Source organism: Aureimonas sp. ME7, assembly GCF_903970965.1.
Classification (GTDB): domain Bacteria; phylum Pseudomonadota; class Alphaproteobacteria; order Rhizobiales; family Rhizobiaceae; genus Aureimonas.
The window spans coordinates 1-56908 of record NZ_CAJCKW010000013.1 but is presented as its reverse complement, the minus strand read 5'-3'; the positions used below and the strand labels follow the sequence as shown (position 1 = coordinate 56908).

Here is a 56908-nt window from a genome sequence, read left to right as displayed (position 1 = left end):
TTCTGATGGACGAGCCGAGCCGGGGCATCGACATCGGCGCCAAAGCCGAGGTGTTCCGCGTCATGCGCGAACTGGCCGCGCAAGGGCTCGGCATCCTCTTCGTCACCTCCGACCTCGAGGAGGTGATGGAGCTGTCGGACCGCATCGTCGTCATGTCCAACGGGCGCGTCACCGGCGAGCGGCTGCGCGCCGAGACCGACGAACCCGAGATCGTCGCCCTGTCTGCCGCCGGCCACATCCGCCCGACCGCCCCCTCCACCGCTTCGGAGCTCAGCCGATGACCGCCACCCAGTCCGCGAGCCCCAGCGCCGGTTCCGACGTTTCGCTGACGCTTCTCCTCCTCAAGGCGCGCACCTTCATCGCCCTGATCGCGGTGGTGGCGTTCTTCTCCTTCGCCGCGCCGAACTTCCTGTCGACGGCGAACCTCATCATCATGTCCGAGCACGTGGCGCTGAACGCGTTCCTGGCGATCGGCATGACCTTCGTCATCATCACCGGCGGCATCGACCTGTCGGTCGGCTCCATCGTCGGCCTCACCGGCATGGTGGCGGGCTATCTCGTCCTCAACGGCGTGGCGATCGACCTTCTCGGCTACACCGTGTTCTTCAACACGGCCGAGATCGTCCTCATCACGCTCGCCGTCGGCGTTCTCGTCGGCGTCGTCAACGGGCTCCTGATCACGCGCCTCAACGTCGCGCCCTTCATCGCCACGCTCGGCACGCTCTACGTGGCGCGCGGCCTCGCGCTCCTGTCGTCGGGCGGGGCGACCTTCCCGAACCTTCGCGGCTCGGCCGAATGGGGAACGCAAAGCTTCCCCTGGATCGGGGCGGGCTCGGTGATCGGCGTTCCCGTGTCGATCTGGATCCTCGTCATCGTCGGCCTCGGCGCGGCCTATCTCGCGGCGCGCACGCCGCTCGGCCGCTCGATCTACGCGGTCGGCGGCAACGAGCGCGCGGCCGCCCTGTCGGGTCTTCGCGTCAACCGGACGAAGATGTTCGTCTACATGTTCTCCGGCTTCTGTGCGGCGATCGTCGGCCTCATCGTGTCGTCGCAGCTCGTCGCCTCGCATCCGGCGACCGGCGAGACCTTCGAGCTCAACGCCATCGCGGCAGCCGTTCTCGGCGGCACGTCGATGTCGGGCGGCCGGGGCCGGATCGGGGGCACGATCGTCGGCGCCTTCGTGATCGGCATCCTGTCGGACGGCCTCGTGATGATGGGCGTCTCCTCCTTCTGGCAGACCGTCATCAAGGGCCTCGTGATCATCGCGGCCGTGGTGGTCGACCAGTTCCAGCAGCGCCTTCAGCAGCGCATCGCTCTCCAGCGCCAGGCGGCCCTCGGCCGCTGAACGCCAACACCCCGAAAGGACCTCCCATGACATCGATCGCGCTCTTCGGCGCCGGCGGCAAGATGGGCTACCGGCTCGCCAGCAACTTCAAGGGATCGCGCTTCGACGTGCGCCACGTCGAGCTGTCCGAGGCCGGCCGCGAGCGCCTGAAGTCGGGCCTCGGCTTCGACTGCGTGCCCCAGGATCAGGCGCTCGAGGGCGCCGAAGTGGTGATCCTCGCCGTGCCCGACACCGCCATCGGCAAGGTGGCGGCGGGCATCGAGGCTCAGCTCAAGCCCGGCACGATCGTCGTCGTCCTGGATGCCGCCGCGCCGTTTGCCGGCCACCTGCCGGACCGCTCGGATCTCACCTACTTCGTCACCCATCCCTGCCATCCGCCGATCTTCAACGACGAGACCGACCCGGCCGCCAAGCGCGACTTCTTCGGCGGCATCGCGGCCAAGCAGCACATCACCTCCGCCCTGATGCAGGGTCCCGAGGAGCACTATGCGCTCGGCGAAGAGGTCGCCAAGGTGATCTGGGCGCCGGTGATGCGCTCACACCGCGTCACCGTCGAGCAGATGGCGCTGCTCGAGCCCGGCCTGTCGGAAACCGTCTGCGCTAGCCTTCTCGTCGTCATGCGCGAGGCGATGGACGAGGTGGTGCGTCGCGGCGTGCCCAAGGAAGCCGCGCGCGACTTCCTGCTCGGCCACATGAACGTCTTGGGCGCCGTGATCTTCGAGGAAACGCCGGGCGTCTTCTCCGACGCCTGCAACAAGGCGATCGAGTTCGGCAAGCCGATGCTGATGCGCGACGACTGGAAGCGCGTCTTCGAGGCCGACGAGCTCGCCGCCTCGATCCAGCGCATCACCTGATCGCTTCAGTATCCCCATGACGGCCGTCCCGCCCTTGCGCGGGGCGGCCCTTTCCCGTTTTCGGAGCCGAACCCCATGAGCGAATTGCGTGGCGCCCTGATCGGATGCGGCTTCTTCGCCGTCAACCAGATGCATGCCTGGGCCGACATATCGGGCGTCTCGATCGCGGCGATCTGCGACCGCGACCCCGCGCGCCTCGCCGAGATGGGGGACCGGTTCGGCATCGAAAAACGCTACGCCGATGCCGAGACGATGCTGCGCGAGGTGCGCCCCGACTTCGTCGACATCGCCACCACCGCGCCGAGCCACCGGCCGCTGGTGGAACTCGCCGCCTCGCTCAAGATACCCGTGATCTGCCAGAAGCCCTTCGCGCCGACGATGACGGACGCGCGTGCCATGGTGGAAGCCTGCGACAAGGCGGGCGTGCCCCTGATGGTGCACGAGAACTTCCGCTGGCAGTCGCCGATCCAGGCGGTGCGCCGGGCGCTCGACACGGGCGAGATCGGAACCCCGTTCTTCGGCCGCGTGTCGTTCCGCTCCGCCTTCGACGTCTATGCCGGCCAGCCGTATCTAGCCGAGGGGACACGCTTCATCATCGAGGATCTCGGCATCCACTCGCTCGACATCGCCCGCTTCCTGTTCGGCGACGTCCGGGCCATCACGGCGCGCACGAAGCGCGTGAACCCCAAGATTCGCGGCGAGGACGTCGCCACCATGCTCCTCGACCACGAGGCGGGCTTCTCGTCGGTCGTCGACTGTTCCTACGCGACGCGGCTCGAGACCGAGCGCTTTCCCCAGACGCTGGTGGAGATCGACGGCTCGCAAGGCTCGATCCGCCTGGGTGAAGACTACCGCCTTTCCGTCACGACGCCCGCCGGCACGCGGCACGAGGACGTGTCCCCCCCGCTCCTCGCCTGGGCCTCGCGCCCCTGGCACAACATCCAGGAGAGCGTCGCGCTGATTCAGCGGCACTGGGTGGACGCCTTACGCGCCGGCACCGAGCCGCAGACCTCGGGAGCCGACAACCTGAAGACGCTCGCCCTCGTCGAGGCAGCTTATGCCAGCGCGGCGAGCGGGCGCACGCTGGACACGTCGGAGGTCTGAGGATGGCCGACCCGATCAAGCTCACCGGCACGAACGAGGAACCGGCCCCCGTCCGTCGTCTTGCGGCCGGCCGCCTGTCGGTCGAGCTCGTGTCGGGAAACCTGCGGACGATCCGCTTTGCCGGGCACGAGGTGATCCGGGCGATCTCCTACGTGGTGCGCGACCGCGACTGGGGCACCTATGCACCGCCGATCCGCAACCTCCACATCGAGGAAGCAGCGGAGAATTTCCGCGTTTCCTACGAGGCCGACTGCCAAGCGCCGGATGGCGCCCGCCTCGCCTTCTCCGCCGCGATCGAGGGCCGCGCCGACGGGACGCTGCGCTTTGCCGTGGAAGCGCTGCCCGACCGCCCCTTCGAGACCAACCGCTGCGGCTTCTGCGTCCTGCACCCGATCGAGGGCGTCGCCGGCACGCCGGCCAGCGTCGTCCACACCGACGGGCGCGTCGAGGAGGCGGAGTTTCCGAAGGCTATCGCCCCCTGGCAGCCGTTCCAGGACATGCGAGAGATCGCGCACGAGGCGGCGCCCGGCCTTCGCGTGCGTTGCCGGATGGAGGGGGACGCCTTCGAGATGGAGGACCAGCGCGCCTGGTCGGACGCGTCCTACAAGACCTATGTGCGCCCGCTCGCCCTCCCCTGGCCCTACCGGATGGACGCCGGCGTCACCGACCGGCAGTCGGTGACCCTCAGCGTCGAACTGGACGAGACGCGTTTCACGCCCGCCACTGCGGACGATACCGCGCCGATCGCGATCCGCATCGGCGAGGCGCTGGAGCACCCGATGCCCCGCTTCGGCCTCGCCGTCGCGCCGGACGAGGCGGACGCGGTGCTGGCGGCGACCGCGCGGCTGGATGAACTCCGGCCGCAGTTCCTCCTGTTCCACTTCGATCCGCTCGCCGGCCACGGGGCGGAGGCGCTCGCTGCCTTCGCGCGCATCGCGAGCCACGCCCCCGAGGCCGAGCGCTGCCTCGAACTCGTCGTGCCCGGCCGCGAAGCGCCCGCAACGGAGATCGCGGCGGCAGCAAAGCTGATCGCCGCCTCGGGCCTTGCCCCGCAGACCGTCGTCGTCGGCCCTTCCGTCGATCGGCAGTCGACGCCGCCCGGCAGCCGCTGGCCCGACTGTCCGCCGCTGGAGGAAGTCTACCGCGCCGCGCGCGAGGCCTTCCCGGGCGCGACGCTCGGCGGGGGCATGTTCAGCTACTTCACCGAGCTCAACCGCAAGCGCGTGCCGCTGGCGGATCTCGACTTCGTCACCCACGCGACCTGCCCGATCGTCCACGCCGCCGACGACCTGTCGGTGATGCAGACGCTGGAGGCGATCCCCTTCATCACTCGCTCGACGCAAGGTTTCATCGGCTCCAAGCCCTACCGCCTCGGGCCGACCACGATCGGCATGCGCCAGAACCCCTACGGCTCGCGCACGATGGCGAACCCGGACGGGCGGCGCATCGCAATGGCGAACGACGATCCGCGCGCGCGGGGCCTGTTCGGCGCGGCTTGGCTCACGGGCTATGCCGCGCGTCTGGCCGGCTCGGCCGTGGAGGCGTGGACGGGCGCGAGCCTTGCCGGAGCGCGCGGGTTGATTCTTGGCGACGGAAGCGTCACGCCGGCCTTCCACGTCGCCCAGGCCCTAGCGGCCGCCGGCGGGACCCAGCGCGTGGCACTCGATTCCAGCGACCGAAGCGCGGTCGACGGATGGGCGGCACGGACCGCAAACAGCGAAACGGTCGCCTGGCTGGCCAACCTGACCCCGAACACACGCACCGTCCGCCTGGACGCCGCCGTGTCTGGATCCGTCACGCTTCTGGACGAGGCCTCGTTCGATGCCGCGTCCCAAGGCGCGCTGCCCGAGCCCGAGACAATGGGCGCCGAGCTGACGCTGCCGCCCTTTGCCGTGGCGCGCCTTCTCCTGGACCCTCAGGTGGTCTGATGGATGTAGAGCGAGCGGGAGCGTTCGAGATGGCGGACCATGGCCGCCTCCGCCTCGTCGGGATCCCGGAGGGCGAGGGCTGCGAGAATCTCCTCGTGCTCGACGAGGGTGATGTTCTCCTTGCCTGTCCAGATCAGCATCTCGGTGTGGTACTGGCGCAGCCAGCCCAGCATGGATTCGGCGACAGCCTCGAAGATCGGATTGCCGGGAATGGCGGCGATGCGCGCGTGGAAGCGCATGTCGATGCGGATGAAGGTTTCGGGTTCGCCCAGCGCCGCCCGCTGCTGGCCCAGAAGCTCGCGCAGGGCCTCGATGTCGGCGGGCTTGGCGCGCTCGGCGGCCTGCCGCACGAGGCCGCGCTCGAAGAAGATGCGCGCCTCCTTCAGGTGGTCGAGGGCGTCGGGCGAGGTGGTCAGCATGATCTCGGCCGCCCGGTCCACCTGCCCGAACAGGGAGCGCGGCGTCAGGCTGAGCACCTTGGCGCGCTCCCCGTGCGAGATCGCCAAGAGCCCCATCCCGTTCAGCGCCTGCATGGCCTCGCGGATCGCCGGGCGACCGACGCCGAAACGCTCCATCAGCTCGCGCTCGGACGGCATCTGGTCGCCGGGCTTCAACTCGCCCGTCGTGATCATCGTCTTCAGGCGCTCGTAGACCTCCGCCGACAGCTTGCGACGAACGATCGGCTCGCTGGGATGGGCCATCAACGCTCCTCTGTCGGGAAGGGCCGGCGCGTGTGGAAGCGGGCCGACGGGCAGGCGATTGGAACTGGTATAGAGAATATACCAGCGTGGCGCCTTGGAAAGCGGCTTTCTTCGCTTCCCCGCGTCTTATCTTGCATGGGAACACGGACATGACCGACGATCGCATCGTCCTCACCTACCGGATCGAGACCCCAGGTAGCGTCGAAAAGCTGGCCACCAAGATCGCCAGCGACCAATCCACCGGAACCTTCGTGCCGCTGCCGGGCGAAACGCCCGAACTGAAGGCGCGCGTCGCCGCGCAGGTTCTCGCGATCCGGCATCTGGAGCCGACCGGCGAGCCTGCTTTCGGATCCTCGCATCCGGGACTTTCCGGCCATACGCGCTTCAACCGGGGCGAGGCGGATATCGCGTTCCCGATGGCCGCCGTCGGAACCGATCTGGCCGCCCTGATGACGATCGCCATCGGCGGCGCCTTCTCCATCGCCGGCTTCAGCGGCATCCGCATCGTTGGGCTGAAGCTGCCGGCGGCCTTCGGGGAAGCATGGCCCGGCCCCCAGTTCGGCATCGAGGGCTCCAAGCGCCTCACCGGCGTGTCGGGGCGCCCGATCATCGGCACGATCGTCAAGCCGGCGCTCGGCCTGCGCCCGGCCGAATCCGCCGAGATGGTGCGCGAACTCGTGGACGCGAGCGTCGACTTCATCAAGGACGACGAGAAGCTGATGAGCCCGTCCTATTCGCCGCTGGCCGAGCGGGTGAAGGCGATCATGCCGGTGATCCTGGATGGCGAGCAGCGGACCGGCAAGAAGGTGATGTACGCCTTCGGCATCACCGCCACCGACCCGGACGAGATGATGCGCAACCACGATCTCGTGGTGGCGGCCGGCGGCAACGCGGCGGTGATCAACATCAACTCGATCGGCATGGGCGCGATGGCCTTCCTGCGCCGGCGCTCCCAGCTCGCGCTCCACGCCCATCGCAACGGCTGGGACATCCTCACCCGCCACGGCTCGCTCGGCTTCGACTTCTCGGTCTGGTCGAAGTTCTGGCGCCTCCTCGGCGTCGACCAGTTCCAGATCAACGGCATCGCCTCGAAATACTGGGAGCCGGACGAATCCTTCCTGCGCTCCTATCATTCGCTGCGTGAGCCCTTGTTCCGCGAGGACGACCGTCCGCTTCCCGTCATCGGCTCCGGCCAGTGGGGCGGCCAGGCACCCGCGACATTCGCCGCCGTGCGCTCGACCGACCTCCTCTACCTCTGCGGCGGGGGCGTCGTCAGCCATCCGATGGGCCCGGGTGCCGGCGTTCGCGCGGTGCAACAAGCCTGGGAAGCTGCGGTGGCGGGCATCGACCTCGCCGCCCACGCCCGGACCCATCCCGAACTCGCCGCCTCGATCGAGGCCTTCGGCGGCGAAGGCGCGAAAGGAGCATGAGCACGATGACGTCCCCTCTTCTGACCTACTACGGCGACGACCTGACCGGCTCCACCGACGTCATGGAATCGCTGGCGCTCACCGGCATTTCGACGGTGCTCTTCACCGACCTGCCGACCGACCAGCAGCTGGCGCGCTTTTCGGATGCCCGTGCGATCGGCATCGCGGGCACCAGCCGTTCCGAAACCCCGGCCTGGATGGACGAGCACCTGACGCCGGTGTTCGAATGGATGAAGGCGCGCGGGTCCCGCCATTCCCACTACAAGGTCTGCTCGACCTTCGATTCTTCGGCTGCGATCGGCTCGATCGGGCGGGCCGCCGAGATCGGCCGCCGCGTCTTCGGCGACCGGCCGGTGCCGCTTGTCGTCGGCGCGCCACAGCTGAAGCGCTACACCGCCTTCGGCCAGCTCTTCGCCGCCTTCCGCGGCGAGGTGTTCCGGATCGACCGCCACCCGGTGATGAGCCGTCACCCGGTCACGCCGATGCGCGAGGCCGATCTCCGGCTCCACCTCGAAGACCAGACCGGGCTTTCGATCGCGCTTCTCGACTATCTCGCGCTGACCGGCGGGGATGCCGACGCCCGGCTGGACGCGCTCTTGGAGGGCGATCCCGGCCTCGTGCTTCTCGACGTCCTCGACGCGGCGACGCAAGCCGCGGCGGGGCGTCAGCTGGAACGTCTGTCGGACGCGGGCTGCGCGTTCAGCGTCGGCTCGTCGGGCGTCGAATACGCGCTCGCCGCCCATTGGCGCGAGACCGGACGCCTGCCCGAAGCGCCGCGCTTCGCGCCGCTCGGGCCGGCCGAGCGGATCTCGGTCGTGTCGGGAAGCTGCTCGCCGACCACCGAGCGTCAGATTCGCCACGCCGACGCCCATGGCTTCCAGGCGATCGCCTTCGACCCGCGCGCCTTCGTCGGCAACGACACGGCCGCGATCGAGGCGGTGACGCGGGCCGCGGAAGAGGCGCTGACGGACGGCCGCTCCGTCCTGATCCACACGGCAATGGGCCCCGAGAGCGATCTCGGCTCCGAGATCGCCGGCCAGGAGGGCGCGCGCCACGCGATCGGGCGCGGGCTCGGCGCGCTGCAGGCGGGTCTCGTGAAGCGCCTCGGCCTCCGCCGCGCGGTGATCGCCGGTGGCGACACGTCGAGCCATGCCCTGCGCCAGCTCGACGTCCATGCGCTGACGACCCGCCTGCCGCTGCCCGACACGCCGGGCTCGCCAGTGGCGATCGCCCACAGCGACGACCCGGCCTTCGACGGGCTGGAGATCGCGCTAAAGGGCGGCCAGGTCGGGGGCGACGACTACTTCTCGCGCATTCGCGACGGTGCCTGATTTTTTCCAACAAGGGGGACTTACGAACTTGAGCGTCCACGACCAAAGCGTCGAGCAATCGGCGATCCGCAAGATCACATGGCGGCTGGTGCCGTTCCTGGGTCTGATGTTCTTCATCAACTTCCTGGACCGCACCGCCATCAGCTTCGCGGGCCCCAACGGCATGACGGCCGATCTCGGGCTTTCCGCCGCCCAGTTCGGCTTTGCGGCCGGCATCTTCTTCGTCGGCTACATCCTTCTGGAGATCCCGAGCAACCTCGCGCTCCACAAGTACGGCGCGCGGCGCTGGCTTGCCCGCATCATGGTGAGCTGGGGCATCGTCTCGCTGCTTTTCACCTTCGTGCAGGATTCGACGCAGCTCTACTGGCTGCGCTTCCTGCTCGGCATCGCGGAGGCCGGCTTCTTTCCCGGCGCGATCCTGTTCCTCAGCCTCTTCGTGCCCTCGCGCCACCGCGCCAAGGTTCTGGCGGTGTTCTACGTCGCCCAGCCGCTGACCACGGTGGTGGGCGCGCCGCTCGCCTCCATGTTCATCGAGATGCACGGTCTCTTCGGGCTCGAGGGCTGGCGCGTGATGTTCCTCGGCGTCTCTGTTCCCGCGATCCTCATCGGCATCGTCACCTTCTTCTACCTGCCCGACCGCCCGCGCGACGCCAAGTGGCTGACGCCGGCCGAGCAGGAATGGCTGGACCGGGAACTGGCCGCAGAGCACGAGGCGAAGTCGGCCGCCGCGCCCGGCGCCGGCCACGGCCGCATGACGGGTCAGGCGCTCAAGGACGGCCGGGTCTGGACCCTGTCCCTGATCTATTTCGGCTTCATCTACGGCCTCTATGCCCTCGGGTTCTTCCTGCCGACCATCATCTCCGGCTTCGAGACCGACTTCGGCACCAAGTTCACCGTGATGCAGAAGGGCTTGATCACGGCGATCCCGTATCTGCCGGCCGCCGTCGCCCTGATCCTGTGGAGCCGCGATGCCTCGCGCCGCGGCGTGAAGCCCTGGCACATCGGCATTCCCGCACTTCTCGGCGCGATCTCGATCCCGCTCGCACTCGGCGCCGGTTCGCCTGCCTCCACGATCGCAGTCATCACGATCACCGCCTGCTCCATCTTCTCGGCCCTGCCGAACTTCTGGAGCTTCCCCGCCCGCTTTCTGACGGGCTCGGGCGCGGCGGCCGGCATCGCGCTGATCAACACGATGGGCAACGTCGCGGGCTTCGCCGCGCCCTACATCACGGGCGCGGTGCGTGACGGAACGGGCAGCTTCGGCGCGCCGATGTATGTGGTCGGCGCCTTCATGCTCCTGTCGGCGATCCTGAGCTTCCTGGTGCTTCCGCGTCTGAAGGAGCCGGGACGCCCGGCGATCCGCTGACACGACAAGGGGCGGCCTCGCGGGGCCGCCCTTTTCGTTTTCAGACCGGACATCCGTCGATCGTGGCGGCCGTCTGGATCAGCGCGAGATGGCTGAGCCCCTGCGGCATGTTGCCGAGGAAGGCGCCCGTCTTCGGGTCCACCATCTCGGTCAGGACGCCCGGCCCCTTGGCGTCCAGCGCTTCCATCACCTCGTCGAAGCGCAGGCGCGCTTCCTCGCGGTGGCCGAGAAGCGCCAGTCCTTCGATGATCCAGAAGGTGCAGGCGAGGAAGCAGCCCTCGTCGTTCTCGACGCCGTGGTAGCGGTAGTGGAAGATCCCGGAGCGCAGCTTGTCGTCCAGCGCCCGGATCGTCTTCTCCAGCCGGTCGCGCCCGTCGTAGCCGAAGCGCACGGCCAGCGCCAAGGAGGCGTCGAGCTCGTCGCGCCCCGGCACCATGACATAGGACTGGAGCCGCTCCGACCAGCAGTTGGCGTCCACCCATTCCGCGATCCGATCGCGCGAGCGCTCCCACCGGTCGCGGCAGGTGGAGGGGATGTGCCCGGCATCCGCGAGTTCCACCGCCCGGGCCAGCGCCTGCCAGGCACTGATCTTCGACATCGTGTAGTGTTCGAGTTCGGACAGCTCCCAGATGCCGGAGTCGGCCTGCCGCCAGGTTTCGGCACACTTGTCGGCGACGGACGCGAGTGTGGCGGCGCTTTGCGGATCGATGACGTTGCCGCCCGCCACGAACCGCGCCGCAGTCTCGAAGATGTCGCCGTAGATGCCGTGCTGGTGCTGCTCGGCCGCCTGGTTGCCACGCAGAACCGGGCGGCTGTCCCGGTAGCCCGGCACGTCGATCTCGCGCACCTCGTCGAGAAGTTCGCCTTCCAACGTGTAGCAGACGAGTGGGCCGTGCTCGGCCAGACGCTTGATCAGCCAAGTGAAGGCGGCCTTCGCCTCCGCCCGCGCTCCGATGCGCAGGAAGGCCTTGATCGTGTAGGAGGCGTCGCGCACCCAGGCGAAGCGGTAGTCGTAGTTCTTCGATCCGCCGATGCCCTCGGGCAGCGAGGTCGTGGCGGCGGCCGCGATCGCGCCGGTCGGAGAATAGAGAAGAAGCTTGAGCGCCAGCGCGCTGCGGATCACCGCCGGGCGATAGGAGCCGTCGAAGCGGATGCCCTCGCACCACTGCCGCCACTCGCCGTCGGTGATGTCGATGCGCGCGTCGATGACCTCCGGCTCCTCGACCACGAGCGGCTCGTCCTGGCCCGCGACGATGGCGACGATCTCGCGCTGGCCTTTGGCCATCCGAACCCGGCCGCCGATTTCGAGATCGTCCTCGCGCTCGATCGAAACCCCGTCGCTGTAGCGCAGGAGGCCGATCACCGGGCCGGCGTGGAAGGTGGTCGCGTTGGCGTTGCTGTAGAGAAACGGGCAGATCGTGTCGGCCTGCGTTCCGAACACGAACCGAAGTTCGAACGTGACCTCCCCTTCCAGCCCCTCGATCCGGCGCGCCAGTTCGCACCAGGGCAGACGCCCGCCCGAGCCGCTGTTGAGCGCTTCCACGAGGCGGGCGCGCCCGTTCGCTGTCTCATAGGTCGTTTCCAGGACGTTCGACTGCGGCCGATAGGCGCGCGTGGCGCGAAACGGCTCGGTCGGCGTCAGCGAGAAGAAGCCGCCCTTCCGTTCGGACAGGATACGGTCGAACATCGGCGCCGAGTTCATGTTGGGCACGCACCACCAGTCGATCGAGCCGTCCAGCCCGACGATGGCGACGCTGCGCCCGTCGCCGAGCGCCGCGTAGTCCTCCAGCGGCAGGGGGCCGGGACGTGTCGATTCGACCGTGGTCGGATCTTCGGCATCGTGGATCTTGTTCAGCATGCGAACTCCAACGGGTCGGGAAGAGGAGGCTTAAGGACGGTCGGCGCATCGGCCGGGCGTGCGCATCATCCGTTTCGGCGGCGCATCGGGCTGTGCACCCTGTTCGGTCGAGGCGCGATCCAGCCGCCGGATTCAGCCATCATGTAGGGCTCCGCCAGCATCGCGGCACTTTCGACAGGGCCATCGACCGGCTGCGAAAAGCCGTACCGCTGCGGGTCCACGCGTCCATTGCGAGCGTCCCGACGCGCCCGCTCGCCGGCCCAACCGCTCGTTCCCAACACATTCATCGATACCAGTCCTCGGACATAAGCTTCGCCGCCACGACCCTTCGCGCGAGACAAACGCGAGCGACCGTTCGGTGATCGGGGAATGCGTAGCCGGGCGATGAGTTTCCGCGGCAAGGAAGCGCAGTTTCACGCTTTCGTGGAAAGGTCGGATCGACCACGGATCGAGACTTGCGAGGATAGTTCGTCGTTCAGGCTTGCAATCCTTTCAACGCACAGGCATATCGGAACGATCGAAAGATGGGGGCGGCTGCCGGGCCGTGCGTCGCTCGGGCGGCGCCTGAACATCCGTTTCATCGCGATATTTGAAACATAAGCGCGCCGTGCCGGCCGCTGACGAACGCTTGCGTAGAAAGGTGTCCCATGGCGACGGGAACCGTGAAGTGGTTTAATTCCGAGAAGGGCTTCGGCTTCATCGCTCCGGACGACGGCGGCCAGGACGCTTTCGTCCACATCACCGCCGTTCAGCGTTCGGGCCTCGATGGCCTGGCCGACGGCCAGAAGGTGAGCTTCGAGCTCGTCGCCGATCGCAAGACCGGCAAGCTTGCGGCGCAGAACCTCAAGGCCCTCTGATATCCCGAAGACCCCGTCGATCCGTCGCCGGGGTTTTTATCTAAGATACGTGCCTCGCAACCCGACGCCGTGATCTTTCCAGCCTGCCGCAAGGTTTCTGACATATCGTGGTCTCAGCCCCAAGCGGTGCCGACCACGGATGAACTGGCGGCACGCCCCAGGCGGCGATCGATCGAGATCGATCCGTCCATCGACATGCGGGAACCCTGCGCCTCACCGGTCGCAGGGTTTTTGCGTTCGGGGACCTTCGAATGGTTCGCCGAGCGATCCCGTTCGTTTCCAGCGGCAAGGGCGAACGGTGCTTCAAGCCGAACGTCCACGCGGCCGATCGAACGCCTTCCTCCCCGACCCGGCGGCTTTCGGCCCGTCCTCCATCCCTCAGCCCGTCTGACCTTCACCCCCGCTGCCCACTGAAAGTTCAAAACACCGCCCAAGCCAAACAACTGGACAAAGACGGACGAATCCTGTGCAACAGTCCGCAACGCCCACAACCATCGGGCGACGCGACATTCTGGGAGGAAACATGTCGACGATCTGGAAGGGGCTTCTCGCCTCCATCGCCGTCTTGGCCGCAGCGTCCACCGCATCCGCGCAAGCCGACTATCCGACCCAGCCGATCACGATCGTCGTGCCCTTCTCCGCGGGCGGACCGACCGACACGGTGACGCGCCTCATCGCGCAGTCCATGTCGGAGGATCTGGGCCAGCAGGTCCTCGTCCAGAACGTCGGCGGCGCCGGCGGCACGCTGGGCGCCGGACAGGTCGCACAGGCCAAGCCGGACGGCTACACGCTGCTTCTCCACCATATCGGCATGTCCACGGCGCCCTCGCTCTACCGCCAGCTCGCCTTCGACCCGCTCACCGCCTTCGCCCCGATCGGCCTCGTCACCTCCGTGCCGATGACGCTCGTCTCGCGCAAGGACTTCGAGCCGACCGACGCCAAGGGTCTGATCGAATACCTCAAGGCCAACGGCGCGGACGTGACCTATGCGCATGCCGGCATCGGCTCGGCCTCGCATCTCTGCGGCATGCTCCTGCAGGAATCGCTCGGCGTCCAGATGATCACCGTCCCCTACCAGGGGGCCGCGCCCGCGATGACCGACATCGTCGGCGGCCAGGTCGACGTCCTGTGCGACCAGACCACCAACACCACCAACCAGATCAAGGCCGGCGAAGTGAAGGCCTATGCGGTGACGACGCCCGAGCGCGTCGCCTCGCTGCCCGATCTGCCGACCACGAAGGAAGTCGGCCTCGATAAGCTCGACATCGGCGTCTGGCATGGTCTCTACGCCCCCGCCGGCACCGATCCCGCGATCGTCGCCAAGCTGGAAGCGTCTCTCCAGAAAGCGCTCGCCAACGACACGGTGAAGGCGCGCTTTGCCGAACTCGGCACCGCGCCCGTTTCGGCCGCCGACGCGACGCCCGAGGCATTGCAGAACGAACTCACCTCCCAGATCGAACTCTGGCGCCCGATCATCCAGGCCGCCGGCACCTACGCCGACTGATCGGCGCCGTCACGAACGGCCGGCGCGGGAGGAGCGCCGGCCGGATCGTTTGTCACCACCATCGGGAGCGATCTCACCATGCATGCGTCTGAAGGCGTGAAGTCGCGCCGCGACCTGTTGGCCGGCTTGATCTTCGTTCTGATCGCCCTTGCCTTCGGGTGGGAAGCCACGAACTACGAACTCGGCCGCGCGGTCCGCATGGGTCCGGGCTTCATCCCCCTGACGCTCGCCATCATCCTGGCCATCCTCGGGATCCTCGTCATCATCGCCGGCTTCCGGAAGGACGAGACGGTGGAGCGGACGCCGATCCCGTGGAAGGGCATCGCGCTCATCCTCCTGGCGCTGGCGATCTTCGGCGAGTTCGGCGCGGCCTTGGGTCTCGTGCCCGTGGTCTTCGTCGGCACCGCGATCGTGGCCTTCGCTTCCGCCAAGAACTCAGCGGCCTCCTCGCTGCTGATCGCCTTGTCGATGTCCGCCCTGTGCTGGTTGGTGTTCAAGATCGGGCTCGGCATCACCCTGCCGACCTTCGGCCCCCTTCTGTCCTTCGGTTGAGGTGAGCGGCTCCATGGAACTCCTGTCCCACCTCGCCCTCGGCTTCGAAACGGCGCTGACGCCGATCAACGTCTTCTGGTGCTTCATCGGCGTGCTGCTCGGCACGCTCGTCGGCGTCCTGCCCGGCATCGGCCCGACGGCGACGATCGCCATGCTCCTGCCGATCACCTTCACCTTCTCGCCCGTCACCGCGCTCATCATGCTGTCGGGCATCTACTACGGCGCCCAGTACGGCGGATCGACGACCGCGATCCTGATCAACCTACCGGGCGAAAGTTCCTCGGCCGTTACCGCGATCGACGGCTACCAGATGGCGCGAAAAGGCCAGGCCGGAAAGGCGCTGGCGACGGCCGCGCTGGGCTCCTTCTTCGCCGGGTCGGTGGCCACCCTGCTCCTCGCGATCGCCGCCCCTCCCCTGGCAAGGGTGGCGCTTCAGTTCGGCGCGCCGGAATATTTCGCGTTGATCGTGCTCGGGCTTCTCGTGTCGATCTCGCTGGCCCACGGCTCGATCGTCAAGGCGCTGGCGATGATCGTCCTGGGGCTGCTGCTCGGCACCGTCGGCCAGGACATCTACACCGGCACGCCGCGCTTCACCTTCGGCCAGCTCGAACTCTACCAGGGCATCAACTTCGTCTCGATCGCGGTCGGCGTGTTCGGCGTCGCCGAGATCCTGCGCAACCTGGAAAACGAGACGACGCGCGAGGTGGGCGTCAAGTCGGTGGACAGCCTGTGGCTGACCAAGGCCGATTTCAAGCGCATCGCCGCGCCCGTGGTGCGGGGCACGGTGCTCGGCTCGATCCTCGGCGTCCTGCCGGGCGGCGGCCACGTCCTGTCGTCCTTCGCCTCCTATTCGATGGAAAAGAACCTCGCCCGGAACAAGGCCGAGTTCGGGCACGGCGCGATCCAGGGCGTCGCGGGCCCGGAAAGCGCCAACAACGCGGCCGCGCAGACCTCGTTCATCCCGCTCCTGACGCTCGGCATCCCCGCCCACCCGGTGATGGCGCTGATCGTCGGCGCCTTCATCCTGCAGGGGATCACGCCGGGCCCGAACGTCATCAACACCCAACCGGCCCTCTTCTGGGGCATCATCGCCTCGATGTGGATCGGCAACATCCTCCTCGTCATCCTCAACCTGCCGCTGATCGGCATCTGGGTGAAGATGCTGACGATCCCCTATCGCATCCTGTTTCCGGCCATCGTCCTGTTCGCCGCCATCGGCTGCTACTCGATCAACAACAACCCGTTCGACGTCTATGCGATCGGCGTCTTCGGCCTTCTCGGCTATGCGCTGATCCGGCTCGGCTGCGAACCGGCCCCGCTCCTTCTCGGCTTCGTTCTGGGGCCGCTTCTGGAAGAGCACCTGCGCCGGGCGATGATCATCTCGCGCGGCGACGCCACCGTGTTCCTGACGCGCCCGATCTCCGCCTCGCTTCTGGCGCTCGGCCTCCTGTGCGTCGTCTTCGCGCTCCTGCCCGCCATCCGCAACAAGCGCAAGCAAGTGTTTGTCGAGGACGATTGATCTATGCTTGACGGATCGGGCTGCCGCACGATCCTTGTCCCATGGGCATCGAGATCGAGCGCAAGTTCCTCCTGAACGGAGACGGCTGGCGGCAGGGCGCGGACGAGGGGACCATGATCCGCCAGTTCTATCTGGCGGTTCGCGAGGGTCTTTCGATCCGGGTGCGCCACCGCGAGGGGCGCCCGCCCGTGCTGACCGTCAAGACCGGCAGCGGCCCCGCGCGCGGCGAATACGAATATCCCATTCCGGAACGGGACGCGCGAGAGCTGGAAGGCGCCCGGATCGGGCATGTTGTCGAGAAGCGACGGCATCTCCATCCTCTCGGTGATGTGACGATCGAGATCGACGTCTTTTCCGGCTCGCTCTCCCCTCTCGTTCTGGCCGAAATCGAGCTGCCGGCGATTGATCATCCGGTTCCCTTGCCCGCGTGGATCGGCGCCGAGGTCAGCGCCGACAAGCGCTACACCAATGCTTCACTCGCCTTGAACGGCCCGCCCTGACGCATCCGTGCGCGCGTCTCGTCGTGGCATGCGGCAGGCTTTGCCCTAGATGAAGCGACGCAGAGATTTCGACGTTCCCAGAGGGGTGAATGGCCTACCGTTTCGATCCGCATGAGGCGGTGGACGCCGCGATCCGGCGCATTGCGCGCGAGCAGATCGATAAGGCGATCGACGACCTTTCACCGATCGACGGGGACCGGCACGAGGGTATCCACGAGGCGCGAAAGCGCCTGAAGAAGCTGCGCGGGCTGGCGCGCTTGGCTGTGCGCGCAACCCCCGAGTTCGCGGCGCGCGAAAATGCCCGCTTTCGGGACGCCGGCCGCACCCTGTCGGGCGTGCGCGACCGGACGGCGCTGATCGAGGCGTTGGACGGGCTGGCCGAGCGCTTCGAAAATGAAGGCGCGGCGGCGTCCTTCGCCGCGGCGCGCGCGGCTCTCGAGCGCAAGCGAGAGGAGGCCATCGAAGCGATGGGGTCGGAGGACGCGATCGCGGCGGCGGCCATCGGGCATCTGAAGGACGCGCGCTCGCGCCTGGACCGCTTCGTGCTGCCGGGCGGCTCTAAGCGAAACCAGCGCTTCCTGGTGGAGGCGATGGGCGCCAACTACCGGCGTGCCCGCCGCGATCTCAAGCTTGCCATTCGCAGCAAGCGCGCCGAGGATTTTCACGATCTGCGCAAGCGCATCAAGTATCTCGGTATGCATCTGAAGCTCTTCGAAGCGCTCTGGCCAAGTGTTCTCATCCCTTGGCGTGAAGAAGCCGACCGGGCCGCCGACGCGCTCGGCCGCGACCACGACTACGCGGTTCTGCGCGCCGAGATGGCGGCGGATCCCTTGTCCTTCGGACCGAAGGGCGATCTCGGCGGGGTTCTCGCCCTTCTCGTTCGCCACCAGGGCGAGTTGCGGGAGGAGGCGCGCGAGCGCTGCGCCCGCCTCCTCGCCGTCCGCCCGAAGGCGTTCGAGCGCTGGATCGGGACCCTATGGCGTCTGGCGGCCCGGCCGGAATGACGGGGCTGGGATCGCCGGGCGTCCTGGCCTATCCATCGACGATCCATCCTCAGGGTTCTCCAGGGCCCGCCGATCGAAGATGCCGGACGTGAAGCAGACTTCCTCGCCTGAGCGCGGCCACGGCCTTGCGCGTGTCCTTTCCAAGCTCGGCCACTGCTCGCGCTCGCAGGCCGAGGTGCTGGTGCGCGAGGGGCGCGTGACGCTGGACGGGCGCACGGTGCGCGATCCCGAACATCGCACCTATCCCTCGCGTGCCGCGATCGCGGTGGACGGGCAGGCCGTCCGGGCGCAGGCGCCCGTTCATCTGATGCTCAACAAGCCGCGCGGGCTGGTGACGACACGCGACGACCCGGAAGGGCGCGAGACGATCTATGCCTGCCTCGAAGGCCTCGCCCTGCCCCATGTCTCGCCGATCGGCCGGCTGGACAAGGCGAGCGAAGGGCTGCTCCTTCTCACCAACGACACGGCGTTCGCCCAGCGCCTCCTCGACCCCGCCTCGCACATGCCCAAGACCTATCACGTGCAGGTCGACCGGCGCGTGGGCGACGACCTCCTCGCTCGCATCGGCGAAGGCGTCGAGGACCGGGGCGAGCGCCTCGACGTGCGCTCGGTCCGCACCTTGCGCGAGGGCGCGCGCAATGCCTGGCTGGAAGTGGTGCTGGAGGAAGGGCGCAACCGGCATATCCGGCGCCTTCTCGCCGCCTTCGACATCGAGACCCTGCGCCTCGTGCGCGTGGCGATCGGCGCGCTCGAACTCGGCGATCTCGCCAAGGGCGCGGTTCGCCCGCTGGACCCCAGCGAAATCGCGCGGCTGGACCCTTCCCGGTGACGCTGGAGCTTTCGCCGGCCCAAGCCCGCCGCGTGGCGCTCGCCGCGCAAGGGTTCGGAACGCGGCGCCCCGAAAGCGTCGGTGCGGGGCATTTCCGGCGCAATCTCGACCGGCTCGCGCTCCACCAGATCGACAGCGTCAACGTCGTCGCTCGCGCGCACTACCTGCCGGCCTTTTCGCGCCTGGGCGCCTACGACACGGCGCTTCTCGACCGCGACGCCTGGGGCCGCCCCTCGCAGCGCCGCTTGTTCGAATACTGGGCGCACGAAGCCTCGCTCCTGCCCTTGTCGCTCCACCCTGCGCTGCGCTGGCGCATGGCGCGCGCTGACCGGGGCGAGGCCGGCTACGCGCAGATGCGCGCCTTCGCCGGCCCGCGCCGAGCGGAGGCGATGCAGCTTCTCCAGCGCATCCGGGACGACGGCCCCTTGTCCGCCTCCGATCTTGACCGGGGGCGTACCGGCTGGTGGGAATGGTCCGAGCCCAAGCGCATGCTGGAATGGCTCTTCTATGCCGGCCACGTGACGACGCGAACGCGCTGGCGCGGCTTCGAGCGCGTCTACGACTTGACCGAGCGCGTCATCCCGGCTGCAATCCTGGCCGAGCCGGCGCTGGACGAGGCGGCGGCGCATCGCCTGCTCGTGGAACGCGCCGCCCGGGCGCTAGGTGTCGCGACTGCGATCGAGCTTCGCGACTATTTCCGCCTCGGGCCGGCGGAAGGGCGGCGGGCAATCGCCGAACTCGCGGAAGAGGGCGTCCTGCGACCCGTCGCGATCCCCGGCTGGCCGGCCGCCTTTCTCCATCGCGACGCCCGCCTTCCCCGTCGGATCGAGGCGCTGGCGCTTCTCGCCCCCTTCGACCCGCTCGTTTGGGAGCGCGCCCGAACCGAGCGCCTGTTCGGCTTCCGCTACCGGATCGAGATCTACGTGCCGGCCCCGCTCCGCCAGCACGGCTACTATGTCCTGCCCTTCCTGATGGGCGACCGGCTGGTGGCGCGCGTCGATCTGAAAAGCGACCGGCAGGCCGGCGCGCTTCTGGTCCACGCCGTTCATATCGAACCCGGTGCCCCGGCCGACGCGGCGGAAGCCCTACGGCTTGAGCTCGCGCTCCTCGCTCGATGGCTTGGCCTCGGCGAGGTTCGCGGCTTCGATCCCTGATGGCCTCGAGGCGGAAAGCTCGTTCGCGAAAGCGGGCGGATTTGGCGCTTCATGCTTGGCGCGAACGGTAGGGTAGGCTTATGTTCCCCATCGTTCCTTTTGACCCATCTGCCTTATCCGGCCGACGATCGTGTCCGCCGGGTCCGAAAGTCGTTTCATGACCGATGCCGCTCTCCGTTCGCCACCCTTCCGCTCGGTTCTGCCGGGAACGCCTGGGCTTCTGGCGCTCGCCGCCCTTCTTTTCGGCGCCCTGGCGCTCGGCTCGGTCTACGGTCCGCGCCAGGGTGCGCTCCTGCTGCTCGGCGGCGCGCTCGGCCTGACGCTCTACCATGCGGCCTTCGGCTTCACCTCGGCCTGGCGCGTCTTCATCCTCGAGCGCCGGGGGCGCGGCCTTCGCGCGCAGATGGCGATGCTGGCGCTCGCGGTCGTCCTGTTCTTTCCGGTTCTGGCGAGCGGAACCCTGTTCGGCCAGCTGGTTTCGGGCAGCGCCGCGCCCTTGTCGCTCGGCGTCCTGATTGGCGCCTTCATGTTCGGCATCGGCATGCAGATGGGCGGCGGTTGCGCGTCCGGCACCCTGTTCACGGCCGGCGGCGGCAACGCGCGCATGCTGGTGACGCTTCTGTTCTTCGTGATCGGCTCGGTCTGGGCGACCGTGCATTTCGACTGGTGGCAGGCGCTTCCCGCCCTCCCGCCGGTGTCGCTCGTCCAGACGTTCGGGCCTTGGGTTGGCATTCTCGTGTCGCTGGCGCTGTTTGCGGCGATCGCGGCCCTCACCGTCCTCTTCGAACGTCGCCGGCACGGCGCGCTGGAGCACGAGACGCCAAGTCCGAACGAAGGTTTCGCTCGCTTCGCGCGCGGGCCTTGGCCGCTCGTCGCCGGGGCGCTGGCGCTCGCCGTCCTCAACTTCGTGACGCTGGCGCTCGCCGGGCGCCCCTGGGGCGTCACCTCCGCCTTTGCGCTCTGGGGCGCCAAGGGCGCCGAGCTTCTGGGTCTCACGCCGTCGGCCTGGAGCTACTGGCAGACGCCGGCCAACGCCAAGGCGCTTTCGTCCAGCGTCTTTGCCGACGTCACCTCGGTCATGGACTTCGGCATCATCGGCGGCGCGATGCTGGCGGCCAGCCTTGCCGGCCGCTTCGCGCCCTCGCTGCGCATCCCCTTCCGTTCGCTCCTCGCGGCCGTCGTCGGGGGGCTGCTTCTGGGCTACGGCGCGCGCATCGCCTATGGCTGCAACATCGGCGCCTACTTCTCCGGCATCGCCTCCGGTTCGCTCCATGGCTGGCTGTGGCTGGTCGCGGCGTTCGCCGGCAACACGGTCGGCGTGCGCCTTCGCCCGTTCTTCTTCGGCGAAGCCCGGGGCGGGCGGATCGCGCGTGGCGACGGAGCCTGATCGCGCCTCGCGCCCACGCGAAACCCCATTCCCGTTTCCGGCGCAAAGCCTTATAGGGCGTCTCATGAGCCAGACGCCGCTATCCCGCATCCGCAACTTCTCCATCGTCGCCCATATCGACCATGGCAAATCGACGCTCGCCGACCGGCTGATCCAGCTCACCGGCGGGCTCGACGCGCGCGAGATGGCGGGCAAGGAACAAGTTCTCGATAACATGGATATCGAGAAGGAGCGCGGGATCACCATCAAGGCGCAGACCGTGCGCCTGCACTACAAGGCCGAGGACGGGGAAACCTACGTCCTCAACCTCATCGACACGCCGGGGCACGTCGACTTCGCCTACGAGGTGTCGCGCTCGCTGTCGGCCTGCGAGGGCGCGCTCCTCGTGGTGGACGCGGCGCAGGGCGTCGAGGCGCAGACGCTCGCCAACGTGTATCTGGCGCTCGACAACGATCTCGAGATCGTGCCCGTCCTCAACAAGATCGACCTGCCCGCCGCCGAGCCCGAAAAGGCCAAGGAGCAGATCGAGGAGGTCATCGGCATCGACGCGAGCCAAGCGGTGATGATCTCGGCGAAATCCGGTCTCGGCATCGAGGACGTGCTGGAAGCCATCGTCAAGCGCCTGCCCGCGCCGAAGACCGGCGACCGCGCGGCGCCCTTGAAGGCGATGCTGGTGGACTCGTGGTACGACGCCTATCTCGGCGTCGTGGTCCTCGTTCGCGTGATCGACGGTGAACTCAAGAAGGGCCAGACCATTCGCATGATGGGCACGGACGCCAAGTACCCCGTCGACCGGGTCGGCGTGTTCACGCCCAAGATGGTCAACTCGGAGGCGCTCGGGCCCGGCGAGATCGGCTTCATCACGGCCTCGATCAAGGAGGTTGCCGACACGCGCGTCGGCGACACGATCACCGAGGACAAGCGCCAGACGGCCGAGATGCTGCCGGGCTTCCAGCCGGCGCAGCCCGTCGTCTTCTGCGGCCTGTTCCCGACGGACGCCGCTGCCTTCGACGACCTGCGCGCCGCCATGGGCAAGCTTCGCCTCAACGACGCGAGCTTCTCCTTCGAAATGGAATCCTCGGCCGCCCTCGGCTTCGGCTTCCGCTGCGGTTTTCTCGGGCTCCTGCACCTCGAGATCATCCAAGAGCGTCTGAGCCGCGAGTTCGACCTCGACCTGATCGCGACCGCGCCATCCGTCGTCTACGAGATCCGGATGCGATCGGGCGAGACGGTGATGCTGCACAACCCGGCCGACATGCCGGACACGATGCAGATCGAGGCGATCTACGAGCCCTGGATCAAGGCGACGATCCTGACGCCTGACGATTATCTCGGCAACATTCTGACGCTGTGCCAGGAGCGGCGCGGCGTGCAGACCGATCTTTCCTATGTCGGCAAGCGCGCGATGGTCTCCTACGAACTGCCACTCAACGAGGTGGTGTTCGACTTCTACGACCGTTTGAAGTCGATCTCCAAGGGCTACGCCTCGTTCGACTACCAGCTCGCCGACTACCGCGAGGGCGACCTCGTGAAGCTTTCCGTGCTGGTCAACGCCGAGCCGGTGGACGCGCTTTCCATGCTGGTGCACCGGACGCAGGCCGAAAAGCGCGGGCGCGCCATGTGCGAGAAGCTCAAGGAGCTGATCCCGAACCACCTCTTCAAGATCCCGATCCAGGCAGCGATCGGCGGCAAGGTGATCGCACGCGAGACGATCTCGGCGCTGCGCAAGGACGTGACGGCCAAGTGCTACGGCGGCGACGCCAGCCGCAAGCGCAAGCTCCTCGACAAGCAGAAGGAGGGCAAGAAGCGCATGCGCCAGTTCGGCAAGGTCGACATCCCCCAGGAAGCCTTCATCGCCGCCCTGAAGATGGACAGCTGATATTTGTCGGCCGACCACGTCTGGACGGCTCATAGTTTCCTCGCGCCACCGGAGGGCGAGAGAGGAGGCATATGCATGCCCCTTGCCAGCCTTTGGCACGGCCTCCTCGTCGGCGTCGTTCTCGTCGGCTCCCAACAGGCAATGGCCGAGGACAAGCCCAAGCCGCCCATGTCGAAGGCGGAGTGGGCCCGCGCCGCGCGCACGGCCATCAACACCCCCTATCCCGATCTCGCGGGTTTCGCAGGGATCGGCGGCGACCCAACCGCCCGCGTCGAGATCTCGGTGAATCGGGACGGGTCGGTGCGGAGCGCAACGCTTCGACGCACCTCCGGGGCGTCCGTGCTCGACGAGGCGGCGCTGCGCATGGCGCGCACGGCGGACGACATTCCACCCTTTACTCCGGACATGACCAGCGAGACGGTGACGCTGGTCGCCCCCTTCGTCTTCCGCTTCCCGGCCAACGATCCCGCTCGTCCGGTTCGCTTGTTCGTGGACGCGGCGTCGGGCCTGCGCGTCGAGCTTCCAGCGCCCCTTTCCGTCCAGACGCCGAAGGAAGACGATTCCGGCAATCTCCTGGTGGACATCTCCGCCGACGGACTAAAGGCCGATGGGGATTTGGCACAGCCGGCCCGGATCTGCAACCTGACGATGGAACAGCGGGCGAAGACGGTACGGCCGGATCAGGCCGCATTGAACGAGCCTGCCAATATCGAAGCCGCAGCCGCGCGCGAAACCGATGCCATGCGCGAGCTCGGTTACGATGTCGTGGCGACGAGCGTTTCGGACCACGACGGCGCCCGGTTGGTCACGATCGAGAGCCGGGAAAGGGACCAGCCGACGGATGACGGATGGATCACCTTCAACCTGTTCTACGACCGACCGGAAGGAACGGTCTCGCTGATTTGCATGGCGGCGGACGATGAAGCGGATTCGGCGCGGCGCATCATCGGGCGTATCGTGCAAGGCACGAGCGTGATGCCCGAATGAGGCTAGGCAGCCGGAAGGCTCCGATCCCGTCCGGGAGATCGGAGCCCTTGCCAGCGCAAGGCTTCAGTTTTCCGAAAAGGCCCGGGCCATCGAGTCGCGCACGGGTTTCGAGATGTATTCGAAGAAGGTACGCTTGGCCGTCTGGATCAGGATCTCGGCGGGCATGCCGGGGGTCGGCGAGAAGCCGGGCACGCGGGCGATCTCCGAGACCGGGAGCTTGACGCGCGCCACATAGACCTCGCGCCCGTCCATATGCGTCGTATCGGGGATCGCGTCGGCCGAGACGTAGAACACCTCGCCGTTGAGAACCGGCGTGATGCGCTGGTTGAGCGCGGTCAGGCGCACGGTCGCGTGCTCGCCGACGCGCACGTTGTCGATGTCGGTACGCGGCACCTGCACCTCCAGGATCAGCGGCACGTCGGAGGGCAGGATCTCGAGGATCTGCTTGCCGCTCTCGATGACGCCCCCCGAGGTGTGGTAGAACATGCGCACCACCGTGCCGGTGACGGGCGCCTCGATCGTCGTGCGCTTCAGGACGCTTTCGGCCTGGCGCGACTGCTCGCGAATGGTGTCGAGCTCGGTTTCCGCCGTTTGGAGTTCGTCCAGGGCTGCCTGCTGGTAGGTTCGGCGCGCCTGGTCGATCTGCTGATCGTAGCGCGTCTGCTGGGCCTTGGTCTCGGCGGCTTCCGAATCGAGGCGCCCGACCTGGCCTTCCGCGTCGGCGATCGCGCGCTGGATCGTCTTGATCTCGGTGCCGCGCAGGAGCCCCATCTTCAGAAGCGTCGTCTTGCCCTGGTACTCCTCGTTGAGGAGGCCGAGTTGCCGGGTCAGCGAGTTCGACTGCAGTTCGTAGCCGCGGATGCGGAAATCGAGGGAGTCGATGTTCTGCTGGAACAGGGTGACGTCACTCTTCAGCTTGCCGAGCGAAGACTGGAAGTTGACGTCCTGGCTTTCGATGATCTCCGCGACGTCCGCGTCGCCCCGGTTCTTGTCGACGATGGCGGGCCAGGCGATGGTTTCGGCTCCGTGCGCCTCCGCCGTGAGACGCGCGACCACGGCCTCCAGCCGGGCGCGGCGCAGGAAGAGCTGTCGGTCGTTGGTGAGCGCGGAGGTCTCGTCCAGCTTGACGAGCGGCTGACCCTCGACCACGTGGTCGCCCTCGCTGACGAGAAGCGACTTGATGATGCCGCCCTCCAGATGCTGCACGATCTTGTTCTGACCCGTGGCGACGAAGGAGCCGGGCGCGACGATGGCGGCGGCCAGCGGCGCCGTGAAGGCCCAGGTGCCGAAGCCCCCGAACACGAGGAGAAGCAGGCCAAGCCCGATCCAGACCGGCTTGCGGATCGACCGGGGCACTTCGGCGAACCATTCGATGTCGTGGACCTTGGCGATATCGGAACTCATGCCCGTTTTCCCTACTGGATCTGCCCGAACGGCCCGCCGCCGTCGATGTTGAAGCCGCGCTCCGACAAGGCTTTCAGAACGTCCTGGCGCATGCCGAAGAGGCCGATCGTGCCGTTGTTGAGGACGAGGATCTTGTCGACGCTCTGAAGGAGCGCGGGGCGCTGGGTGATCGTGACCACCGTGATGCGCTGCGATTTGGCGTGGGCCAGCGCGCGGCCGAGGGCGGCGTCGCCTGCGCTGTCGAGGTTGGAGTTCGGCTCGTCGAGCACCACGAAGCGCGGATTGCCGAAGAAGGCGCGCGCCAGCGCGATGCGCTGCTTCTGGCCGCCCGACAGGGGCGCGCCGTCGGCGGCGACGAACGTCTCGTAGCCCTGCGCCAGCCCCGAGATCATCTCGTGGACGTCGGCCAGCATCGCCGCCTGATAGATGTCCTCGTCGGACGCGTCCTCGCGCATGCGGGCGATGTTGGCCTTGATCGAGGCGGGAAAGAGCTGCACGTCCTGCGGCAGGTAGCCGATGTTCTCGCCGAACTGGCGCTGGTCCCAGTTGCGCAGGTCCATGAGGTCGAGCCGTACGGCGCCGGATGTGGGCAGGATCGAGCCCACCAGCATCTTGCCGAGCGTCGTCTTGCCGGCGCCCGAATTGCCGATGATGGCGAGAGAGTCGCCGGGCTGGAGTTGGAAGCTGAGACCGTTCAGGACGACGCGCTTGGTGCCCTGGGGCACGAACAGGAGGCGCTCGACGTCGAGCCGGCCTTCCGGGCGCGGCAGGTTGAGGCGCTCGAAGTTAAGCGGCGAGTTCTTCAGAAGCGCTGAGATCCGGCCATAGGCGGCCTGCGACTGGACGAAGTGGTTCCAGCCCTCGATCGCGCCCTCGATCGGGGCGAGCGCGCGGCCGGCGATCACCGACGACGCGATCACCATGCCGCCCGTCAGGTGCCCTTCCAGCGAGAGGAACGAGCCCCAGCCGAGCATGCCGACCTGCGTCAGAAGGCGAAAGCCCTTGGAGAGCGCGGCGAACATGACGTTGCGGTCCTGCGCGACGACCTGCGCCTTCAGCGAGCCGGCCGTGTCGCGGCCCCAGATCTGCACGGCCTCGGGGATCATCGCCAGCGCGTTGATGATCTGGGAGTTGCGCGTCATCGAATCGAGATGGAGGTTGGCCTTGGTCTGCGCCGCGTTCGCCTCGCCGAAGGGCGCCTCCGTCGCCCGCTGGTTGAGAACGGTGAGAAGGAGGAGCACCAGCGCCGTGCCGACGACGATGAAGCCGAGATGGGGGTGGATCAGGAAGATCGCGACGACGAATAAAGGCGCCATCGGCGCGTCGAGAAAGGCCATCAGCGTGCCGCCTGTCAGAAACGAGCGCAGCTGCTGGAGATCGCCGAGGATCTGGTATTCGCGCCCGTTTCCGTGCAGCGAAGCGCGCGCGGCGGCGCTGAGGATCGGCGCACCGAGCTGGGCGGCGACCTCGACGGCCGTGCGCATCAGGATCAGGCGTCGGATGGCGTCGAAGATCGCCTGGAAGATCACCGCGCCGACGATCACCAGCGTCAGCATGACCAGCGTGTCGATCGAGCGCGAGGTGAGGACGCGGTCCGAGATCTGGAACAGGTAGATCGGGACGGCCAGAACCAGGATGTTGGTGGCCAGCGTGAAGAGGATCACGGCCAAAAGGTTGCGCTTGACGGCCTTGGCCGCCTTTTCGAGCGAGGCGTTGAAGTCCACCGGCCCGAGACGCTTGTGGAAGACGCCGTTGCCGCCGCCCCCTCCCCCGCCGCCGCCGCGTCGGCCGCCACCGCCTTCGCCATCAACCGGCCCGCCGCCCCCGGTCTTGCGCTCGGGCGCCTTCAAGGGTCCGGTGTCGGCGTCGATCGTCACCATGCCGGGCACGGCCTTGGCGGTCTTCATGTCGGCGCTCGGCGCCTCGGCCGCGGGTTCCTCGGGCGAGCGCATGGCGGGCGCCTCGGCGGCTTCCGGCGCGGCCGCGGCCTTGTCTTCGGCGGCCGCGGCCTGGCGAAGGCGCGCCACGGTCATGGCGATGTCTTCCAGCGAGCGCTCGATCGCCCGCTCCTTGTCTCGCTGGGCGCGCAGCGCGGAGGAGCGGCTCGGCGTCGCCGCCGGCTCAGGCGCGGCCTCGCCCGAGCTTTCGCTCGGCGGGTCCATGATGTCGTCCTCGGCCAGATGCCAGCCGTTCCCCCGGTCGTCGGTCATCTCAGTCCTCGTTTCAAGCCAGCATCGTGTGCATCACGTCGGGATGGGGTGCGTGGGCGGGTGCGTGCCCGTAGGGCGTGGGATGGCCGGCATGAGCATCGCCGCTTCCGCCCATCATGTCGTCGTGGAGAAACACCACGGCTTCGGACACGAGCGCCTGCGGGTCGCGTGCATGCGCCCACGGGTCGTTCGGCACGAACTCGGCTTGGACCAGCATTTCGTCGGAATAGGCGTGGCCGCCGACATAGGTCTTGGCGTAGCCGTCGACATCGACGACGCTCGCCACGTTGACCAGCGTGTTGGCGCCGGTGGAGACGGTCCAATGGGCGTCCGAATGGCTTTCCATCTGGTTGCGCGCGGCGACCACTTGGTCGCCGTCGCCGAGAACGTTGACCTGCTTCACGTATTGCAGGTTCACGACGTCGCCGGAGATGTAGAGGACGCGAAGGCCCGCAAGGTTGGCGAAAGCCGGGTCGGATAGAACACCCGAAGGCAGGCTATGCTTGCCGCCCTGGAAATCGGCCAGGGCCTTGGCATAGGCTTCGGGCATCGACGAGAAACGGTCCGCCGACCCGACTTGGACGATGTTGGCCTGGTTCCACAAAAGATTGCCGTGGCTGGCGACTGACCCGTCGCCGCTCGTCTGGAATCCCTTCGCCCCGGCCACGAGATCGTTGTCCATCAGAAGGTTCATCTGCTGGATCAGGTTGACGTCGTAGACGTTGCCGCCGACCACGATCAGGTCGTAGTAGAGTCCGAGTTCCTGAAGCGAGACCTGGTTGGAAGCGGCGTTGTCACCGAGCACCGCGGTGACCTTGGAGCCGAAGGCCGACATCACCGTGATGTCGTTGTCCACCAGGAAGGAGAATTGCTCGATCCAGTTGAGGATCACGAGATCGCCTTTGATCTCGGTGACCGCCCAGGCTGTGGGAAAGCTCGGATGGGGGTCGGGAGCGGCGAGTTTCGCGTCGTGCGAGGGGTCGATCCGCTTGAACTGGGCGATGTTGAAGCCGAGCGTCGGGTCGCCCTTGTCCTGAGCCCAACTGCCCAAATCCGAGCCGATGGAGTCGATATCGGTCCAGGCGTTGTACTGGATGATCGCATTGAGCTCGATATGGTCGCCGCCGACCGCCATCACGGCAGAAGCCAGCCATTCGTTGGACAGGCGCACCTCGTTGAGGAGGAGATTGTCGCCGGCCGTGATCTCCATATCGGAGGTGTGGCTGAGGCCCTCGGTGCGCATCGCATCACTATGGGCGGTGTGGCCGGCGTTGCGCTCGAAGCCGTCGTTCCGGGGGGCATCGGACGCAGGGTCCTCCGCGGTCTCCAGCGGCCGGTAGTGATCGTAGTCCGGCACCGCGTCGGCCTTGACGCCGTTGACGTAGATGCCGTCCAGCACGTGCGCCCGCTCGACGAAGGTCGTCAGGCCGTCGGCTTGCCTCGGCTGGAAATCGGCGAGCGCGTCCCGCGCCCGCTCGATCGTGTCGATCAGGGCGGGAACGCTTTCGGTTGAGAGCGACAGGTCGACGAGCGGGGACAGGTCGCTCGCCTCCACTAGAAGGTGATCGAGTTCGCCCGCCGAATCCAGCATCGAATGGACGAGCGTCAGCCCGTGGTTGCCGGCGCTCAAGAAATCGTCGTCGTGGAGTTGGATCGTCTGCACCACGATCGCGATCGCGGAGCCGGGCGGTTCGATCACGCCCACCGCGCTGCCGCCGAGCCCGCGGATGAAAGGATGCGCCTGCTCGGGCGCGTCGAGGGCGAGATGGCGCGTGAGATCGAGCGGGGGCACCTGCACGCTCGGCAGGTCCATCGAGAGCCGGGCTCTCGGGCCGCCCTCCACCGACCAGCCGGACGGGTCGTATTGGAGGCGGGGATAGAAGTCATCGAAGTCGTAGGACGTGTTGACGCGTGGGGTGACGGCTTCGTCGGGATCGGGGATGTGCTCGCGGTCGGGTACGGCTTGGAACTCGAGGAAGGCCTTGCGCATCCGCCCTTCTTCGATCGCCATGTTGAAGAGGCCGATGAAGTGGGCGATCGCTTCGCTGGTGCTGTCGAGGATCATGGCGTTTCCCCCGGATCACCCCCGTCGCACCCGGCGATGGGGATGGAATGGCGGGGCTGCGCGCATGGCGCGCGCAGCCCCTTCGCGTCGGGTCGATGCCGGACGATCAGTTGATGTCGTGGGCGTCGATCGTGTTGGAGTAGTCGTAGTCGTGTCCGACCGTGGTCATGTCGACCGAGTTGGTCTGGAGGTTGGCCCCCATGACGAAGGACGGGCTGAAGGAGTGCGAGAAGTCCTGCAGGGCGTCGGCCGTCGCGGTGGACACCGCTTCGAAGGTCGATTCGGCCCCGTTGCCCGAGCCCCAGCTTCCCGCCGCATCGCCGCCGGCCCCACCGTCGCCGATGGAAGCCCAGCCGCCGGCGCCACCGGCGCCCCCGTCTCCGCCCAGGCCCCAGCCGCCGTGGCCGGCACCGCCGTTGGCCCCGTCCGCCCAGGCGCCGCTGAGCGCCGTGTTGGTGGCATCGCCGACCGTTGCCGCTCCGCCGTCGGCGGCACCGCCGATGCCGTGGCCGGAATAGGCCGCCCCGCCATTGGCCGCTCCGCCATGGCCGCCGGCACCGCCGACCCCGTAGCCTTCGCCGTTGCCGCCGGCCGTCGCCGCGCCATGGCCGTAGCCCGCCGCGCCGCCGTTGGCCGCCCCGGTGCCGCCCGAGCCGCCGCCGTCGCCGTCGGTGGAGCCGATGGTCCCGGCCCCGCCCGTGTTGGAGCCGCCGGCACCGCCGCCGTCACCATCGCTGCCGGCACCGCCGCCCTTGCCGAGATTCACGAAGGAACCATAGGGCGGGATATAGCTGTCGATCCCGTCGCCGCCGAGCGCGTCGCCGCCGCTGCCGCCATGGGTGTGGACGCTGCCCGAATCGTTGCCGCCCGTCGACGTGTTGCCGCCGTGGCCGGCATTGCCGCTGTCGCCGCTCGTGCCGCCACTGGCATGGCCGCCGAGACCGAGGCCGACCGCGAGGCCCAGCCCGAGGCCGAGGCCCGTGCCGGCCGCGCCCGCACCGCCCGCACCACCGGTGCCCGTGCCGCCCGTCGCCGTGCCGCCCGTGCCCGATCCGCCCGCGCCGCCGGCGCTGGAGGCGTATCCGCCGAGGCCGAAGGCGTTGGCCGTGGAGCCGGCCTGGGTGCCGCCGCCGTTGCCCCCCTGCCCGTTGGCGCCCTGCCCGTTGGCGCCGTTCGCGCCGTTGCCGCCCGTAGAATAGGCGGTACCGCCGCTGCCGGCACCTGAGCCGCCGGCATGGATACCGTCGCCCGACGTGGCTTCGCCGCCATCGACGCTGCCCGACGAGTTTAACGTGCCGGTGAGGCTGAAGTCGTGGAGCTGGTCGTTGTCCTGCAGGTTGAGGTTCTGGCTGAGGACGTTGGTCGAGTTGTTGCCGTCGCCGAAGGTCGCCCCTTCCAGAACGTCGCCGATCTGGACGTTGAAGAGACCGTTGACGTTGGCGCCGCTGCCGATGTCGATATCGGCGAAGTCGTTGTCGGAAGGCGCGAGATCGAGCCCGGACAGGTCGATATTGGTCGACACATGCGTGGACACGTCGGTGTGCACGTCGTTGACGGCGACGTTCTTGGCGACGTTGGTCGCCAGGTTGGTCGCATCGTTCACGCTCGAGTTGCAGTTCTCGTTGGCGTTGGCATTCCCGTTGACGTTGCCGTTCAGGTTGCCGTTGATGTTCCCGTTCTCATTGCCGTTGACGTTGCCGTTCTCGTTTCCGTTGGCATTGCCGTTCGCGTTGCCGTTGGTGTTCGAGTTGGAATTGTCGTCCGTATCGCAATCGTCGCCTGTCGGCGGATCGATCGGGGGCTGCGGGTGAACCGGATCGGGATGGGGGGGATGCACGATCACCGGAGGGGTCGGCTCGCAGTCGTCGCCGTCCGGAATGCTGCCGTGATCGGTGTAGCCGTAACGTTCCATCGTCGTCTTCCTTCAAGAGGGCGACAACCCAGCCACTTTCATCTTTGACGTGGCCGTCAGCATCGCCAGGGTTTCGTTGCTACGTGTCTGCTTCATGCGATCGGACCGGTCGGCCTAGGGGACGAACGACGCAAAAGGTCCGCATGCGTTGCTTCAGGATGTTGACTCCTCGACTGAGCAGCGAAGGCTTCCCGTCTCGAACGACGCACGAGTTTGCTTCCGCGCCGCCCAACCGGTGCGGTCGCCTAGAACTTTGCGAAGCGGGAGAGATCGGACTTCTACTGCGGAACGAGAGGACGATGCTTGGAATTGACGTTAATGAAAAGTTAGCAATTCGATCTAGTCCAAGTTGGAGCGCGGCGCTCACGAGCGCGCATCTACGGCATCGCAAAACGGTTATATCGCAACGCAAGATGTCTTACGGCAGATCCAGCCAATATTCGTCGCCATATCGAGGTCGAACGAAATCCTCATGAAACATAGAAGGGTGTTTCATGGGCTATGATAGTCCATTCGGATTATATCGTATAACGCAAAGCCGCTATAACTTACGGGTGTAAGATCAGGATTTTCAGCTTCCGATACTGCAGCAGATAGGAAACGCGTCATGAGGGCCCCTGTCGATTCCCGTTCGTCTTCGGAACAGATCGCGAGCAATGCGACGCGAAGCCGGCGCACCTTAATGGTGGCGACCTCGAGCGAATTGTCCGATTCCCTCGTCCATGCGATCGAGCGGCAGTTCCCCTGGATCGAAGTCATCCAGGCAGGCGACCTTCATGCCGCCCATGCTGGATCGGGCGCGGCGGTCGCCTTCATGCTGGTGGAAAGCTCGCTGCTTCTGGAGCCGAGAGCCCAGATGTCGCTTCTTCACCAGGCGCATCCGACGGCGGTGTTCGCCATTCTTCAGGCCGAAACCTGCCCGGCCCTGCCTCTTCTGGAGCTCCTGTCCCTTTCCTTCGTTCGCGGCGTCCTGCCGATGGATCTGAAGCTCGACCTTTGGCTTTCCGTGCTGCAGGTCATCCTTCAGGGAGGGTGCTATGTCCCGCCCGCAATGATCCTCTCGCTTCGCGCGTCCCATGGCGAGGCGCCCCCGCCCGTGGCCGAACCCGGCGCGATCGAGCTTCGACGGCGGGGCCGGATCGGCGCGCTGACCGAACGCGAGTTCGAGATCCTGGAACTCGTGTCGCGCGGGCTTCAGAACAAGCTGATCGCCAGCCGCCTCAACCTGTCGGAGAACACGATCAAGATCCATCTCCACAACATCATCACCAAGCTCGGCGTGCACAACCGGACGCAGGCCGCCGGCCTTTTCCGCGACCACACCTCGGCGGCGCCGAGAACGATCGAGGGCGGCTTCCTCCTGCCCCAACGGCAATGAGCGCGCCTGCCCCCCGTCTGCAGGACATCCTTCTCCTGGTCGGCCAGCTCAACTATACCTGGACCAATACCGAGAGCCTCCTGATCTATCTGATCGCAGGCCTGGCGAAGGTGGACAAGGAAACGGCGATCGTCGTCTTCCTCACCTTGAACACGACGCGCGCGCGCATCGACCTCGTGGAGCGCCTCGCCAAGATGTCGGCCACCTCGGCGCCCTGCCGCAAGGACGTCCTGGCCATCACCGACCAGTTGCTCAAGCAAGGCAAGCTGCGCAACAAGTACAGCCACTGCATCTATTCGTTCGACGAGACCGGCAGCCGGGCGAGCACCCAGCTGATGCGCATCTTCGACGCCAAGGACTCGATCAAGTACGGCAAGGTGGACCCGTTGGACGGGGCCGAGATGCGCAACATCGCCGCCTCGATCGAAGCCATTCGCCAGTTGAACGAGGCCATCATGTCGATCGTGACGCGCTATCGCTTCCCGCATTGAAAACGGCAGGCCGGCTCAACTAGCGCGTTGTTTTTCCACGTCCATCCATCCTTCGAGCGATTGCGTGCGCGAAGCGGATATGAAATGGTTTCCACCGTGCAGCCGATCCGGCGCATGTCATCCGCGCACCAAAAAGGGGACGGGAGCGCATTTTTTCCCACTGGAGGAAGAAATGTACCTGTATCTCGACAAACTCGTCACGACCTTCGGCACGGTTCTTCTTGTGTCCACCGCCTTGTCCGGCGGGACCAGCCCGGCGAGGGCGCAGCAGAGCCTTCGCCCCACCTTGAGCGCCGCGCAATGCCAGCCGCTGACGCGGGGCAACTTCGCGCTCTGCTGCGTGGCCGCCAACCGGAGCCGCATCCTGACCCCGGCCCAGGTCGCGCAATGCCCCCCGATCACCACGAGCCTGATCGCGCGCACGGTTCCCGGCCAGGAAACCAACGGCACGCGCAACTCCAACGAGGGGCGGCGCGGCCTCGGCCGCGAGGCCTCGCGGGGCAACGGCAACACGGGAGGTAACACGGGCGGGAACACCGGCAACGGTGGAAACAATCCCGGCAACGGCGGCAACACCGGCGACGGCGGCAACAATCCGGGTGACAACAACCCGGGTGGCGGAAGCCCTGGAGGGGGCAATCCGGGCGGGGGGAGCCCCGGGGGAGGCAATCCAGGCGGGGGCAACCCTGGCGGCGGAAACCCTGGGGGTGGGAACCCCGGCGGCGGAAACCATGGCGGGGGTAACGGTGGAAACGGTGGCAACGGAGGGGGTGCCGGCGGCGGCGGCGGAGGAACGGGCGGCGGCGGTTCCGGCAACGGCGGCTCGGGCGGTAATGGTGGCAACGGCGGAGGCGCCAGCGGCTCGGGCGGCTCGGCTGGGTCCGGCGGCGGCGGCTCGGGAAGCGGTAGTTCGGGCGGCGGCTCGGGCGGCAACGGAGGCAACGGCGGCGGTGCCAACGGCTCCGGTGGCTCGGCCGGATCCGGCGGCGGCGGCTCGGGCAGCGGGAGTTCGGGCGGCGGTGGCTCCGGCGGTTCGGGCGGCAACGGCGGCGGTGCGAGCGGCGCGGGCGGCGCGGGCGGCAGTGGAGGCGGCTCGGGCGGCGGCGGTTCGGGCGGAGCCGGAGGTGCCGGCGGTTCCTGACGCCCCTAACGATCGGGCCACGAAGAACGATGGGGCGGCGCAAGCCGTCCCGTTGCTGTGAGAGGCGAATTCGAACCTTTGCCTTTAGCTTGCCGCAAGGCCTTGCCTATACCCTCGGCCGAACGGAAGCTTGAGGGGTTTCGAAGACCTTGCGCCCAATCGTCTGGATGCTGCTCGGCAGCGCATGTCTGACCGGCTGCTCGGCCACCGGCTCGTCCATGACGGCCATGTCGACCAACGGTAGCGCTTTCGCCCCGCCCGCCTTCTACGAATTTTGCGAGCGCGACGCGCGGCTGTGCGCATCGAGCGGACCGCAGAAGAAGGTCGAACTCACCCCGGCCCGCCTCGCCGCGATGCGGGACGTCAACGCGCGGATCAACGCCCGCGTCCATCAGGTCGACGACGCACCGTCCAAGGGCGACGTCTGGCGCGCAGCGGGCGGCAGCGGGGATTGCGAGGACATCGCCATCGCCAAGAAGAAGAGCCTCATCGCGCTCGGCTTCCCGGCCTCGACCCTCCTCCTGACGGTGGTGCAGCCGCGCTTCTCCGAGGCCGGCCACACGGTTCTCACCGTTCGCACCAGCGAAGGCGACTACGTCCTCGACAGCCTGTCCCCCGCCGTCCGGCTTTGGAACCGGACGCCCTACCGTTTCTTCGCCCGCCAGTCGCAGGAGCAGCACGGCGAGTGGGAGCGCATCGGCTGAATTGATGCTCCGCGCCCGGGGCAACCGGTCGGACTTGGCCCGACGGGCTCGTCCCCTCGCGCAATCTTCGGTTCTATATTTCGCGTCTCGGGTACGAGCGTATGGTTTTGTTTACCACCCGGAAATGAACTCGGGGTTACCTCCCTTGAAACGAGTTGCGGCCGACCGTGCCTCGAAATCATCGTGAAGAGGTGCCCCTTGTCCATCTCCGTATTTCGAGGCTCGCTCGGCGCCCAGAAGCAGATGGCGCTCGACGAACTCGCCACCAACGTGATGCTCGCCGACAAGGATCTTCGGATCACCTTCGTCAACAAGACGCTGATCGCGCTCCTCGGCGAAGCCGAGGCCGACCTTCGCAAGGAACTGCCGGCCTTCAAGGTGGCCGATCTCGTCGGCAGCTCGATCGACATCTTCCACAAGCACCCGGCGCATCAGCGCAAACTCCTCGAAACGCTGGAAAAGCCCTATCGAGCCACGATCCGCGTCGGCGACTGGGTGTTCGACCTCCTCGTCACGCCCTTGCGCGAGCGCGGCCGCATCACCGGCTTCGGCGTGGAATGGGCCAATGCCAAGGAGCGCCTCGCCAACATCGACTATTCCGCCCAGATCGCCGCGATCCACCGCTCGCAACTGGTGATCGAGTTCCGGGTCGACGGCACGATCGCGGCCGTCAACGACAACTTCCTTCAAGCCACCGGCTATGCCCGAAGCGAGCTGATTGGGCGCAACCATTCGATCCTCGTCGGCGCGCAGGAGCGCGCGGGCGCCGCTTACGCCGAATTCTGGGAGGCGCTGCGCGCCGGGCGCTTCCAGGCCTCGGAGTTCCGCCGCGTCGCCAAGGACGGCTCGGACCTCTGGATCCAAGGCTCCTACAATCCGATCCTCGACGCGAACGGCAAGGTCGCCAAGATCGTCCAGTTCGCGACCGATGTGACGACGCGCGTCCAGGCCGTGTCGCGCGTCGGCTCGGCGCTCGGCGCGCTCGCCAACGGCCAGCTCGACCGCGAGATCGGCGAGGCGCTGACGCCCGAACTCGACCAGCTGCGCATCGACTACAACGAGGCGCGCACGACGCTCTGCGAGACGATCCAGGAGGTGCAGGGCGCCTCGACGCGCATTTCGGAGCGGATGACCGAGATCTCGATGGCCGCGAACGACCTGTCGCAGCGCACCGAGCAGCAGGCGGCAGCGCTCGAGGAAACGGTCGCGGCCATCTCGCAGGTGACGCAAGGGGTCAAGGAAACCACGAGCGAGGCGGGCCGCGCGCAGGCGACGGCTGCCGCCGCCCTCTCCAACGCGCAGCGCGGCGAGGAGATCGTCGCCGCCGCGATCGAGGCGATGAACGCCATCAAGGGATCCTCGCAGAAGATCGGCAAGATCATCGGCGTCATCGACGACATCGCCTTCCAGACCAACCTCCTGGCGCTGAACGCAGGCGTCGAGGCCGCGCGCGCCGGAGAAGCCGGCAAGGGTTTCGCGGTTGTTGCGCAGGAGGTCCGCGGCCTTGCCCAGCGCTCGGCGGAAGCTGCCAAGGAAATCAAGGACCTGATCAGCCGCTCCTCGGCGCAGGTCGACGGCGGCGTCGATCTCGTATCCTCGTCGGGCCGATCGATCCAGGAGATCGTCGGGCAGGTGGGAGAGATGAACCGCGTCATCAGCCTGATCGCGCAATCCGCGCGCGACCAGTCGGTCAGCCTGTCCGAGGTCGCCACCGCGGCGAACCAGGTCGACAAGGTCACCCAGCAGAACGCCGCGATGGTGGAACAAACGACCGCCGCCACGCGCGATCTCCTCGGCGAAACCGCCGAGCTCACCCAGCGCATGGCCCGCTTCGAGACCGGCTCGCGCCCGGGGGCCAAGACCGCCCTGTCGATCGGCGGGGGCAAGGGGCGCACCGCCGTTTCCATGCGCTACGCGTCCTGAGCCGAACCGGCAAGACGGATCTTTCCAACGGCTCGGGGATGGGCTAGAGCGGCCGCCCCGAACCTTGAGCGCCCATCCATGCCGCACCGCCTCCCACGAGGCGGCTTGCGGCATTCGCTTTGCTGAAAGCCGCAAGCCCCATGCCCGTATCCTTCCCCGGTCTCGACTTCGGCACGACCAATTCCACCCTGTCGCTCTGCTCTCCCGGCCAGAAGCCCCGCCTCCTGCCGGTCGAGGGCGAGCACCTGACGATCCCTTCCGCCCTTTTCTTCTCGCTGGAGGACGGCAACACCTATTTCGGACGCCGCGCCGTGTTCGAATACGTGGATGGAGCCGAGGGCCGCTTCATGCGCGCGCTCAAAAGCATCCTCGGCTCCTCCCTGATGCGCGAGACCACGCAGGTCGGGCGCGAGCGCATGAGCTTCGAGGCGCTGATCGGCCGCTTCCTGCGCAACATGCGCGAAACGCTGGAGCGCGAAACCGGAGAGGCGGTCGATCGCATCGTGCTCGGCCGCCCCGTGCGCTTCGTGGACGAAAGCGACGAGGCCGACCGCGAGGCGGAGAACCAGCTGGCGTCGGCCGCGCGCGCGCAAGGCTTCGCCCATGTCGAGTTCCAGTACGAGCCGGTCGCCGCCGCGCTCTACTTCGAGAGCGAGATGAACTCCGAGCAGCTGGCGCTGGTGGTCGACATCGGCGGCGGTACCTCGGACTTCTCGATCCTGCGCCTCAGCCCGGAGCGGGCCGAGGCCCCGGATCGCTCGGGCGATATTCTCGGCACCGCGGGCGTCCATGTCGGGGGCACCGATTTCGACCGCCTTCTCAACATCGCCAGCATGCAGCCGCTGCTCGGGCTGGGCTCCACCACCGGCGACGGCAAGCGCCGCCTGCCGGTCTGGTACTTCAACGACATGGCGACCTGGCACCGGATCAATACGCTGTATACGCCCAAGGTCCTCGCCGACATCCGCGCCCTTCGGAAAGAGGCCGCCGAGCCGGAAAAGCTCGACCGGATGGAGCACATGCTGCGCCACCGCTCCGGCCATCGGCTGGCCGGCGCGGTCGAGCGCGGCAAGATCGCGCTGACGGCAAGCGACGACACCACGATCATGCTGGAGGAACCCGGCCTGTCCCTCGCCGCGCCGGTGACGCGGGCCGAGTTCGAAACGGCGACGGCCGAACTCGTGTCGCGCATCGAAGGGGCGATCGATTCAGCGCTCCAGCTCGCCGGCATCGGGGCGGACGCGGTGGAAACCGTGATCCTGACCGGCGGCGGCGCGCAGGTGCCCGCCGTTTCGCGCGCCGCCACGCGGCGTTTTCCGGGCGCGCGCGTCGCCCTGTCGGACGCTTTCGGCTCCGTCGGGCTCGGCCTCGGGCTCGACGCCGCCCGCCGTTTCGCCTGACGGGTTGGCGAACGGGCCGGCGGCCTGTATCCCGGAACGACACGACACGCCACGACGATTCCGGGAGTTCGCCGATGACCGCCCTCACCCTCGACCAAGCCCGCCGCATCGTGGAGGCCGCCCGCGCCAAAGGGCGCGAGTTGGGCCTGAAGCCGCTGACGGTCGCGGTTCTCGATGCCGGCGGCGACCTTCTGGCGTTGGAGCGCGAGGACGGCGCGGCGCCCATGCGCCCGGCCATCGCCATCGGCAAGGCCAACGGCGCGGTCCAGATGGGCCTCGGCTCGCGCGCGCTGGGCAAGCGCGCCGAGGAGCAGCCCTATTTCATCCAGTCTATGAACGCACTCGCCGGGGGCTCGCTCGTTCCCGTGCCGGGCGGCGTCCTCGTCCGCTCCGAAGGCAAGGTCGTCGGCGCGGTCGGCATCACCGGCGACACGTCCGACAACGACGAGACGGCGGCGGTTGCCGGCATCGAGGCGGTCGGGCTCGTCGCCGACAAGGGCTGACCCTTCGATCCCATGACGCCCGTCCCGAGACGGCATGGCGTTCTGCCGGCCGCTCCGCTTTCGGCATGGCGTTTCTTGCAAGCGGGAAGCGCGATCGTCACATTGCGCTCCTGACCGCACCTACGAATCCAGCTCGAAGGCACGCCCCATGCCGACCCCGACCGAACCGGCGGATCACGAGGCCGCCCCGGCCTCCCTCCGCCCGCAGCGGATGGGCGAGCTGGCGACGCTGCCCGTGTTCTTCGACCTCAAGACCCGGCGCGCCGTCATGGCGGGCGGCTCGGACGCCGCCGCCTGGAAGGCCGAACTCCTTCTGGTGTCGGGTGCCCATGTCGACCTCTACTGCCCGCGCGCCGAGATCGGCGAGGAAATGGAGAGCGTCCTCGCCCTCCGCCCGCCCGAAGGCCGGATCCGCCACCACGACCGCCCCTGGGGGGAGGATGTCTTCCGCAACGCGGCGATCGCCGTCGCCGACTGCGAGACGCAGGCGGAAGCGCAGGCCTTCTTCTGCGCCGCGCGCGCCAACGGCGTGCCGGTCAACGTCATCGACAAGCCTGCCTTCTGCCAGTTCCGCTTCGGCACGATCGTCAATCGCTCGCCGGTGGTAGTCGGCATTTCCACCGACGGCGCGGCGCCCATTCTCGGCCAGGCGATCCGCCGACGCATCGAGACCCTCCTGCCGGCGACGCTGACGGCCTGGGCGAAGCTCGCCGCGCGCGTGCGCGCCGAGGTGATGGACAAGCTCCAGCCGGGCCCGGCCCGCCGCGCCTTCTGGGAGCGCTTTTCCGACCACGCTTTCACCATCCGCGCACCGGACGAAGCGGCGGAAGCCGACGCGCGCCGGTTCCTGCGCGAGCTCGCCAACCGGCCGCAGGCGGGCGGGCGCGTGACCCTGGTGGGCGCGGGTCCCGGCGATGCCGAGCTTCTGACGCTGAAGGCGGTGCGTGCGCTTCAGGCCGCGGACGTCATCCTCTTCGACGATCTCGTGTCCGACGACATTCTGGAGCTCGCCCGCCGCGAGGCCAAGCGCATGCTGGTCGGCAAGCGCGCCCGGCGCGAAAGCTGCAGCCAAGCCGACATCAACGCGATGATGGTGCAGTTCGCCAAGGCGGGAAAGCACGTGGTGCGTCTGAAGTCGGGCGACGTCTCGGTGTTCGGCCGCTCGGGCGAGGAGATCGCCGAGCTGCGCGCTCAGAGGATCCCCGTCGCCATCGTGCCGGGCATCACGGCGGCTTCCGCGCTTGCCGCGGGTTTTGGCGTATCGCTGACGCACCGCGACGTTTCGCAGGCCGTGCGCTTCGTCACCGCCCACAGCCAGAAGGGCGACCTGCCCGACGAGATGGACTGGCGCGCGCTCGCCGACGACCACGCCACCACGATCTTCTATATGGGCGGGCGGATGGCCCCCCGCATTTCCGAGCGGCTGCAGGCCGAAGGATTGAGCGCCGATACGCCGGTGGCGATCGCCGCCGCGATCTCGCGGCCCGACGAGATCCGCGTCGTCGGCGCCTTGAAGGATCTGGCCGCCCTCGTCGCGCATGTCGGCATCGAGCGACCGATCCTGATCGGCGTCGGGCGCGTCTTCGCCGATGTCGAGCCCCTGGCCCTGGAAGGCTTCGAGCCCGATCGGGACGACGCCCCTCGCCAAACCTCGCGGCTTCAGGCAAAGGCGGGTTGACAGCCGGGCGCGAAGCGCGAGGCGGACGAGGCGAAGGCGCGATGAGCGAAGCGACCACACTGGCGGGACTGACGAACGCGCTTCTCAGCGAGGAGGGCGAAGGCCGGCGCATCGTCGCTATCGCGGGCTCGCCGGGCTCGGGCAAGTCGACCACGGCCGAGCAGCTGCGCGAGCGGCTGAACGCGCGCCGGCCGGGCGTCGCCGAGATCTTAGCCATGGACGGCTTCCACTTCGACGACACCGTTCTGAACGCGCGGGGCGACCGGGCGCGAAAAGGCGCCCCCCATACGTTCGACCTCGACGGCTACCGCGCGATGCTCGGCCGCCTTCGCGCCGATGACGGGCGCGACGTCGCGGTTCCCGTGTTCGACCGGTCGATCGAGATCGCGAGAGCCGGCGCGCGCATCATCGAGCCCGGCGTGCGCATCGTCCTGACGGAGGGCAACTACCTGCTCCTCGACGAGCCGGGCTGGCGCGATCTCGGAGCCCTGTTCGACCTGACGGTGATGGTGGAAGCCGGCGAGGACACGCTGATCGAACGCCTCACCGCCCGCTGGCTCGGCTTCGGGCTGGAGCCGGAAGCCTTGGTGCGCAAGCTGGAAGGCAACGACCTGCCCAACATGCGCCTCGTCTTGGCGAAAAGCCGGCCGGCCGACATCGCGCTGCGCACGGACGGCTGACCGCTCAGACGCCGAACAGGAGCGTCGCCACCGCGATCCAGAACGGCAGGGTCAGGATCGAAGCGAAGGTCGTGGCGACGAGGACACCGCCGCTCTCGCGCCCCCCTTGCCCGTAGACCGCCGACAGGATCGTGCCGACGAAGCCGGCGGGGATCGCCATGGCGACGACGATGCGGCCCTCCATCTCCGGCGGCAGCGACAGCGCAAGGCATAGCGCGACGGCCAGGGCCGGGCGCAGGATGTTGGCGAGGAACACGCCGAGGAGGCTGGCGCGCGTCAGACGCAGGGCCTGCGTCGACAGGATCACGCCGGTCAGGAACATGCCCGCCCCGCCCGTCGCTTGCGCCAGGGGCTTCAGCATCGCGGTGGCGAGAGCGGGAAACGGTAGGCCCGCGAGGGCGATCGCAAAGCCGAGCGTCGGCAGGATCGTCATCGGCTTCAGGAGGGCGGCGCCGAGCGCCCGGCTCGGATGCCCGCCGCGCTGCATTTCGAGGCGCATGAAGGCGAACAGCATCACCGTCAATGTGCCCACGAGATTGGCCACCGCCAGCGACACTTCCGAACCCGGCCCCTCCAGCGACTGGAAGAGCCCGAGGCCGATGCCGCCGAGATTGGGCATGCCCACCGTCAGCACATAGAGCGCGGCCGTGATCGGCGAAAAGCCCTGGCGCCGCGCCCAAAGCGCGGACAGGGCGAGGACGACGAGAAACACCGCACCGTAGATCGTGGTCGGCAGGAGTTCCAGCGCCAGAAGCTCGCGCGGGGCAGAGACGATCGCCAGAAACAGCGCGATTGGCAGCGCGAACTGGGCGATGAAGGCGCCGAGCATGTCGGTCGCGCGCGCATCCACCCAGCCCCGCCATCCCGCGACGTAGCCGAGCCCGAGCACGAAGAACACGGGCGCGAGCGAGAAGAGAAGCGTCTGGAGCATGAAACACGACAAGGCCGGCATGAAGGTGCCGGCCTTGTCGCATTCTTCGGTTTGCGTTTCGAGCCCCGTCGGGCCTCCAGCTCAGCGCATCACGGGCATGGAGAACTCGGCGCCCGACTTGATGCCGCTCGGCCAGCGGCTCGTCACCGTCTTGGTCCGCGTCCAGAACTTGATCGAATCCGGCCCGTGCTGGTTGAGATCGCCGAAGGACGAGCGCTTCCAGCCGCCGAAGGAATGATAGGCGAGCGGGGTCGGGATCGGCACGTTGACGCCGATCATGCCGATCGGAACGCGGCTCGCGAAGTCGCGCGCGGCATCCCCGTCACGCGTGAAGATCGCGACGCCGTTGCCGTATTCATGGTTGGTGGGCAGCGCCAGCGCGTCCTCGTAGCTCTTCGCCCGGATCACCGAAAGGACGGGGCCGAAGATTTCCTCCTTGTAGATATCCATGTCCGGCGTCACGTTGTCGAAGAGGCAGGAGCCGACGAAGAACCCGTCCTCGTAGCCCTGCATCCGGAAGTCGCGCCCGTCCACCACGAGCTCCGCGCCTTCCTCGATGCCCTTCTCGACGAGGCCGAGGATCTTCTCCTTCGCCGCCTTCGTGATCACCGGCCCGTAGTCGGCGCCCGTGTCGGTATAGGGACCGATCTTCAACGCCTCGACCTTGGGGACGAGCTTCTGGATCAAGGCGTCCGCCGTCGCCTCGCCGACCGGCACCGCCACCGAGATCGCCATGCAGCGCTCGCCGGCCGAGCCGTAGCCCGCCCCGATCAGGGCGTCGGCCGCCTGGTCGAGATCGGCGTCCGGCATGATGATCATGTGGTTCTTGGCGCCGCCGAAGCACTGGGCGCGCTTGCCGCGGCTAGTCGCCTCCGCATAAACATGGGCGGCGATCGGCGTGGAACCCACGAAGGAGACCGCGCCGATCTCGGGATGCTCCAGAATGGCGTCGACGATCTCGCGGTCGCCGTTGACGACCTGCAGGATGCCCTTGGGCAACCCCGCCTCGATCATCAGTTCGGCAAGGCGCATAGGCACGCTCGGATCGCGCTCCGAGGGCTTGAGGATGAAGGCGTTGCCGCAGGCGATGGCGGGCGCGAACATCCACATCGGAATCATCGCTGGGAAGTTGAACGGCGTGATCCCTGCCCCGATGCCGACCGGCTGGCGGATCGAGTACATGTCGATCCCCGGCCCCGCCCCTTCGGTGAACTCGCCCTTCAGGAGGTGCGGAATGCCGATCACGAACTCGCAGACTTCCAGCCCGCGCACGATGTCGCCCTTGGAATCCTCCACCGTCTTGCCGTGTTCGGAGGAAAGAAGCTCGGCCAGCTCCTGCATATGGGCGTTGAGAAGTTCCACGAACCGGATGAAGACGCGCGCCCGGCGCTGCGGGTTGGTGGCGGCCCATGCCGGCTGCGCGGCCTTGGCGGCGTCCACCGCGCGCTGAAGATCGTCGCGGCTAGCAAGGCCGAGTTCGGCGCTCGCCTGCCCCGTCGCCGGATTGAACACCGGAACGGTGCGGCCCGACGTGGCGGGTGTGTGTGCGCCGTCGATGAAAGACCCGATCTCGCTCATGCTTTTCCTCCTGAATTCTTGGCTCCGGATCATGTGCTGATGGAATGCACTTGAAGGCAAGGCGTCGGCATGCTCATCCGTTGTGCGCCGATCGTAGTCCTGTCGAGGATCGCCCTGTGAATTGGGATGATGTCCGCGTCTTTCTGGCGGTGGCCCGTGCCGGCCAGATCCTGGCGGCCTCGCGCCGCCTGTCCTTGAACCACGCGACGGTCGGGCGCCGGCTGGACGCGCTGGAGCGCGAACTCGGTGCCAAGCTCTTCGAGCGGCGGCCGAACGGCTGCGAACTAACGGGGGAGGGAACAGCCTTTCTCCAGTCCGCCGAGCGGATCGAGGCCGAGACGCTGCGCGCGCGCTCGGCGGTCGGCGGCGGCAACCTCGATCTAAACGGCACCGTGCGGATCGGCGCGCCGGACGGCTTCGGCACCGCCTTCCTGGCGCCCCGCCTCGGGGCCCTCCTGCGCCGCCACCCGAACCTGACGCTCCAGCTCGTGCCGGTTTCTCGCGCCTTTTCCCTGTCGCGGCGCGAGGCCGACATCGCCATCACGGTGGAGCGGCCGACGCAGGGGCGCCTCGTGGCCCGCCGCCTCGTGTCCTATGCGCTCGCCGCCTTCGCGTCGCGCGACTATCTCGATCGATACGGGCGCCCCGAGAGCCCCCAGGACCTCGCGAACCACAGCCTCGTCGGCCATGTCGAGGATCTCCTTTACAGCGCCTCGCTCCAATATGCGGCCGAGTTCGCGGGCGGATGGCAGAGCCGGCTCGAAATCTCCTCCGCCCTCGGGCAGACCGAGGCGGTGGCAGCCGGGCTCGGGATCGGCATCCTGCACACGTTCATCGCCGCCCGCCGGCCCGAGTTGGAGCGCGTCCTGGCGAGCCGGGAGATCCGGCGCGAATACTGGCTGGTCTATCACGAGAGCGCGCGCGACCTCGCCCGCATCCGGGCCGTGGCGGACTTCATCTCGGCCGAGGTCGAGCGTGACCGCCACATCTTCGCGCCGCCCAAGCGCTGACACGGACGGCCGCTTCGCAAGCGCATGCTCGCATCTGCGATGCTGCAACGCACAATTCAAGGTCATGACGACACTGGACGAGGGTCGTATTCGATCTCACGCGATCGAATACGACACCATGTGCATCGAATCGATCACGCGCCCAAACATTCGTTCATATCGATTTACATGGACCTTTCCCAACGTCGGCGAGCCACACGACTCTTGTTCGCAAGCCGTTGCTTTGACGATGCTTTCAACCGACACCTTACCAAACGTGCCGCTTTCGGACCCTTCGAAACGACCCCGTCTACTGTGCAGGTGCGAAAGAACCGGTTGCCCGAATTAGCTAAATCCTCTAGATGACCTTTACCGTTCTCTTAACGACAAAGACGGGAAGCGATGGCGAAGATCACGGGTTTGGCAGCCGCCGCAGAAACCGACATCACAACGAGGGCCAAGCCGGTCGATCTGTCTCGCCCTCTGGGCGGCACGGTGAAGCGGGCGCTCGACGTGACGCTGGTGCTCGGTGCGCTGATCGTCCTCAGCCCCCTCCTCCTCATCATCGTCGCGGCGATGAAGATCAGCGATCCCGGTCCGGTCTTCTTCGGGCACAAGCGGCTCGGCTTCGACGGCCGGCATTTCCGCTGCTACAAGTTCCGTTCCATGGCGACGAACTCGGCCGAGCTTCTCCAGCGCCTCCTGCAGAGCGACCCGGCGGCGCGCGCCGAGTGGGAAGCGACGCAGAAGCTGCGCGACGATCCGCGCGTCACCCGGATCGGCCGCTTCCTGCGCGAAACCAGCCTCGACGAACTGCCGCAGCTCTTCAACATCCTGCGCGGCGACATGAGCCTGATCGGCCCTCGGCCGATCGTCGACGAGGAAGTGCACCGCTACACCCACCGCTTCTCCGCCTACAAGCGCACCCGCCCCGGCCTCACCGGCATGTGGCAGGTGAACGGCCGCTCCAACACGAGCTACGCCTCACGGGTGAAGTTCGACACCTACTACGTCCGCCATTGGTCGCTTTGGCTCGACATGCAGATCCTGATCAAGACGGTCAAGGTCGTCCTGAAGCGCGACGGCAGCTGCTGAACCTCTCGACATGGCATCGGACAAGGAGGGCACCGCCCTCCTTTTTTCGTTGAACGCAGGCTTTTCCTCGGCCCGGTGCCCGGTCGGGACTTTGATCGGCGGCCCGTTCGTCGCAAACTCGCGTTCCCCGCCCTTCATCCGCATGGAACGCCCCGCCTTGATTCCTTCCCTCGATTCGCTCGTTCCCCTGGCGCTGGACGCCGGCCGCTGCGTCCTGTCGCATTACCGGCCGGAAACGCGTGTGGAAACGAAGTCGGACGGCTCGCCGGTGACCGACGCCGATCGCGAGGCTGAGGCGATCATCCTCGACGGATTGCGGAATCTGGCCCCCGACATCGCGGTGGTGGCGGAGGAAGAAGTTTGTGCCGGTCGCGTGCCCTCGTCCGCCGAGCGCTTCTTTCTCGTCGACCCGCTCGACGGGACGCGCGAGTTCGTGTCCCGCAACGGCGAGTTCACGGTCAACATCGCGCTCGTCGAAGACGGCGTGCCGACGCTGGGTCTCGTCTACGCCCCGGCTCTCGGCCGCCTGTTCGCGGGCGGGCAAGGGGGCGCGTGGCAGGCGGAGGTGCGAAACGGCGAACTCGAAGCCCGCCGCGCGATGCGCGTGCGCGCGGCGCCCACCGGCCTCACCGTCGTCGGCTCGCGCAGCCACGGCTCACCCGCCACCGCCGCCTTTCTCGAGCGCTTCGAGGTCGAGGCCTTCGCCGCGCGCGGCTCGTCCCTGAAGTTCTGCCTTCTCGCGGCGGGCGAGGCCGACCTCTATCCCCGGTTCGGTCGGACCATGGAATGGGACACGGCGGCCGGAGACGCGATCCTTCGCGCCGCTGGCGGCCTGACGGCCACCCTGGACGGCTCGCCGCTTCGCTACGACAAGCGCGACCAGACTCACGACGCGGACTTCGCCAATCCGAACTTCCTCGCGGTCGGCGACCTTCGCCTCCTCGCCCGCGCCTGCATGGACAGCGAAGTGTCTTCGACGTAAGCCGAAGCGAGCGTCCGCGAGAGGGTTCCCACCATGCGCCAAGCCGGGTCGGCAGAGCCCACCGCTTACCCCGCGCGAAGCGTTTCGCGCGTCCTCGTCTACGGCGCGCCGGATGTGTCCCGTCTTGCCTCGGCCCTCCATGCATCCGCGAGCGATGGCACCGAGCCGGAGGGAGTGCAGTCCGAAGCCCTGCCGAGCGATCTTCTAATGGTGAACGCTTCGGAGCCAACGGCGGGGGGCGCGTCGCTAGCTGTCCTGTTCGTCGATGCGGACGATGGTTTCACGCCGCAGGCCCGGCAGGATGCCTTCCGGGCGACGCTGCGCGGCGTTCGCCACCTCGTCCTCGCCGTCGACAGATTGGACCGGCAGGACGGCGAGCCAGGAGATCGCTTGGGAGCCCTGACGCGCGCCTTCGCGGAAGGGACGAGGTTTCTGGAGCTCGCATCGCTCCGGGCGGCACCCGTTGCCTCGCGAACCGGCGAGACCGTCGACATGGCCCGCTCGCCCCTCCCCTTCCACGACAAGCCTTCTCTTATCGACCTCCTGCGAGACCTGTCGCGCGATGGCGGGGAAACTGCGCCGCAACCGTTCCGCATGATCGTGCAGGGCTCGAACTCGGAAAGTGCGGACCTCTTCGGCACGCTGGCCGGCGGAACGGCGGCGCCGGGCGACGAGGTCGTCCTTGCCGCCACCGGCGCCCGAGCGCGGATCGCAGCGCTTGCTTCCCCGCCCGATGCGGGAACGACGGGCGGCGACGCGATCGGGCTTCGCCTCGACCGCCCCCTTGCCGCGACGGCCGGCGACATCCTGGCCGCCGCCGCCGATCGCCCGCAGGTCTGCGACCAGTTCGCCGGGCATGTCGCATGGTCGGGCGACGAGCCGCTTCTGCCGGGGCGCGCCTATCTTCTGGAAAGCATGGGGCGCCGGACGCCCGCCAGCGTCACCCGCATCAAGCACAAGCTCTCCCTCGAGGACGGAACGCCGCTGGCCGCCGGAACGCTGGCGCATGGCGATATCGGGCAGGTCAACCTGTCGCTGGCCGAGGCGATCGCCTTCGAGCCCTTCGAGCGCAATCGGACGCTCGCCACGTTCCGCCTGATCGATCCTGCGTCGGACCGAGACGTCGCCGCCGGGCGCATCGACTTCGCGCTGCGGCGCGCGGCCAACATTCACCGGCAGGCGGTGGACGTGACCAAGGCGGCGCGGGCGGAGGCCAAGAACCAGCGTCCCGTTCTCCTGTGGTTCACCGGCCTCTCGGGCGCCGGCAAGTCGACGCTCGCCAATCTCGTGGAGCGGCGCCTCTTCGCGCTCGGGCACCACACTTATCTCCTGGACGGCGACAACGTGCGCCATGGGCTCAACCGCGACCTCGGCTTCACTGCGCCGGACCGGGTGGAGAACATCCGCCGCGTCGCCGAAACCGCCAAGCTGATGGTGGATGCGGGGCTGGTCACGCTGGCTTCCTTCATCTCGCCCTTCCGCGCCGAGCGGCAGCTGGCGCGCGATCTCCTGGGCGCGGGCGAGTTCGTCGAGATCTTCGTGGACGCGCCTCTGGCGGTCGCGGAAGAGCGTGATCCCAAGGGCCTCTATGCCCAGGCCCGGGCGGGAAAGATTCCGAACTTCACCGGCATCGACAGCCCCTACGAGGCGCCCGAGGCGCCCGAGATCCATCTGCGCACGGACCAGCGCTCGGCCGAAGATCTTGCCGACGAGGTGGTCGATCACCTACACCGGAACGGTTTCCTGGCGGGAGACATCCTGTCCGGTTGACGAAGACGGAACGCGCCGGATCAGAACCGCATCGCGATGTTGAAGGCGGCGAGCCACAGGATCGCCGAAAGGGCGAGGCCGACCGCGACGCCGCGCGCCGGGCGCAGGACGTCGGGGCATTCGACATAGGCTCGGGCGGCGGCGCGGCGCAGGAGGGCGGCCAGTTCGATCGATCCGGTCATCCTCGATAGGTCCTCATGCCAGTCCTGTTGCCTGACCTCGAGTCTAGCGCGAAACGGTTCCCGAATCGTATGAAATCTCGGTCATGTTCGCGCCGGACGGGGAGAGCGAAGGGCCTAGAGCGCTTTCCGACCGGGTTGGATGGTTGGCACGGCGGTGATTTCGGTTCGTGGCAAGGCGCGAGGAGTGAGCGATGCCGTCGCATCGTGACCGACGAGCAACGCGGCCGCGGAGCGAAAGCGCCCCGCCGCGCAAGCGGGCGTCCGCAGGACGATGACGAGCGTTCAACCCGGTCGGAAAGCGCTCTAGCGCCGGAGAAGGTCCGGACGACGTTCCGCCGTCAGCCGCTCGGCCTCCGCGCGCCGCCACGCTTCCACCGCGCCGTGATGACCGGACTGGAGAACGGCGGGAATGGCGCGCCCTTCCCAGACGGCGGGACGCGTATAGTGCGGATGCTCCAGGAGATCGTTCTCGAAGCTTTCGGTCTGGCCGGACTGCGCGTTGCCCATGACGCCCGGCAGAAGACGCACGGCGGCGTCGAGCAGCACCAGCGCCGCCATCTCGCCACCCGACAGGATATAGTCGCCGATCGAAACCTCGCGAAGGCCACGCGCTTCGATCACCCGTTCGTCCACCCCTTCGAACCGGCCGCAGACGATCACGACGCCCTCGCCGGCTGCCAGGTCCCGCACCTCCCCCTGCCGGAGCGGGCGTCCGCGTGGGCTCATCAGGAGGCGCGGGCGCGTATCGCCTTCGGGGCTTGCCGCGTCGATCGCGGCGGCCAGGACGTCCGGTCGCAGCACCATGCCCGGCGAGCCGCCGGCGGGCGTGTCGTCCACCGTGCGATGGCGCCCGATCCCGTGCTCGCGGATCTGGCACGCCTCGAGGCTCCAGTCGCCACGCTCCAGCGCACGGCCCGCCAGCGAGAGCCCCAAGGGGCCGGGAAACATCTCGGGATAGAGCGTCAGGACGCTGGCGCGGAACACCATGGGGTGGCGGGTCAGGCGAAGGGTTCGACCGAAGCCGTCTCGACGAGCTTGAGATCGAGGCCCTTGACCTCGATCGTCTTCAACGCGTCGCGCCAGATGGTCATGTGCGGAGCGCGCCCGTGCGCGTCCAGCGCTTCGCGGCTGTCCCATTCCTCGTAGATGCGGATCGTGCCGGGCTCGGAGATGTCCTCGGCGAAGGTGTAGACGATGCAGCCGGTCTCGGCATTGGTGGTGGCGACGGTGGCGCGCGCCACCTCGCGCACAGTGGCGAGGCCCTCCGGGGTCAGTCTCAAGACGCCTGCAACGATGATCATGATCGGCTTGCCCTTCCAGCCATTGCGCGACTGCGCTTCGGGTTATCGCCTTCCCCCGCGCGGCGCAACGCCCGCAGGCGCTCGGCGGCAACGTGTGCACCGCCCGCGCGACGGCGTTGCATTGCAGCATTTTCCTTGACGGACCGAGCAAGCCGGGTGATCGTCGGAAGGTCATCAGAAGGTTAACGGACCAAGGACACCCCGCATGGCCCGCTTCGCACCTCGCCTTCCGTTTCGCTTCGCCGCCTCGCTCGGCGCGCTTCTCGCGGTGGCGAGCGTCGCGCGCGCCGACGAATACCGGCTCCAGCCGGGGGACTCGGTGGATTTCGCGGTCCTGGGCGTGGCCCAGCTCCAGCGCCGCATCGTGGTGTCGCAGGACGGGGAGGTGCGCGTTCCCATCGGCGGCGCGTTCCGCGCGGCGGGCCGCACGATCGACGAACTGCGCGCCGACATCGTCGACAAGCTGAAGAGCGCCTCCTATCCCGCCGGCGTCGACGAACAGGGCTCGCCCGTTTGGAACGTGATCTACCCGGAAGGCGTCCTCGTCGAGATCGGCGACTATCTGCCGATCTACGTTTCCGGCGACGTGCTGACGCCGGGCTCCCAGGCCTTCCGCTTCGGGATGACGGTGCAGCAGGCGACGACGGTAGCCGGGGGCTTCAGCGCCTTTCGCAGCCGGCAGGACCATTCGCTGGAGGAAGCGGGCATCGAAAGCGAGATGCAGGACGCGCTTGCCGCCGAGTTCCGGGCCCGGCTGCGCATCGCCCGGCTCGAAGCGGAACTTGTCGGCGCCGCCGCGCTCGACTTCGGGGCGATTTCCGGCACCGGCCTGCCCGCCCCGCTCGTCGCCGAGCTCAAGACCCTGGAGCGCCAACAGTTCGACGCGCGGCGCGACGACCATGCCAAATCGCGCGAAAACCTCGCCACCAGCCTGCGCAGCGCGCAATCGCGCTTCGACTACCTCCGGCAGTCGCAGGTGAACCTCCAGGCCGAAACCGCGAACTACGAAGGCGAGGTTCGCCGCGTGCAGGACCTTCTGCGCAAGGGCCTGACGCCGGTGGAGCGCCTGAACGAGGCGCAGCGCGCGATGTTCCTGGTCTCGACGCGCTCGCTCGACACCTCGGCGGAGGTGGCCAAGATGGAACGCGAGATCGCCGATCTCGAGCGCGCGACGCAAAAGCTCGACGACGACGTCCGGATGGAGAATCTTGCCGCCCTTCAGGATGCGTCCGGCGAAGCGGCGAGAGCCGGCGCGGCGATCGAGGCGGTGGAGCGAAAGCGCGCCCTTCTGCGCACCAACGGAGCGGAGGGGCCGCGCATCGTGCTGGCCCGGCGCGACGGCGAGCGGATCGTGCGCATGGACGCCGGCCCCGATACCGGGCTGATGCCGGGCGATCTTCTGGAGGTCGCGCTGCCGGAACCCGAACGGGCGCCGCGAAGCGCCGAGGCGGCGGCAGACGTCACGGAACCGGCATCGTCGCCGGAGCCGACCGCTGCCGCACCCGTTCTGGCGACCGCATCGGCCGTCACCTCGCCCGCTGTTTCGGCCGGCAGCGCGACGACGCGCATCCCGACGCCGCATGCGGCGCCGCGTTGAGGCGTCAGCCGAAGATCAGAGCGCCGATCCCGACCCAGATCATCGCCGAAAGGCCGAGGCCCACCGCGACGCCGCGCGCCGGATTCGTCGGATCTTCGCTTCGCGCTACGGAGGCCGAGGCCGGGCGCATGGCGGCGCGCTTGGGCGAAGGGCGAGGTGCTGCAAGGCTCTGGGTCGACATGACGGCTGCCTCCGATACGAACGAGCCCCACCTTGTCACCGCGTCCGCTAAGGAACGCCTGCGCGAAAGCGTCGAATTTGATGCGAATTTCGAAATACCGGAGCCGATGAAGCGCCCCACCCCGCGCCGCGCTTCCGTCGGCGGGCGTTTCGAGGCCTGGATCGCGACAGCGACGATGGAACGAGGTCCCGGATGGCCCTGACGCGCGCAAGGTTTTTGCAAGGATTGGCGGCGCTGGCGCTTTTCCCTGCGCTGAGGCCGGCCGGCGCGGCGAGCGCGAAGCGGCCACGCCCTCCGGTTGGGGCCCTCCTCTACGAGACCGACTTCGTCCACGGGTTCGAGGTGACGGATTCGGGCCGGGAGGCGCGGGGACGCCCTGCCTGGCGTTCGCAGTTCGCCTACGACCGGCGGACCCCCAACAACGGGGAATCGGGCTTCTACAGCGATGCCTCGGTCTTTCCGGGAGCGCCCGATCCGTTTCCGGTGGAGGACGGGCGCCGCCGGCTCCGCTCGTATCGCCTGGACCGGCCGATCGAGTGCGAAGGCAAGGAATACGGCTACGCCGCCGCGCTGATGTCCTCGGCCGGCGTCGTCGATGTCGGGGCGGGCGAGCGTGCCGAGTGCCGCTTCGCCCTGCCCCATGTGATGCGCAAGGGCTACTGGCCGGCCTTCTGGCTGCTTCCGGCTGACGGCTCCTGGCCGCCCGAGATCGACGTCATGGAATGGTGGCTGTTCAACGAAGGCGACAAGCCCGACGGCTTCTGGAACTCGCTCCACACCACGAAGGCCGGCGTGCGCACCGCCGACCAGAGGGTGGTCAGCCTGCCGGCGCTCGGCCTTTCCGGCGACATGCGGGACTTCCACACCTACGGCGTGGAGTTCACCGGGGGCGAGGTCGTCTGCTTTCTGGATGGGCGGGAGATTTCACGCCGCGCCGACCCGCTGCCGGGCGGGCGCTGGTACATCATCCTCAACGTCGCCATCGGCGGCGACCCGTGGCCCGGGGCGCCGGCCGACGACACGCCCTTTCCCCAGGAGATGGTGCTCGACAGCCTGCGGGTCTTCCGGATCGACGGATGACCCGCGCCGCCTTTTTTGCGCGCGATCGCTAAAATTGCAGCGACGCGAACGACACCGCGTCAAGCGTGGGCGGCTAGGTTGGCCTCGATGCCAGAGGGGTCCGACATGGTACCGATCGCCGTCCAGTCCAGAATCATCAAGTCGATCCGGTTCGACCCGTCGGACGGGCGGCTGCATCTTCGCCTCGCCAACGGCGAGGAACGGCTGTTCGAAGGGGTGACGCTCGGCGCCGTGGCCGAGCTGGTCGAAGCGCCCTCGCCCGGCACGCACTATATCCAGCGCTTCCGCCGCGAGCAGCGCCGCGTCGCCTGACGGGGCGAGACTGGTCTCCTCGCCTATCCCACACGCATCGCGCCGAACCCGCGCACCCGCGCGGCGACATCGACTTGCGCCCCCGGCAGAAGCTTCACCACGAGGCGGAGGCTGACCGGCGACAAGCGATCGCAGACCCAGGGCGGCGAGGCGCAGACGCCCGCCACCCCGCCGACCCCGGGAAAGGCATGGCTGAGTGGGGAATGGTCCATGTCGGCCGCAAGGCGCCTCTGGCCGGCATCGTCGAACAGGACGACGCCGAGATGAGCGACGCCCGCCAGCCGGTCGATCTCGATCTCGCCGACCGCGCGCAGGATTTCACCCCGCTCCTGCCCCCGCAGCGCCTGGGCCATGACGACGCATTCGTGCGCGCCGGTGGCCGTGCCGGTGAGCGCGAATTCCTGCCAGCCGTCCTTGGGCACCCGGTCATCGTAGGGGCTCCCGAGAAAGCCCGATGTCGGCTCCGGCTTGGCATAGCGGAGCCGGGTGCCCGTCGCGGCCAGGTCGAAGGCGAGAAAACCGTCGGCAAGGCTTCCTTCGTTGCCCCCGCCCGGCCTTCCATCGGTGCCTCCCATATAGGGATTGCGGCTTCGCAGCGACGCATCGCCGTTGCTGGCGGGCAGGACGAAGCGCGGGGGAAAGAGGTGGCGCAGCACCCGCGCCAGGAGGATGCCCTTCTCGTAGGCTCCGAGCGCCACCTCGTGCAGCCCGTCCCACATCCGGCCCGGCCGCGCGTCGCCAGTCTCGGACAGTTGGTCGGCGAGGAGTTCCCACGTATCCACGGTATAAACGCCGGGAATCGCGCGCTGCTCGATCTGCCAGCGGCGGATGTCGAAGGCGCGCGCGAGATCGGCGCCGGAGAGGCGCGGCGCCGGATGATCCCTGTCGCCGCGCGGATCGTCCGTCAGCCAGATCAGCGCGAGCCCGCGGGTCGTGAACTCGGCCTGGATGGCTGGGGCGACGCGCCGCCAGTCGGGGACGGGGCTGCGCGCCGCGTTGTCGTTGGTGAAGGCCTGAACCACCCAGACGCGCACGTCCGGATGGGCCCGCAACATGGCGGGAATGCGCTTCAGGATCTCGTCCGACTTTTCCCCACCGATGCCGTAGTTGAGCTCGGGCCCGCTGTCGAAGCGCTGCCCGAGAAGGAAGCGTGTCCATGTCATCCAGCCGTGGACGGTGGCGATGTTCATGTCGGCGTAGTCGTGGTTCTGCCGAACCTTGGAATGGCCGAGAATTCCGACCTTGGGCACGGCCGGCGCGGGCGACCCGGCCAGGATCTCGCGAATGTCGCCGGCATGGGCGCGGCGCGGCTCAGCCATGATCATCGCCCGCCTGCCCGAGGAGAAGCGCCCCGCCCGGCGCGGCCCACAGGGCGCCGTCGCGTGGCAGGGCGAGGGGAACGAGGTCCCGCCCGTCCCCGCCCGTTCCCGGCAGCCGGGTCGCGGGCCAGACGTCGGCCTCGCCCGATACCCTCCCCGTCCGGCCGAGGGCGAGCGTCGCGCCCGTGGCGGAAAGGGCCGCGAGGAGGCCGACGAACCGCCTTCGGGTCAGGACGCGTCGGCCCATCGGCTTGCTCCGTTTCGTCGTGATCGGGGAAGAGTACCGCGAGCCCATGTCAGGACATCAGCGCGTCATAGGCCCGCTCGCCGAGCGTCACCACCGAAGGCGGATCGTAGTGCACCCCGTCGGGGCCGATCGAGAGATCCTCCGTGTCGAAGGGGACACAACGGGGATCGACCTGCGCGACGCGCTCCTGCGCCTGACGCACGAGGGGCACATGCGGCCAGAGACGGGCCTGGAACAGCGGAAGGCGCGCGACCGCCAGGCGCAGGTCGGGTGACGCGAAATCCGCCCGCGCCCGGGCGGCGAAGGCTAGCAGGTTGCGCTCGTAGCTTTCCGCCGTGTCGCGGTCGTTGGCGTCGTTCTCCCCCTGCACCCAGATCATGCCGAGAAGCCGGGGGGCGAGGCCCGCCTCACCCCAAGCCGCACCGGCGCGGCAATAGGCGTCCAGAAGCTGGTGGTAGTATCCGCCGGGCGTTTCGGGCGACCAGTCGGTCTTTCCCTCCTGCGCGCGCCGGGCGAGATAGGTGGCGCCGACGGCCCGCTTGACCACGAAAAGTGGCCGGTCCGGCGCGGCGGCCAGAAAGCGGCGGGCGAAGCCGAGTTCCGGTCCCCAGCATTGGGGAACCCGGTCGCCCTCGTCGACATAGGAATTGCGCCCCGCCTCGTAGGACTCGAAGCGGCGGCGCCGATCCGCCCAGATGCGAACCCTTTCGACGGGACCGGCGAAGTCGGACGGCATGTCGCCGTTGCCGGTGGTGCCCGCGCTCATCGCATTGCTCTGCCCCGCCACGAGGACGACGGACGCTTCGCCGCCCGTCGCCGCCCGGCTTCGCCGCACGAAGGGCATCCCGAGCCCGAGCGTTCCCCCGATCAGGAGCGTGCGTCGGTCGATGGCCATGCGGTCCCCTTTCCCATGCGCGCCCGGCGGCGCCCGCCGATCGAAACCGACCGGTCATGGCATCAGCTAGGCCGCCGGGCCGTGTCGGACAACAGGCTTGCGCGCGGGGTCCGGCATGCGCGAGCCGGGGGAGACCGATTCTTCAGACACTCGTAATCCGATCGCAGCATCGCCATGCGAAGGAGGTGTCGATGAGCGAGAGCGATCACGAAGCCCGCATCGCGGCCCTGGAAGCGCGCGTCGACGAATTGTCCGTCGATCTGGCGCGCCTGCAGGTGGCCCTGATCCAGGCGCGAAGCCGCGCGGACGGGGCGCCGCCCCGCCCAGCCGGCGAGCCGGCCGCCCCCACCAAGGCCGGCTTCACGCTCGACGCGGAGCGCCTCGTCACCTGAGCCGTCAGGCGCCGATCAGCGCCATGTTGAGAATGTCGATCGTGCCGGCGATCGTTCTTCCGTTCAGCGCCCGGGCGCCCAGCACGATGCGGGGCGTCGCCGCGGTCAGGGTGAAGGGCGGCGTCAGCATCAGGCCGGGCCCGACCGTTTCGGGCAGGTTGCCGGACGGGCTGTCGTTGGCTCCGCGATCCGCCGCGTGGGCGTCGATATAGCTCATATCGGCGACCCCGCCCGTATAGATCGACGTGTTCGGATTGATGCTCGGGCTGACGGCCTCGACGTTCTGGAGCCCCGACCAGCCGTCGAACTCCACCGCCAACCGCACCCGGTCGCCCACCGTGCGGCCGGAAAGGTTCCAGGCCGTGTCAAAACGCTGAGCCCGTTGTCGTTTGACGTTTGGGGGCTGACCTGGATGGCTGGGTACTGAGAGACGGCGCACTGCGGCTGCTTTCACGATGGTCGCGGGACAGGGCGATGCG

General features: G+C 68.0%; 53 protein-coding genes (1 of these 53 cut by a window edge). 37 read left to right on the top strand and 16 right to left on the bottom strand.

The genetic code is table 11. The features are described 5' to 3' along the window. The 5 genes from H7A85_RS17830 to H7A85_RS17810 all read left to right on the top strand — a co-directional run. Window positions 1-281, top strand: partial view of a sugar ABC transporter ATP-binding protein gene (locus tag H7A85_RS17830; protein WP_182087318.1) — the 3' end only. Its footprint begins 1270 nt before the window's first position; only the last 281 of its 1551 coding nucleotides appear in the window; the start codon falls outside the window, past its left edge; it ends in the stop codon at window positions 279-281. Beyond that, complete coding sequence (locus H7A85_RS17825; protein ID WP_182087317.1) at window positions 278-1345, top strand: ABC transporter permease; 1068 nt, start codon at window positions 278-280, stop codon at window positions 1343-1345. The genes H7A85_RS17830 and H7A85_RS17825 overlap by 4 nt, the downstream gene beginning before the upstream one ends. Before the next feature lie 26 nt (window positions 1346-1371). Next, complete coding sequence (locus tag H7A85_RS17820) at window positions 1372-2199, top strand: phosphogluconate dehydrogenase C-terminal domain-containing protein (protein ID WP_182087316.1); 828 nt, start codon at window positions 1372-1374, stop codon at window positions 2197-2199. Between the two features lie 75 nt (window positions 2200-2274). Further along, window positions 2275-3303, top strand: coding sequence for a Gfo/Idh/MocA family oxidoreductase (locus tag H7A85_RS17815; protein ID WP_182087315.1), 1029 nt, complete (start codon window positions 2275-2277; stop codon window positions 3301-3303). A 2-nt stretch (window positions 3304-3305) separates the two neighbouring features. Beyond that, window positions 3306-5231, top strand: a complete 1926-nt coding sequence (locus H7A85_RS17810; protein ID WP_182087314.1) for a hypothetical protein — start codon at window positions 3306-3308, stop codon at window positions 5229-5231. On the opposite strand, the gene H7A85_RS17805 is transcribed toward H7A85_RS17810, so the two are convergent. Continuing rightward, a complete protein-coding gene (locus H7A85_RS17805; RefSeq protein ID WP_182087313.1) occupies window positions 5219-5932 on the bottom strand; it encodes a transcriptional regulator NanR in 714 nt (237 codons plus the stop codon). The two genes, H7A85_RS17810 and H7A85_RS17805, sit on opposite strands and share 13 nt — an antisense overlap. A gap of 149 nt (window positions 5933-6081) precedes the next feature. Between H7A85_RS17805 and oiaX the strand changes: the two genes are divergently transcribed. The 3 genes from oiaX to H7A85_RS17790 are packed head-to-tail and all read left to right on the top strand — an operon-like array spanning window position 6082 to window position 10059. After that, a complete protein-coding gene (gene oiaX, locus H7A85_RS17800) occupies window positions 6082-7362 on the top strand; it encodes a 3-oxo-isoapionate-4-phosphate decarboxylase OiaX (RefSeq protein WP_182087312.1) in 1281 nt (426 codons plus the stop codon). 5 nt (window positions 7363-7367) lie between these two features. After that, window positions 7368-8693 carry a four-carbon acid sugar kinase family protein gene (locus H7A85_RS17795; protein ID WP_182087311.1) on the top strand — a complete coding sequence of 442 codons (1326 nt, stop codon included), beginning with the start codon at window positions 7368-7370 and terminating at the stop codon, window positions 8691-8693. Between the two features lie 28 nt (window positions 8694-8721). Then, a complete protein-coding gene (locus H7A85_RS17790; protein ID WP_244631263.1) occupies window positions 8722-10059 on the top strand; it encodes an MFS transporter in 1338 nt (445 codons plus the stop codon). Window positions 10060-10099: 40 nt separating this feature from the next. Here the strand turns inward: H7A85_RS17790 and H7A85_RS17785 are convergent, their stop codons facing one another. Then, on the bottom strand, window positions 10100-11917 hold the full coding sequence (locus H7A85_RS17785; protein WP_182087310.1) for a glycoside hydrolase family 15 protein: 1818 nt from the start codon (window positions 11915-11917) through the stop codon (window positions 10100-10102). Between the two features lie 647 nt (window positions 11918-12564). On the opposite strand from H7A85_RS17785, the gene H7A85_RS17780 reads away from it, so the two are divergent. The 11 genes from H7A85_RS17780 to H7A85_RS17730 all read left to right on the top strand — a co-directional run bounded on the left by H7A85_RS17780 (window position 12565) and on the right by H7A85_RS17730 (window position 24089). Next, window positions 12565-12774: a cold-shock protein gene (locus tag H7A85_RS17780; protein ID WP_119541566.1), complete on the top strand. Its 210-nt coding sequence runs from the start codon at window positions 12565-12567 to the stop codon at window positions 12772-12774. Between the two features lie 523 nt (window positions 12775-13297). Beyond that, on the top strand, window positions 13298-14278 hold the full coding sequence (locus tag H7A85_RS17775; protein WP_182087309.1) for a tripartite tricarboxylate transporter substrate-binding protein: 981 nt from the start codon (window positions 13298-13300) through the stop codon (window positions 14276-14278). Between the two features lie 78 nt (window positions 14279-14356). Further along, on the top strand, window positions 14357-14830 hold the full coding sequence (locus H7A85_RS17770) for a tripartite tricarboxylate transporter TctB family protein (protein ID WP_182087308.1): 474 nt from the start codon (window positions 14357-14359) through the stop codon (window positions 14828-14830). A 13-nt stretch (window positions 14831-14843) separates the two neighbouring features. Beyond that, window positions 14844-16349 (top strand): tripartite tricarboxylate transporter permease, encoded by a 1506-nt coding sequence (locus H7A85_RS17765; protein ID WP_182087307.1) that lies wholly within the window; start codon window positions 14844-14846, stop codon window positions 16347-16349. Window positions 16350-16390: 41 nt separating this feature from the next. Continuing rightward, a complete protein-coding gene (locus H7A85_RS17760) occupies window positions 16391-16849 on the top strand; it encodes a CYTH domain-containing protein (RefSeq protein ID WP_182087306.1) in 459 nt (152 codons plus the stop codon). Between the two features lie 89 nt (window positions 16850-16938). Continuing rightward, complete coding sequence (locus H7A85_RS17755) at window positions 16939-17853, top strand: CHAD domain-containing protein (protein WP_182087305.1); 915 nt, start codon at window positions 16939-16941, stop codon at window positions 17851-17853. A gap of 88 nt (window positions 17854-17941) precedes the next feature. Next, window positions 17942-18682 (top strand): pseudouridine synthase, encoded by a 741-nt coding sequence (locus H7A85_RS17750; protein ID WP_244631262.1) that lies wholly within the window; start codon window positions 17942-17944, stop codon window positions 18680-18682. Continuing rightward, on the top strand, window positions 18679-19836 hold the full coding sequence (locus H7A85_RS17745; RefSeq protein ID WP_182087303.1) for a crosslink repair DNA glycosylase YcaQ family protein: 1158 nt from the start codon (window positions 18679-18681) through the stop codon (window positions 19834-19836). The genes H7A85_RS17750 and H7A85_RS17745 overlap by 4 nt, the downstream gene beginning before the upstream one ends. A gap of 157 nt (window positions 19837-19993) precedes the next feature. Further along, the gene (locus H7A85_RS17740; RefSeq protein ID WP_182087302.1) at window positions 19994-21223 is read left to right on the top strand and encodes a YeeE/YedE family protein; all 1230 of its coding nucleotides are present in this window, start codon (window positions 19994-19996) and stop codon (window positions 21221-21223) included. Window positions 21224-21287: 64 nt separating this feature from the next. Continuing rightward, the gene (lepA, locus tag H7A85_RS17735; RefSeq protein WP_182087301.1) at window positions 21288-23102 is read left to right on the top strand and encodes a translation elongation factor 4; all 1815 of its coding nucleotides are present in this window, start codon (window positions 21288-21290) and stop codon (window positions 23100-23102) included. Window positions 23103-23177: 75 nt separating this feature from the next. Next, window positions 23178-24089 carry an energy transducer TonB gene (locus H7A85_RS17730; protein WP_182087300.1) on the top strand — a complete coding sequence of 304 codons (912 nt, stop codon included), beginning with the start codon at window positions 23178-23180 and terminating at the stop codon, window positions 24087-24089. Window positions 24090-24152: 63 nt separating this feature from the next. On the opposite strand, the gene H7A85_RS17725 is transcribed toward H7A85_RS17730, so the two are convergent. From H7A85_RS17725 to H7A85_RS17710, 4 genes are all read right to left on the bottom strand, one after another. Beyond that, a complete protein-coding gene (locus H7A85_RS17725; RefSeq protein WP_182087299.1) occupies window positions 24153-25493 on the bottom strand; it encodes an HlyD family type I secretion periplasmic adaptor subunit in 1341 nt (446 codons plus the stop codon). 11 nt (window positions 25494-25504) lie between these two features. Beyond that, window positions 25505-27703, bottom strand: coding sequence for a type I secretion system permease/ATPase (locus H7A85_RS17720; protein ID WP_244631261.1), 2199 nt, complete (start codon window positions 27701-27703; stop codon window positions 25505-25507). A gap of 13 nt (window positions 27704-27716) precedes the next feature. Beyond that, entirely contained in the window at window positions 27717-29768 is a 2052-nt protein-coding gene (locus H7A85_RS17715) for a type I secretion protein (protein WP_182087298.1), read from the bottom strand. A gap of 106 nt (window positions 29769-29874) precedes the next feature. Continuing rightward, complete coding sequence (locus tag H7A85_RS17710; protein WP_182087297.1) at window positions 29875-31680, bottom strand: hypothetical protein; 1806 nt, start codon at window positions 31678-31680, stop codon at window positions 29875-29877. Between the two features lie 682 nt (window positions 31681-32362). On the opposite strand from H7A85_RS17710, the gene H7A85_RS17705 reads away from it, so the two are divergent. The 9 genes from H7A85_RS17705 to H7A85_RS17665 all read left to right on the top strand — a co-directional run bounded on the left by H7A85_RS17705 (window position 32363) and on the right by H7A85_RS17665 (window position 41578). Beyond that, window positions 32363-33058: a response regulator transcription factor gene (locus H7A85_RS17705; protein WP_182087296.1), complete on the top strand. Its 696-nt coding sequence runs from the start codon at window positions 32363-32365 to the stop codon at window positions 33056-33058. Next, on the top strand, window positions 33055-33549 hold the full coding sequence (locus H7A85_RS17700) for a hypothetical protein (RefSeq protein WP_182087295.1): 495 nt from the start codon (window positions 33055-33057) through the stop codon (window positions 33547-33549). The genes H7A85_RS17705 and H7A85_RS17700 overlap by 4 nt, the downstream gene beginning before the upstream one ends. 172 nt (window positions 33550-33721) lie before the next feature. Then, complete coding sequence (locus tag H7A85_RS17695) at window positions 33722-34690, top strand: hypothetical protein (RefSeq protein ID WP_182087294.1); 969 nt, start codon at window positions 33722-33724, stop codon at window positions 34688-34690. 149 nt (window positions 34691-34839) lie between these two features. Next, complete coding sequence (locus H7A85_RS17690) at window positions 34840-35394, top strand: transglutaminase-like cysteine peptidase (protein ID WP_244631260.1); 555 nt, start codon at window positions 34840-34842, stop codon at window positions 35392-35394. Window positions 35395-35592: 198 nt separating this feature from the next. Further along, complete coding sequence (locus H7A85_RS17685; RefSeq protein WP_244631259.1) at window positions 35593-37317, top strand: methyl-accepting chemotaxis protein; 1725 nt, start codon at window positions 35593-35595, stop codon at window positions 37315-37317. A gap of 140 nt (window positions 37318-37457) precedes the next feature. Further along, complete coding sequence (locus tag H7A85_RS17680; protein ID WP_182087293.1) at window positions 37458-38717, top strand: Hsp70 family protein; 1260 nt, start codon at window positions 37458-37460, stop codon at window positions 38715-38717. Between the two features lie 74 nt (window positions 38718-38791). Continuing rightward, window positions 38792-39220, top strand: coding sequence for a heme-binding protein (locus H7A85_RS17675; RefSeq protein ID WP_182087292.1), 429 nt, complete (start codon window positions 38792-38794; stop codon window positions 39218-39220). A 148-nt stretch (window positions 39221-39368) separates the two neighbouring features. Continuing rightward, window positions 39369-40898, top strand: a complete 1530-nt coding sequence (gene cysG / locus H7A85_RS17670) for a siroheme synthase CysG (RefSeq protein WP_244631258.1) — start codon at window positions 39369-39371, stop codon at window positions 40896-40898. A gap of 41 nt (window positions 40899-40939) precedes the next feature. Then, window positions 40940-41578: a nucleoside triphosphate hydrolase gene (locus H7A85_RS17665; protein WP_182087291.1), complete on the top strand. Its 639-nt coding sequence runs from the start codon at window positions 40940-40942 to the stop codon at window positions 41576-41578. A gap of 4 nt (window positions 41579-41582) precedes the next feature. Here H7A85_RS17665 and H7A85_RS17660 read toward each other — a convergent pair whose 3' ends face one another. Together H7A85_RS17660 and H7A85_RS17655 are read right to left on the bottom strand one after the other, a co-directional pair. After that, complete coding sequence (locus H7A85_RS17660; protein ID WP_182087290.1) at window positions 41583-42530, bottom strand: AEC family transporter; 948 nt, start codon at window positions 42528-42530, stop codon at window positions 41583-41585. 60 nt (window positions 42531-42590) lie between these two features. After that, complete coding sequence (locus tag H7A85_RS17655; protein WP_182087289.1) at window positions 42591-44087, bottom strand: CoA-acylating methylmalonate-semialdehyde dehydrogenase; 1497 nt, start codon at window positions 44085-44087, stop codon at window positions 42591-42593. Between the two features lie 116 nt (window positions 44088-44203). Between H7A85_RS17655 and H7A85_RS17650 the strand changes: the two genes are divergently transcribed. From H7A85_RS17650 to cysC, 4 genes are all read left to right on the top strand, one after another. Continuing rightward, window positions 44204-45097 carry a LysR family transcriptional regulator gene (locus tag H7A85_RS17650; protein WP_182087288.1) on the top strand — a complete coding sequence of 298 codons (894 nt, stop codon included), beginning with the start codon at window positions 44204-44206 and terminating at the stop codon, window positions 45095-45097. A gap of 381 nt (window positions 45098-45478) precedes the next feature. Further along, entirely contained in the window at window positions 45479-46171 is a 693-nt protein-coding gene (locus H7A85_RS17645; protein WP_182087287.1) for a sugar transferase, read from the top strand. 157 nt (window positions 46172-46328) lie between these two features. Then, window positions 46329-47153: a 3'(2'),5'-bisphosphate nucleotidase CysQ gene (cysQ, locus tag H7A85_RS17640; RefSeq protein WP_348519703.1), complete on the top strand. Its 825-nt coding sequence runs from the start codon at window positions 46329-46331 to the stop codon at window positions 47151-47153. Window positions 47154-47186: 33 nt separating this feature from the next. Next, on the top strand, window positions 47187-48923 hold the full coding sequence (gene cysC, locus H7A85_RS17635; protein ID WP_182087286.1) for an adenylyl-sulfate kinase: 1737 nt from the start codon (window positions 47187-47189) through the stop codon (window positions 48921-48923). Window positions 48924-48943: 20 nt separating this feature from the next. Here the strand turns inward: cysC and H7A85_RS17630 are convergent, their stop codons facing one another. The 3 genes from H7A85_RS17630 to H7A85_RS17620 all read right to left on the bottom strand — a co-directional run bounded on the left by H7A85_RS17630 (window position 48944) and on the right by H7A85_RS17620 (window position 50406). Beyond that, a complete protein-coding gene (locus tag H7A85_RS17630) occupies window positions 48944-49105 on the bottom strand; it encodes a hypothetical protein (RefSeq protein ID WP_182087285.1) in 162 nt (53 codons plus the stop codon). Window positions 49106-49408: 303 nt separating this feature from the next. Next, entirely contained in the window at window positions 49409-50092 is a 684-nt protein-coding gene (gene trmD, locus H7A85_RS17625) for a tRNA (guanosine(37)-N1)-methyltransferase TrmD (protein ID WP_182087284.1), read from the bottom strand. Window positions 50093-50103: 11 nt separating this feature from the next. After that, window positions 50104-50406, bottom strand: coding sequence for a putative quinol monooxygenase (locus H7A85_RS17620; RefSeq protein ID WP_182087283.1), 303 nt, complete (start codon window positions 50404-50406; stop codon window positions 50104-50106). Between the two features lie 205 nt (window positions 50407-50611). Here H7A85_RS17620 and H7A85_RS17615 point away from each other — a divergent pair, with 205 nt between their 5' ends. Next, the gene (locus H7A85_RS17615) at window positions 50612-52003 is read left to right on the top strand and encodes a polysaccharide biosynthesis/export family protein (protein ID WP_182087282.1); all 1392 of its coding nucleotides are present in this window, start codon (window positions 50612-50614) and stop codon (window positions 52001-52003) included. 4 nt (window positions 52004-52007) lie between these two features. Here the strand turns inward: H7A85_RS17615 and H7A85_RS17610 are convergent, their stop codons facing one another. Then, the gene (locus H7A85_RS17610) at window positions 52008-52184 is read right to left on the bottom strand and encodes a hypothetical protein (protein WP_182087281.1); all 177 of its coding nucleotides are present in this window, start codon (window positions 52182-52184) and stop codon (window positions 52008-52010) included. On the opposite strand from H7A85_RS17610, the gene H7A85_RS17605 reads away from it, so the two are divergent. The 3 genes from H7A85_RS17605 (at window position 52183) to H7A85_RS17595 (ending at window position 53576) form a co-directional block, all read left to right on the top strand. Continuing rightward, entirely contained in the window at window positions 52183-52386 is a 204-nt protein-coding gene (locus H7A85_RS17605) for a hypothetical protein (protein ID WP_182087280.1), read from the top strand. The genes H7A85_RS17610 and H7A85_RS17605 overlap by 2 nt on opposite strands. Next, entirely contained in the window at window positions 52377-53264 is an 888-nt protein-coding gene (locus tag H7A85_RS17600; protein WP_182087279.1) for a glycoside hydrolase family 16 protein, read from the top strand. Before H7A85_RS17605 ends, H7A85_RS17600 begins: the two co-directional genes overlap by 10 nt. A 105-nt stretch (window positions 53265-53369) precedes the next feature. Next, entirely contained in the window at window positions 53370-53576 is a 207-nt protein-coding gene (locus H7A85_RS17595; RefSeq protein WP_182087278.1) for a KTSC domain-containing protein, read from the top strand. A gap of 23 nt (window positions 53577-53599) precedes the next feature. Here the strand turns inward: H7A85_RS17595 and H7A85_RS17590 are convergent, their stop codons facing one another. The 3 genes from H7A85_RS17590 to H7A85_RS17580 are packed head-to-tail and all read right to left on the bottom strand — an operon-like array spanning window position 53600 to window position 56037. After that, window positions 53600-54895 carry an SGNH/GDSL hydrolase family protein gene (locus H7A85_RS17590; protein WP_182087277.1) on the bottom strand — a complete coding sequence of 432 codons (1296 nt, stop codon included), beginning with the start codon at window positions 54893-54895 and terminating at the stop codon, window positions 53600-53602. Next, on the bottom strand, window positions 54888-55142 hold the full coding sequence (locus H7A85_RS17585) for a hypothetical protein (protein WP_182087276.1): 255 nt from the start codon (window positions 55140-55142) through the stop codon (window positions 54888-54890). The genes H7A85_RS17590 and H7A85_RS17585 overlap by 8 nt, the downstream gene beginning before the upstream one ends. A gap of 49 nt (window positions 55143-55191) precedes the next feature. Next, a complete protein-coding gene (locus H7A85_RS17580; protein WP_182087275.1) occupies window positions 55192-56037 on the bottom strand; it encodes a sialate O-acetylesterase in 846 nt (281 codons plus the stop codon). A gap of 191 nt (window positions 56038-56228) precedes the next feature. On the opposite strand from H7A85_RS17580, the gene H7A85_RS17575 reads away from it, so the two are divergent. Then, window positions 56229-56429, top strand: a complete 201-nt coding sequence (locus tag H7A85_RS17575) for a hypothetical protein (RefSeq protein WP_182087274.1) — start codon at window positions 56229-56231, stop codon at window positions 56427-56429. 4 nt (window positions 56430-56433) lie between these two features. On the opposite strand, the gene H7A85_RS17570 is transcribed toward H7A85_RS17575, so the two are convergent. Further along, the gene (locus tag H7A85_RS17570; protein WP_182087273.1) at window positions 56434-56766 is read right to left on the bottom strand and encodes a hypothetical protein; all 333 of its coding nucleotides are present in this window, start codon (window positions 56764-56766) and stop codon (window positions 56434-56436) included. Window positions 56767-56908 lie beyond the last annotated feature (142 nt).

Coding starts and splice junctions, on each gene's coding strand:
- H7A85_RS17820 (WP_182087316.1), top strand. CDS start 1,372: ATGACATCGATCGCGCTCTTCGGCGCCGGCGGCAAGATGGGCTACCGG.
- H7A85_RS17805 (WP_182087313.1), bottom strand. CDS start 5,932: ATGGCCCATCCCAGCGAGCCGATCGTTCGTCGCAAGCTGTCGGCGGAG.
- H7A85_RS17775 (WP_182087309.1), top strand. CDS start 13,298: ATGTCGACGATCTGGAAGGGGCTTCTCGCCTCCATCGCCGTCTTGGCC.
- lepA (WP_182087301.1), top strand. CDS start 21,288: ATGAGCCAGACGCCGCTATCCCGCATCCGCAACTTCTCCATCGTCGCC.
- trmD (WP_182087284.1), bottom strand. CDS start 50,092: ATGGTGTTCCGCGCCAGCGTCCTGACGCTCTATCCCGAGATGTTTCCC.
- H7A85_RS17815 (WP_182087315.1), top strand. CDS start 2,275: ATGAGCGAATTGCGTGGCGCCCTGATCGGATGCGGCTTCTTCGCCGTC.
- H7A85_RS17795 (WP_182087311.1), top strand. CDS start 7,368: ATGACGTCCCCTCTTCTGACCTACTACGGCGACGACCTGACCGGCTCC.
- H7A85_RS17715 (WP_182087298.1), bottom strand. CDS start 29,768: ATGATCCTCGACAGCACCAGCGAAGCGATCGCCCACTTCATCGGCCTC.
- H7A85_RS17675 (WP_182087292.1), top strand. CDS start 38,792: ATGACCGCCCTCACCCTCGACCAAGCCCGCCGCATCGTGGAGGCCGCC.
- H7A85_RS17575 (WP_182087274.1), top strand. CDS start 56,229: ATGAGCGAGAGCGATCACGAAGCCCGCATCGCGGCCCTGGAAGCGCGC.
- H7A85_RS17660 (WP_182087290.1), bottom strand. CDS start 42,530: ATGCCGGCCTTGTCGTGTTTCATGCTCCAGACGCTTCTCTTCTCGCTC.
- H7A85_RS17655 (WP_182087289.1), bottom strand. CDS start 44,087: ATGAGCGAGATCGGGTCTTTCATCGACGGCGCACACACACCCGCCACG.
- H7A85_RS17615 (WP_182087282.1), top strand. CDS start 50,612: ATGGCCCGCTTCGCACCTCGCCTTCCGTTTCGCTTCGCCGCCTCGCTC.
- H7A85_RS17645 (WP_182087287.1), top strand. CDS start 45,479: ATGGCGAAGATCACGGGTTTGGCAGCCGCCGCAGAAACCGACATCACA.
- H7A85_RS17680 (WP_182087293.1), top strand. CDS start 37,458: ATGCCCGTATCCTTCCCCGGTCTCGACTTCGGCACGACCAATTCCACC.
- H7A85_RS17590 (WP_182087277.1), bottom strand. CDS start 54,895: ATGGCTGAGCCGCGCCGCGCCCATGCCGGCGACATTCGCGAGATCCTG.
- H7A85_RS17665 (WP_182087291.1), top strand. CDS start 40,940: ATGAGCGAAGCGACCACACTGGCGGGACTGACGAACGCGCTTCTCAGC.
- H7A85_RS17610 (WP_182087281.1), bottom strand. CDS start 52,184: ATGTCGACCCAGAGCCTTGCAGCACCTCGCCCTTCGCCCAAGCGCGCC.
- H7A85_RS17630 (WP_182087285.1), bottom strand. CDS start 49,105: ATGACCGGATCGATCGAACTGGCCGCCCTCCTGCGCCGCGCCGCCGCC.
- H7A85_RS17620 (WP_182087283.1), bottom strand. CDS start 50,406: ATGATCATCGTTGCAGGCGTCTTGAGACTGACCCCGGAGGGCCTCGCC.
- H7A85_RS17760 (WP_182087306.1), top strand. CDS start 16,391: ATGGGCATCGAGATCGAGCGCAAGTTCCTCCTGAACGGAGACGGCTGG.
- cysC (WP_182087286.1), top strand. CDS start 47,187: ATGCGCCAAGCCGGGTCGGCAGAGCCCACCGCTTACCCCGCGCGAAGC.
- H7A85_RS17710 (WP_182087297.1), bottom strand. CDS start 31,680: ATGGAACGTTACGGCTACACCGATCACGGCAGCATTCCGGACGGCGAC.
- H7A85_RS17600 (WP_182087279.1), top strand. CDS start 52,377: ATGGCCCTGACGCGCGCAAGGTTTTTGCAAGGATTGGCGGCGCTGGCG.
- oiaX (WP_182087312.1), top strand. CDS start 6,082: ATGACCGACGATCGCATCGTCCTCACCTACCGGATCGAGACCCCAGGT.
- cysG (WP_244631258.1), top strand. CDS start 39,369: ATGCCGACCCCGACCGAACCGGCGGATCACGAGGCCGCCCCGGCCTCC.
- H7A85_RS17700 (WP_182087295.1), top strand. CDS start 33,055: ATGAGCGCGCCTGCCCCCCGTCTGCAGGACATCCTTCTCCTGGTCGGC.
- H7A85_RS17755 (WP_182087305.1), top strand. CDS start 16,939: ATGGCCTACCGTTTCGATCCGCATGAGGCGGTGGACGCCGCGATCCGG.
- H7A85_RS17605 (WP_182087280.1), top strand. CDS start 52,183: ATGACGGCTGCCTCCGATACGAACGAGCCCCACCTTGTCACCGCGTCC.
- H7A85_RS17785 (WP_182087310.1), bottom strand. CDS start 11,917: ATGCTGAACAAGATCCACGATGCCGAAGATCCGACCACGGTCGAATCG.
- H7A85_RS17825 (WP_182087317.1), top strand. CDS start 278: ATGACCGCCACCCAGTCCGCGAGCCCCAGCGCCGGTTCCGACGTTTCG.
- H7A85_RS17770 (WP_182087308.1), top strand. CDS start 14,357: ATGCATGCGTCTGAAGGCGTGAAGTCGCGCCGCGACCTGTTGGCCGGC.
- H7A85_RS17595 (WP_182087278.1), top strand. CDS start 53,370: ATGGTACCGATCGCCGTCCAGTCCAGAATCATCAAGTCGATCCGGTTC.
- H7A85_RS17585 (WP_182087276.1), bottom strand. CDS start 55,142: ATGGGCCGACGCGTCCTGACCCGAAGGCGGTTCGTCGGCCTCCTCGCG.
- H7A85_RS17720 (WP_244631261.1), bottom strand. CDS start 27,703: ATGACCGACGACCGGGGGAACGGCTGGCATCTGGCCGAGGACGACATC.
- H7A85_RS17725 (WP_182087299.1), bottom strand. CDS start 25,493: ATGAGTTCCGATATCGCCAAGGTCCACGACATCGAATGGTTCGCCGAA.
- H7A85_RS17705 (WP_182087296.1), top strand. CDS start 32,363: ATGGTGGCGACCTCGAGCGAATTGTCCGATTCCCTCGTCCATGCGATC.
- H7A85_RS17695 (WP_182087294.1), top strand. CDS start 33,722: ATGTACCTGTATCTCGACAAACTCGTCACGACCTTCGGCACGGTTCTT.
- H7A85_RS17780 (WP_119541566.1), top strand. CDS start 12,565: ATGGCGACGGGAACCGTGAAGTGGTTTAATTCCGAGAAGGGCTTCGGC.
- H7A85_RS17580 (WP_182087275.1), bottom strand. CDS start 56,037: ATGGCCATCGACCGACGCACGCTCCTGATCGGGGGAACGCTCGGGCTC.
- H7A85_RS17810 (WP_182087314.1), top strand. CDS start 3,306: ATGGCCGACCCGATCAAGCTCACCGGCACGAACGAGGAACCGGCCCCC.
- H7A85_RS17730 (WP_182087300.1), top strand. CDS start 23,178: ATGCCCCTTGCCAGCCTTTGGCACGGCCTCCTCGTCGGCGTCGTTCTC.
- H7A85_RS17740 (WP_182087302.1), top strand. CDS start 19,994: ATGACCGATGCCGCTCTCCGTTCGCCACCCTTCCGCTCGGTTCTGCCG.
- H7A85_RS17765 (WP_182087307.1), top strand. CDS start 14,844: ATGGAACTCCTGTCCCACCTCGCCCTCGGCTTCGAAACGGCGCTGACG.